Origin of the sequence: Bacillus pfraonensis (genome assembly GCF_050768835.1) — a bacterium.
Taxonomy (GTDB): Bacteria; Bacillota; Bacilli; order Bacillales; family Bacillaceae_G; genus Bacillus_A; species Bacillus_A pfraonensis.
The window spans coordinates 1-57,671 of the sequence record NZ_JAHCDO010000007.1; the positions used below are offsets into that span (position 1 = coordinate 1).

General features: G+C 36.0%; 58 protein-coding genes, 2 pseudogenes and 1 riboswitch (1 of these 61 running past the window's edge). Of the genes and pseudogenes, 44 read left to right on the forward strand and 16 right to left on the reverse strand.

The window, feature by feature from the left end:
• From KFD70_RS08085 to KFD70_RS08110, 6 genes are all read left to right on the forward strand, one after another.
• On the forward strand, nucleotides 1-575 hold a 575-nt coding region (locus KFD70_RS08085), incomplete at its 5' end, for an alpha amylase C-terminal domain-containing protein (protein ID WP_431613107.1).
• Nucleotides 523-1,653, forward strand: a complete 1,131-nt coding sequence (locus KFD70_RS08090; RefSeq protein WP_336450610.1) for a glucose-1-phosphate adenylyltransferase — start codon at nucleotides 523-525, stop codon at nucleotides 1,651-1,653. The genes KFD70_RS08085 and KFD70_RS08090, both read left to right, overlap by 53 nt.
• Nucleotides 1,654-1,672: 19 nt before the next feature.
• Nucleotides 1,673-2,707 carry a GlgC family sugar phosphate nucleotidyltransferase gene (locus tag KFD70_RS08095; RefSeq protein WP_336450609.1) on the forward strand — a complete coding sequence of 345 codons (1,035 nt, stop codon included), beginning with the start codon at nucleotides 1,673-1,675 and terminating at the stop codon, nucleotides 2,705-2,707.
• 369 nt (nucleotides 2,708-3,076) lie between these two features.
• Complete coding sequence (glgA, locus tag KFD70_RS08100) at nucleotides 3,077-4,513, forward strand: glycogen synthase GlgA (RefSeq protein ID WP_336450608.1); 1,437 nt, start codon at nucleotides 3,077-3,079, stop codon at nucleotides 4,511-4,513.
• Nucleotides 4,514-4,524: 11 nt separating this feature from the next.
• Nucleotides 4,525-6,933 (forward strand): glycogen/starch/alpha-glucan phosphorylase, encoded by a 2,409-nt coding sequence (locus KFD70_RS08105; RefSeq protein WP_431613108.1) that lies wholly within the window; start codon nucleotides 4,525-4,527, stop codon nucleotides 6,931-6,933.
• Between the two features lie 327 nt (nucleotides 6,934-7,260).
• Complete coding sequence (locus KFD70_RS08110; protein ID WP_336450606.1) at nucleotides 7,261-7,815, forward strand: GNAT family N-acetyltransferase; 555 nt, start codon at nucleotides 7,261-7,263, stop codon at nucleotides 7,813-7,815.
• A 34-nt stretch (nucleotides 7,816-7,849) separates the two neighbouring features.
• Here KFD70_RS08110 and KFD70_RS08115 read toward each other — a convergent pair whose 3' ends face one another.
• Together KFD70_RS08115 and KFD70_RS08120 are read right to left on the reverse strand one after the other, a co-directional pair.
• On the reverse strand, nucleotides 7,850-7,993 hold the full coding sequence (locus KFD70_RS08115; RefSeq protein WP_336450605.1) for a hypothetical protein: 144 nt from the start codon (nucleotides 7,991-7,993) through the stop codon (nucleotides 7,850-7,852).
• 267 nt (nucleotides 7,994-8,260) lie between these two features.
• Nucleotides 8,261-8,983, reverse strand: coding sequence for a lipase family protein (locus KFD70_RS08120; RefSeq protein ID WP_336450604.1), 723 nt, complete (start codon nucleotides 8,981-8,983; stop codon nucleotides 8,261-8,263).
• Between the two features lie 195 nt (nucleotides 8,984-9,178).
• On the opposite strand from KFD70_RS08120, the gene KFD70_RS08125 reads away from it, so the two are divergent.
• A complete protein-coding gene (locus KFD70_RS08125) occupies nucleotides 9,179-9,964 on the forward strand; it encodes a MerR family transcriptional regulator (RefSeq protein ID WP_336450603.1) in 786 nt (261 codons plus the stop codon).
• A 38-nt stretch (nucleotides 9,965-10,002) separates the two neighbouring features.
• On the opposite strand, the gene KFD70_RS08130 is transcribed toward KFD70_RS08125, so the two are convergent.
• Entirely contained in the window at nucleotides 10,003-10,785 is a 783-nt protein-coding gene (locus KFD70_RS08130; RefSeq protein ID WP_336450602.1) for a TIGR00266 family protein, read from the reverse strand.
• Nucleotides 10,786-11,287: 502 nt separating this feature from the next.
• On the opposite strand from KFD70_RS08130, the gene cspD reads away from it, so the two are divergent.
• Entirely contained in the window at nucleotides 11,288-11,488 is a 201-nt protein-coding gene (gene cspD / locus KFD70_RS08135; RefSeq protein WP_242144281.1) for a cold-shock protein CspD, read from the forward strand.
• A gap of 44 nt (nucleotides 11,489-11,532) precedes the next feature.
• Here cspD and KFD70_RS08140 read toward each other — a convergent pair whose 3' ends face one another.
• Nucleotides 11,533-12,264, reverse strand: a complete 732-nt coding sequence (locus tag KFD70_RS08140; RefSeq protein ID WP_431613109.1) for a TraR/DksA C4-type zinc finger protein — start codon at nucleotides 12,262-12,264, stop codon at nucleotides 11,533-11,535.
• A 238-nt stretch (nucleotides 12,265-12,502) separates the two neighbouring features.
• A complete protein-coding gene (locus tag KFD70_RS08145) occupies nucleotides 12,503-13,456 on the reverse strand; it encodes a 1,4-dihydroxy-2-naphthoate polyprenyltransferase (protein ID WP_336450600.1) in 954 nt (317 codons plus the stop codon).
• A 193-nt stretch (nucleotides 13,457-13,649) separates the two neighbouring features.
• Here KFD70_RS08145 and KFD70_RS08150 point away from each other — a divergent pair, with 193 nt between their 5' ends.
• The 14 genes and pseudogenes from KFD70_RS08150 (at nucleotide 13,650) to KFD70_RS08215 (ending at nucleotide 27,312) form a co-directional block, all read left to right on the forward strand.
• Entirely contained in the window at nucleotides 13,650-15,044 is a 1,395-nt protein-coding gene (locus tag KFD70_RS08150) for an isochorismate synthase (RefSeq protein ID WP_336450599.1), read from the forward strand.
• The gene (menD, locus tag KFD70_RS08155; protein ID WP_336450598.1) at nucleotides 15,041-16,795 is read left to right on the forward strand and encodes a 2-succinyl-5-enolpyruvyl-6-hydroxy-3-cyclohexene-1-carboxylic-acid synthase; all 1,755 of its coding nucleotides are present in this window, start codon (nucleotides 15,041-15,043) and stop codon (nucleotides 16,793-16,795) included. Before KFD70_RS08150 ends, menD begins: the two co-directional genes overlap by 4 nt.
• On the forward strand, nucleotides 16,792-17,604 hold the full coding sequence (gene menH, locus KFD70_RS08160) for a 2-succinyl-6-hydroxy-2,4-cyclohexadiene-1-carboxylate synthase (protein ID WP_336450597.1): 813 nt from the start codon (nucleotides 16,792-16,794) through the stop codon (nucleotides 17,602-17,604). The genes menD and menH overlap by 4 nt, the downstream gene beginning before the upstream one ends.
• 82 nt (nucleotides 17,605-17,686) lie before the next feature.
• A complete protein-coding gene (gene menB, locus KFD70_RS08165) occupies nucleotides 17,687-18,505 on the forward strand; it encodes a 1,4-dihydroxy-2-naphthoyl-CoA synthase (RefSeq protein ID WP_336450596.1) in 819 nt (272 codons plus the stop codon).
• Between the two features lie 241 nt (nucleotides 18,506-18,746).
• On the forward strand, nucleotides 18,747-20,192 hold the full coding sequence (locus KFD70_RS08170; protein WP_336450595.1) for an o-succinylbenzoate--CoA ligase: 1,446 nt from the start codon (nucleotides 18,747-18,749) through the stop codon (nucleotides 20,190-20,192).
• The gene (gene menC, locus KFD70_RS08175) at nucleotides 20,193-21,299 is read left to right on the forward strand and encodes an o-succinylbenzoate synthase (RefSeq protein ID WP_336450594.1); all 1,107 of its coding nucleotides are present in this window, start codon (nucleotides 20,193-20,195) and stop codon (nucleotides 21,297-21,299) included.
• Nucleotides 21,300-21,403: 104 nt separating this feature from the next.
• Nucleotides 21,404-22,102: a response regulator transcription factor gene (locus KFD70_RS08180; protein WP_431613110.1), complete on the forward strand. Its 699-nt coding sequence runs from the start codon at nucleotides 21,404-21,406 to the stop codon at nucleotides 22,100-22,102.
• A complete protein-coding gene (locus KFD70_RS08185) occupies nucleotides 22,095-23,213 on the forward strand; it encodes a HAMP domain-containing sensor histidine kinase (RefSeq protein ID WP_336450592.1) in 1,119 nt (372 codons plus the stop codon). The genes KFD70_RS08180 and KFD70_RS08185 overlap by 8 nt, the downstream gene beginning before the upstream one ends.
• Nucleotides 23,214-23,295: 82 nt before the next feature.
• A complete protein-coding gene (gene vanY / locus KFD70_RS08190; protein ID WP_336450591.1) occupies nucleotides 23,296-24,156 on the forward strand; it encodes a VanY-A/VanY-F/VanY-M family D-Ala-D-Ala carboxypeptidase in 861 nt (286 codons plus the stop codon).
• Nucleotides 24,157-24,196: 40 nt separating this feature from the next.
• A pseudogene (locus KFD70_RS08195) lies at nucleotides 24,197-24,575 on the forward strand (enolase C-terminal domain-like protein); the annotation flags it as partial.
• A gap of 448 nt (nucleotides 24,576-25,023) precedes the next feature.
• Nucleotides 25,024-25,641: a DUF47 domain-containing protein gene (locus KFD70_RS08200; RefSeq protein ID WP_336450590.1), complete on the forward strand. Its 618-nt coding sequence runs from the start codon at nucleotides 25,024-25,026 to the stop codon at nucleotides 25,639-25,641.
• A gap of 71 nt (nucleotides 25,642-25,712) precedes the next feature.
• Nucleotides 25,713-26,699: an inorganic phosphate transporter gene (locus KFD70_RS08205; RefSeq protein ID WP_336450589.1), complete on the forward strand. Its 987-nt coding sequence runs from the start codon at nucleotides 25,713-25,715 to the stop codon at nucleotides 26,697-26,699.
• 58 nt (nucleotides 26,700-26,757) lie between these two features.
• Nucleotides 26,758-26,926, forward strand: a pseudogene (locus tag KFD70_RS08210) (GntT/GntP/DsdX family permease); the annotation flags it as partial.
• A 209-nt stretch (nucleotides 26,927-27,135) separates the two neighbouring features.
• Nucleotides 27,136-27,312 (forward strand): YjcZ family sporulation protein, encoded by a 177-nt coding sequence (locus tag KFD70_RS08215; RefSeq protein ID WP_336450588.1) that lies wholly within the window; start codon nucleotides 27,136-27,138, stop codon nucleotides 27,310-27,312.
• 51 nt (nucleotides 27,313-27,363) lie between these two features.
• Here the strand turns inward: KFD70_RS08215 and KFD70_RS08220 are convergent, their stop codons facing one another.
• The 5 genes from KFD70_RS08220 to KFD70_RS08240 form a co-directional block, all read right to left on the reverse strand.
• Nucleotides 27,364-29,334, reverse strand: coding sequence for an FtsX-like permease family protein (locus KFD70_RS08220; protein ID WP_336450587.1), 1,971 nt, complete (start codon nucleotides 29,332-29,334; stop codon nucleotides 27,364-27,366).
• The gene (locus KFD70_RS08225) at nucleotides 29,331-30,083 is read right to left on the reverse strand and encodes an ABC transporter ATP-binding protein (RefSeq protein WP_336450586.1); all 753 of its coding nucleotides are present in this window, start codon (nucleotides 30,081-30,083) and stop codon (nucleotides 29,331-29,333) included. The genes KFD70_RS08220 and KFD70_RS08225 overlap by 4 nt, the downstream gene beginning before the upstream one ends.
• Before the next feature lie 20 nt (nucleotides 30,084-30,103).
• Complete coding sequence (locus KFD70_RS08230) at nucleotides 30,104-32,074, reverse strand: FtsX-like permease family protein (RefSeq protein ID WP_336450585.1); 1,971 nt, start codon at nucleotides 32,072-32,074, stop codon at nucleotides 30,104-30,106.
• Nucleotides 32,075-32,168: 94 nt separating this feature from the next.
• Complete coding sequence (locus KFD70_RS08235; RefSeq protein ID WP_336450584.1) at nucleotides 32,169-33,191, reverse strand: sensor histidine kinase; 1,023 nt, start codon at nucleotides 33,189-33,191, stop codon at nucleotides 32,169-32,171.
• 2 nt (nucleotides 33,192-33,193) lie between these two features.
• Nucleotides 33,194-33,889, reverse strand: a complete 696-nt coding sequence (locus KFD70_RS08240; RefSeq protein ID WP_336450583.1) for a response regulator transcription factor — start codon at nucleotides 33,887-33,889, stop codon at nucleotides 33,194-33,196.
• Between the two features lie 206 nt (nucleotides 33,890-34,095).
• Here KFD70_RS08240 and KFD70_RS08245 point away from each other — a divergent pair, with 206 nt between their 5' ends.
• The 4 genes from KFD70_RS08245 to KFD70_RS08260 all read left to right on the forward strand — a co-directional run bounded on the left by KFD70_RS08245 (nucleotide 34,096) and on the right by KFD70_RS08260 (nucleotide 37,482).
• Complete coding sequence (locus tag KFD70_RS08245; protein WP_018764634.1) at nucleotides 34,096-34,368, forward strand: autorepressor SdpR family transcription factor; 273 nt, start codon at nucleotides 34,096-34,098, stop codon at nucleotides 34,366-34,368.
• Nucleotides 34,365-35,000 carry an SdpI family protein gene (locus KFD70_RS08250; RefSeq protein ID WP_336450582.1) on the forward strand — a complete coding sequence of 212 codons (636 nt, stop codon included), beginning with the start codon at nucleotides 34,365-34,367 and terminating at the stop codon, nucleotides 34,998-35,000. The genes KFD70_RS08245 and KFD70_RS08250 overlap by 4 nt, the downstream gene beginning before the upstream one ends.
• A gap of 201 nt (nucleotides 35,001-35,201) precedes the next feature.
• Nucleotides 35,202-35,918 (forward strand): ABC transporter ATP-binding protein, encoded by a 717-nt coding sequence (locus KFD70_RS08255; protein ID WP_336450581.1) that lies wholly within the window; start codon nucleotides 35,202-35,204, stop codon nucleotides 35,916-35,918.
• Nucleotides 35,908-37,482, forward strand: coding sequence for a putative ABC transporter permease subunit (locus KFD70_RS08260; RefSeq protein WP_431613111.1), 1,575 nt, complete (start codon nucleotides 35,908-35,910; stop codon nucleotides 37,480-37,482). Before KFD70_RS08255 ends, KFD70_RS08260 begins: the two co-directional genes overlap by 11 nt.
• Before the next feature lie 84 nt (nucleotides 37,483-37,566).
• Here the strand turns inward: KFD70_RS08260 and KFD70_RS08265 are convergent, their stop codons facing one another.
• Nucleotides 37,567-38,439, reverse strand: coding sequence for an AraC family transcriptional regulator (locus KFD70_RS08265; protein ID WP_336450579.1), 873 nt, complete (start codon nucleotides 38,437-38,439; stop codon nucleotides 37,567-37,569).
• A 305-nt stretch (nucleotides 38,440-38,744) separates the two neighbouring features.
• On the opposite strand from KFD70_RS08265, the gene KFD70_RS08270 reads away from it, so the two are divergent.
• The 5 genes from KFD70_RS08270 to KFD70_RS08290 all read left to right on the forward strand — a co-directional run bounded on the left by KFD70_RS08270 (nucleotide 38,745) and on the right by KFD70_RS08290 (nucleotide 43,617).
• Nucleotides 38,745-39,515, forward strand: a complete 771-nt coding sequence (locus KFD70_RS08270; RefSeq protein WP_431613112.1) for an ABC transporter ATP-binding protein — start codon at nucleotides 38,745-38,747, stop codon at nucleotides 39,513-39,515.
• The gene (locus tag KFD70_RS08275; RefSeq protein ID WP_431613113.1) at nucleotides 39,502-41,451 is read left to right on the forward strand and encodes an ABC transporter permease; all 1,950 of its coding nucleotides are present in this window, start codon (nucleotides 39,502-39,504) and stop codon (nucleotides 41,449-41,451) included. Before KFD70_RS08270 ends, KFD70_RS08275 begins: the two co-directional genes overlap by 14 nt.
• Nucleotides 41,452-41,601: 150 nt before the next feature.
• Nucleotides 41,602-42,312, forward strand: coding sequence for a TraX family protein (locus KFD70_RS08280; RefSeq protein ID WP_336450577.1), 711 nt, complete (start codon nucleotides 41,602-41,604; stop codon nucleotides 42,310-42,312).
• 142 nt (nucleotides 42,313-42,454) lie between these two features.
• Nucleotides 42,455-43,021: a class I SAM-dependent methyltransferase gene (locus KFD70_RS08285; protein WP_174100045.1), complete on the forward strand. Its 567-nt coding sequence runs from the start codon at nucleotides 42,455-42,457 to the stop codon at nucleotides 43,019-43,021.
• Nucleotides 43,021-43,617, forward strand: coding sequence for a DedA family protein (locus tag KFD70_RS08290; RefSeq protein WP_431613114.1), 597 nt, complete (start codon nucleotides 43,021-43,023; stop codon nucleotides 43,615-43,617). Before KFD70_RS08285 ends, KFD70_RS08290 begins: the two co-directional genes overlap by 1 nt.
• Before the next feature lie 187 nt (nucleotides 43,618-43,804).
• Here the strand turns inward: KFD70_RS08290 and KFD70_RS08295 are convergent, their stop codons facing one another.
• The 3 genes from KFD70_RS08295 to hpt all read right to left on the reverse strand — a co-directional run bounded on the left by KFD70_RS08295 (nucleotide 43,805) and on the right by hpt (nucleotide 45,647).
• Entirely contained in the window at nucleotides 43,805-43,984 is a 180-nt protein-coding gene (locus KFD70_RS08295; protein ID WP_174100049.1) for a cold-shock protein, read from the reverse strand.
• A 149-nt stretch (nucleotides 43,985-44,133) separates the two neighbouring features.
• A complete protein-coding gene (locus KFD70_RS08300) occupies nucleotides 44,134-45,036 on the reverse strand; it encodes a diacylglycerol/lipid kinase family protein (RefSeq protein ID WP_336450575.1) in 903 nt (300 codons plus the stop codon).
• 80 nt (nucleotides 45,037-45,116) lie between these two features.
• Complete coding sequence (hpt, locus tag KFD70_RS08305) at nucleotides 45,117-45,647, reverse strand: hypoxanthine phosphoribosyltransferase (RefSeq protein WP_174100052.1); 531 nt, start codon at nucleotides 45,645-45,647, stop codon at nucleotides 45,117-45,119.
• A gap of 182 nt (nucleotides 45,648-45,829) precedes the next feature.
• On the opposite strand from hpt, the gene KFD70_RS08310 reads away from it, so the two are divergent.
• The 6 genes from KFD70_RS08310 (at nucleotide 45,830) to KFD70_RS08335 (ending at nucleotide 50,429) form a co-directional block, all read left to right on the forward strand.
• On the forward strand, nucleotides 45,830-46,735 hold the full coding sequence (locus tag KFD70_RS08310; protein WP_431613115.1) for an ABC transporter permease subunit: 906 nt from the start codon (nucleotides 45,830-45,832) through the stop codon (nucleotides 46,733-46,735).
• Nucleotides 46,728-47,627: a peptide ABC transporter permease gene (locus KFD70_RS08315; RefSeq protein WP_336450573.1), complete on the forward strand. Its 900-nt coding sequence runs from the start codon at nucleotides 46,728-46,730 to the stop codon at nucleotides 47,625-47,627. The genes KFD70_RS08310 and KFD70_RS08315 overlap by 8 nt, the downstream gene beginning before the upstream one ends.
• A 243-nt stretch (nucleotides 47,628-47,870) precedes the next feature.
• The gene (locus KFD70_RS08320) at nucleotides 47,871-48,083 is read left to right on the forward strand and encodes a hypothetical protein (protein ID WP_241814974.1); all 213 of its coding nucleotides are present in this window, start codon (nucleotides 47,871-47,873) and stop codon (nucleotides 48,081-48,083) included.
• Between the two features lie 186 nt (nucleotides 48,084-48,269).
• Nucleotides 48,270-48,602, forward strand: coding sequence for a hypothetical protein (locus KFD70_RS08325; protein WP_336450572.1), 333 nt, complete (start codon nucleotides 48,270-48,272; stop codon nucleotides 48,600-48,602).
• A gap of 435 nt (nucleotides 48,603-49,037) precedes the next feature.
• Nucleotides 49,038-49,640 carry a PspC-like choline-binding domain-containing protein gene (locus tag KFD70_RS08330; RefSeq protein WP_431613116.1) on the forward strand — a complete coding sequence of 201 codons (603 nt, stop codon included), beginning with the start codon at nucleotides 49,038-49,040 and terminating at the stop codon, nucleotides 49,638-49,640.
• A 168-nt stretch (nucleotides 49,641-49,808) separates the two neighbouring features.
• A complete protein-coding gene (locus tag KFD70_RS08335; protein ID WP_336450570.1) occupies nucleotides 49,809-50,429 on the forward strand; it encodes a class D sortase in 621 nt (206 codons plus the stop codon).
• Between the two features lie 92 nt (nucleotides 50,430-50,521).
• On the opposite strand, the gene thiT is transcribed toward KFD70_RS08335, so the two are convergent.
• Nucleotides 50,522-51,187, reverse strand: a complete 666-nt coding sequence (gene thiT, locus KFD70_RS08340; protein ID WP_336450569.1) for an energy-coupled thiamine transporter ThiT — start codon at nucleotides 51,185-51,187, stop codon at nucleotides 50,522-50,524.
• A 95-nt stretch (nucleotides 51,188-51,282) separates the two neighbouring features.
• Nucleotides 51,283-51,384: riboswitch (TPP riboswitch) on the reverse strand.
• Between the two features lie 199 nt (nucleotides 51,385-51,583).
• Between thiT and KFD70_RS08345 the strand changes: the two genes are divergently transcribed.
• The 3 genes from KFD70_RS08345 to KFD70_RS08355 are packed head-to-tail and all read left to right on the forward strand — an operon-like array spanning nucleotide 51,584 to nucleotide 53,980.
• Nucleotides 51,584-51,811, forward strand: a complete 228-nt coding sequence (locus tag KFD70_RS08345) for a FeoA family protein (protein WP_241814981.1) — start codon at nucleotides 51,584-51,586, stop codon at nucleotides 51,809-51,811.
• Nucleotides 51,808-53,796: a ferrous iron transport protein B gene (gene feoB, locus KFD70_RS08350; protein ID WP_431613117.1), complete on the forward strand. Its 1,989-nt coding sequence runs from the start codon at nucleotides 51,808-51,810 to the stop codon at nucleotides 53,794-53,796. The genes KFD70_RS08345 and feoB overlap by 4 nt, the downstream gene beginning before the upstream one ends.
• 16 nt (nucleotides 53,797-53,812) lie before the next feature.
• A complete protein-coding gene (locus KFD70_RS08355) occupies nucleotides 53,813-53,980 on the forward strand; it encodes a FeoB-associated Cys-rich membrane protein (protein WP_336450567.1) in 168 nt (55 codons plus the stop codon).
• A 38-nt stretch (nucleotides 53,981-54,018) separates the two neighbouring features.
• Here the strand turns inward: KFD70_RS08355 and KFD70_RS08360 are convergent, their stop codons facing one another.
• Entirely contained in the window at nucleotides 54,019-54,594 is a 576-nt protein-coding gene (locus KFD70_RS08360; protein ID WP_336450566.1) for a lipoprotein BA_5634 family protein, read from the reverse strand.
• A 411-nt stretch (nucleotides 54,595-55,005) separates the two neighbouring features.
• Here KFD70_RS08360 and KFD70_RS08365 point away from each other — a divergent pair, with 411 nt between their 5' ends.
• From KFD70_RS08365 to KFD70_RS08380, 4 genes are all read left to right on the forward strand, one after another.
• Complete coding sequence (locus KFD70_RS08365) at nucleotides 55,006-55,671, forward strand: PspA/IM30 family protein (protein WP_336450565.1); 666 nt, start codon at nucleotides 55,006-55,008, stop codon at nucleotides 55,669-55,671.
• Nucleotides 55,672-55,934: 263 nt separating this feature from the next.
• Entirely contained in the window at nucleotides 55,935-56,339 is a 405-nt protein-coding gene (locus KFD70_RS08370; protein WP_336450564.1) for a DUF350 domain-containing protein, read from the forward strand.
• Between the two features lie 21 nt (nucleotides 56,340-56,360).
• Nucleotides 56,361-56,867, forward strand: a complete 507-nt coding sequence (locus tag KFD70_RS08375) for a DUF4178 domain-containing protein (RefSeq protein ID WP_336450563.1) — start codon at nucleotides 56,361-56,363, stop codon at nucleotides 56,865-56,867.
• A 12-nt stretch (nucleotides 56,868-56,879) separates the two neighbouring features.
• Nucleotides 56,880-57,671, forward strand: partial view of a DUF4247 domain-containing protein gene (locus tag KFD70_RS08380; RefSeq protein ID WP_336450562.1) — the 5' portion only. 18 nt of this gene lie beyond the right edge of the window; the window shows 792 of its 810 coding nt (coding positions 1-792); it begins with the start codon at nucleotides 56,880-56,882; the stop codon falls past the right edge of the window.

The following is a 57,671-nucleotide window of genomic DNA, read 5'->3' on the forward strand; positions in this document are numbered from 1 at the left end:
CGGGTAAGAAATTGCTCTTTATGGGTGGGGAATTCGGTCAATTTGATGAGTGGAAAGATCTTGAGGATTTAGATTGGAATTTGCATGATTTTGAAATGCATCGTTCTATGCATGATTACTTTAAAGTGCTCATAGCATTGTATAAGCGCTCTAAGCCACTTTGGCAGCTGGATCATTCACAGGAAGGATTTCAGTGGATCGATGCTGATAATAGAGAACAAAGTATTTTTTCGTTTATTCGTAAAGGGGATAAGGATGAAGATATCCTTGTCGTTGTATGTAATTTTACTAACATTGTGTACGAAAACTATAAAGTGGGCGTACCAGAATTCCAGTATTATAACGAGATTTTAAATAGCGATGATGTAATATATGGCGGCTCAGGACAGGTGAATAAAAAACGGCTGAAGGCAATAGATGAGCCGTATCATAACCAGTCTGCTCATGTAGAAATAACAATTCCACCACTTGGGGTATCTATTTTACGACCAGTGAAAACGAGAAAGGGGAGCAAAAAACAAGATGGTTCAAAAGCAGACGTGCGTAGCAATGTTACTAGCAGGAGGAAAGGGTAGTCGTTTAAGTGCCTTAACAAAAAATTTAGCAAAGCCAGCTGTTCCGTTTGGCGGCAAGTATCGAATTATTGATTTCACTTTAAGTAATTGTGCAAACTCTGGTATTGAAACGGTTGGAATTTTAACGCAGTATCAGCCACTTGAGCTTCATAGTTATATTGGAATCGGTAATGCTTGGGATTTAGACCGTGTGAATGGCGGCGTGACTGTATTACCCCCGTACTCGGAATCTTCAGGAGTGAAATGGTATACAGGAACAGCTAGTGCGATTTATCAAAACTTAAACTACTTGCATCAGTACGATCCTGAATATGTTCTGATTTTATCAGGGGATCATATTTATAAAATGGATTACAGTAAAATGTTAGATTACCATATTGAAAAAGAAGCGGATGTTTCGATTTCTGTTATTGAGGTACCTTGGGACGAAGCAAGTAGATTTGGAATTATGAATACGAATGAAGAGATGGAGATTGTTGAGTTTGAGGAAAAACCACAGTTCCCAAAAAGTAATCTTGCCTCGATGGGCATTTACATTTTTAATTGGGCGATCTTAAAAGAATATTTAGAGATGGATGCAAGAAATCCAGATTCTACGAATGACTTCGGAAAAGATGTTCTTCCTCTTTTACTAGATGAAGGAAAGAAATTAATTGCTTATCCGTTCCAAGGGTATTGGAAAGATGTTGGAACTGTTAAAAGTTTATGGGAAGCCAATATGGACTTGCTTCGTGATGAATCTTTATTGCACCTAAATGATCGTGATTGGCGCGTTTACTCAGTTAATCCCAACGAACCACCACAATTTATAGCTGAGAATGCCAAAGTAGAAGAGTCATTGATAAATGAAGGATGCGTTATTGAGGGAGATGTAAAGCATTCTGTTTTATTCCAAGGTGTAACGGTAGGAGAAGGTAGCCTAGTTATTGATTCCGTTGTTATGCCAGGGGCTCGAATTGGAAAAAATGTTGTGATTGAAAAGGCGATTGTTGGCTCAGGTATGGTAATTGAGGATAATACCGTGATTCGATCAGAAAAAAATGTAGATGAGATTGTATTAATCGCAGAAGGAAAATAGACAAAAGGGGATGAGATACATGGGAGAATCAATGTTAGGAATTATTAATGCAACAGGGAGCTTTCCTTCTTTAAAGAAAGTAACAGAACACCGTTCACTAGCTGCGCTACCATTTGGAGGGCGTTATCGTCTCATTGATTTTATGCTTTCAAATATGGTTAATTCCCATATTCATAGCGTAGCGATTTTTACGAGTCATAAAAATCGTTCCTTGATGGATCATCTCGGATCAGGAAAACAGTGGGATTTAGATAGAAAACGCGACGGCTTATTTTTATTTCCTCCAAATTGCCAATGTGATCAAGATGAGTTTGGTTCCTTCGCTCATTTTAGAAGACATATTGATTATTTTCTACGTAGTAGACAAGAGTACGTTGTCATTACAAATAGTCATCTTGTCACAGCAATCAATTTTCAAGCAGTGTTAGAGAGACATATACATACGGAAGCGGATATTACGGAAGTGTGTCATGAAGGAGTTCCCCTACAAACCTATGTGCTTAAGAAACAGCTATTATTAGATTTATTTGAAACGTATAAAGATATGGAGCATTATAGTTTATTTGATGTTGTTAGAGAAAAGCGAGGAGAATCATTGTACATCGGCACATATGAACATATGGGGTATGTAGCAGTGATCGATTCGATTGAAAGTTATTATAAACATAGTTTAGAAATTTTGCAGCCTTCGATTTGGAAACAGTTATTTACGAAAGAAGCACCGATTTTTACAAAGGTAAAAGATGAACCACCAACACGTTATATGAAAGATGCTAAGGTGAAAAATACAATGATTGCAAATGGAAGTATTATTGCAGGGAAAGTTGAGAATAGTGTTGTATTTCGTTCGGTTAAGGTTGGAAAAGGTTCAGTAATTCGAAATAGTATTATTATGCAAAAGAGTCAAATTGGAGATAATTGTATATTAGACGGTGTTATTATTGATAAAGATGTTAAGATTGAGGATGGTGTAGTTTTAACAGGAACACCTGATAATCCGCATGTTGTGGAAAAGGGGAGTATCCAAAGTCAAAATGTTACTAGTTATTCTTGAAAACTCAATATAAAGTGAAACTTTAATCTGTGGTGGGGGGCTTCATCCCCCACTGCCCGTTAATGCGGGATAAATGAAAATATGGATTAAAACATACTTTTTTTGTTGGGAGAGAGGATCCGGCGATGGGGAGAAGCAATCAAAGCCTTTTTTGGCCCCATGCCATGTGAAACCAAAAGGAGAAAATGAGTGGAGCACTTCTTTTGATTTCAGAGCTGTAATTGTTGAGTAGGAAAATCGAAATAGAGTTATAGAGCCAGTGGAATTGGATTCACTGGCTCATCATGATATGAATTTAAAATCCGAAGGGAGGAAGCTGTAAGAAGGGCGGATCAAGGTGTACACGCTTTTCAGGCAGTGGAACAACACGTGAATATTTTATTTGCAGTATCAGAATGCGTACCGTTTATTAAATCAGGAGGTTTAGCAGATGTTGCGGGTGCACTTCCAAAAGAATTGAAAAAATTAGGGGTAAACGTCCGGATTATACTTCCAAACTACAGTCTTATCCCTAAGCATTTACGAGAAGCATGTACGCTTCATAAGGTAATTAATGTTCAGCTTGGCTGGCGAAACCAATATTGTGGGATTTTAAAAGGCGAGCAAGATGGGATTACGTATTACTTAATCGATAATGAGTATTATTTTAAAAGAGATTCTCTGTATGGACATTATGATGATGGAGAACGCTTTTCTTTCTTTTCTAAAGCAGTGTTAGAGTGTATGCCACATTTAGATTTTGAAGTGGATGTTCTTCATAGTCACGATTGGCATACAGCGATGGTAAATTTCTTACTCCGTGAAAAATATGGGGACAACCCGTTATATGAACATATTAAAACCGTATATACAATTCATAATTTGCAGTTCCAAGGTGTATTTCCACGTGAAGTTATGCATGATTTACTGGATCTTGGTGATGAATATTTTCATAGTGAACAGCTTGAATTTTATGGGAACGTTAACTTTATGAAAGGTGGCATTATCGCTTCAGATCGTATTACAGCAGTAAGCCCGACATATAAGGAAGAGATTCAATACGAATTTTTTGGTGAAAAACTAGATGGTTTGCTGCGTAAATATAATGATAAGCTGAGCGGGATTGTAAATGGCATTGATACGAGCGTATATAATCCGAAAACAGACGCATTTATTACTGCGCAGTATGATGCTGAGTCGCTATATGATAAGCAAGAAAATAAACGTGCATTGCAGCGTTACTTTGGTTTGCCAGAAAAAGAAGATACACCACTCATTTCAATGGTAACGAGATTAACAAAGCAAAAAGGTCTCGACTTAGTGCGTACTGTCTTTCATGAAATGATGGAAGAGGATGTACAATGTATCATTTTAGGATCAGGAGATTCTGAGTATGAGCAATTTTTTGAGTGGATGGCATATGAGTATCCAGAAAAAGTGAAAGTGTATATTGGTTTTAATGAAGAGTTAGCACATCAAGTATATGCAGGTAGTGATTTGTTTTTAATGCCATCACTATTTGAACCGTGTGGACTTGGACAACTCATTGCACTGGCGTATGGTGTTATTCCAATTGTAAGAGAGACTGGAGGCTTGAATGATACAGTTCAGTCTTATAATGAGAAAATGGAGACTGGAAATGGCTTCAGTTTTAGAAATTTTAATGCTCATGACATGTTACATACGATTCGTCGTGCGCTGAAGTATTATCATAATAAACCGGTATGGGAACAGCTTGTAAAACAGGCGATGACAGAAGATTATAGCTGGAAAAAGTCAGCTCTTGAATACAGGGAATTATATAAAAGTTTGCTGAAACACTCTTAGGTGGTGAAAAGATGTTTACTCATGTTGAAAGCTTTAAAGCAGCTTTTTTAGAAAAACTAGAAACGATGTATGGAAAAAGTTTCAAAGATTCTACTAGTCGTGACCAGTATAATACACTTGGGCATATGGTACGTGAGTATATGAATCAACACTGGATTGCAACAAATGAAAGGTACCGGACAGGGAATCAAAAGCAAATGTATTACTTATCTATTGAGTTTTTACTTGGCCGTTTGCTTGGTAGTAATTTACTAAATTTAGGAATACGTGATGTATGTGAACAAGGCCTTTCAGAACTTGGAATTTCCTTGAAAGAATTAGAAGAAAGTGAAGCGGATGCAGGGCTTGGTAATGGAGGACTCGGCCGCCTTGCAGCCTGTTTTCTTGATTCATTGGCATCTTTAAATCTTCCTGGGCACGGATGTGGTATTCGTTATAAGCATGGTTTATTTGATCAGAAAATTGTCGATGGATATCAGGTGGAGTTGCCTGAACAGTGGCTTCGTCATGAAAATGTATGGGAAGTCAGGAGACATGATCAAGCTGTGGAAGTAAGTTATTTCGGACAAGTGGAAGCTGTGCAAATCAATGACCGTTTAGAATTTCGTCATACTGATGCGGAAGTCATTATGGCGGTGCCTTATGATGTTCCTGTTGTTGGGTATGAAACAGATACTGTGAACACACTTCGTCTTTGGAATGCAGAACCAGTTCCTTTCCCGCAAAACTGTAAAGATATTTTGAAATATAAACGCGAAACAGAAGTGGTATCAGAATTTTTATACCCAGATGATACGCATGATGAAGGGAAAATACTACGGTTAAAACAACAGTATTTTCTTGTATCAGCAAGTTTACAAAACATTGTTCGCATGCATAGAGAGCGAAATGGAACGCTTCGTAATTTACATGATAAAATTGCAATTCATATTAATGATACACACCCGGTCCTTGCGATTCCAGAACTTATGCGTATTTTATTAGATGAGGAAAAGCTCTCTTGGGAAGAAGCGTGGGATATTACAATTCAGACGATTTCTTATACGAACCATACAACATTATCAGAAGCTCTTGAGAAGTGGCCGATTCATATCTTTAAATCATTATTACCACGGATTTATATGATTATTGAAGAAATTAATGAACGCTTTTGTCATGAACTATGGGAGCGATATCCGTATGATTGGAAGCGGATTGAAGACATGGCGATTATTGCACATGGTCTTGTGAAAATGGCGCATTTAGCAATTGTCGGAAGTTATAGTGTAAATGGAGTCGCAAAAATTCATACGGAAATTTTAAAACAGCGTGAAATGCGGTTATTTTATGAATTTTACCCAGAAAAATTTAATAATAAGACAAATGGCATCGCGCATAGACGCTGGCTTATGAAAGCAAATCCGCAGCTTACCAATCTTATTTCAGAAGCGATTGGAGAGGGGTGGAAGAAGCAGCCGCAGGGATTACAACTGCTACAAGATTACCGGTACGACACTGCTTTTCAAGATAAGTTACAAGATGTAAAGCAAGAGCGTAAACATATTTTAGCAGAGCGTATCCGCAATAACATGGGGGTTATTGTTGATCCAAGTTCCATTTTTGATGTACAAGTGAAACGATTGCATGCTTACAAAAGGCAATTATTAAATGTGTTACATATTTTATATTTGTACAATCGTTTGAAGGAAGATTCTAGCTTTTCGTTTTATCCGCGTACATTTATTTTTGGAGCGAAAGCATCGCCAGGCTATTATTATGCGAAAAAAATTATTAAATTAATAAACGAACTTGCTAGAAAGGTAAATGAAGATCCGTATGTGAGTCAATATATGAAAGTTATCTTTCTAGAAAACTACCGTGTTTCACTGGCTGAAGATATTTTTCCAGCAGCAGATGTAAGTGAGCAAATCTCAACGGCGAGTAAAGAAGCATCCGGAACAGGGAATATGAAGTTTATGATGAATGGAGCAATTACGCTTGGAACACTGGATGGAGCCAATATTGAAATTAGGGAAAAGGTAGGAGATGAGGCCTGTTTTATCTTTGGCTTAACAGCGGAAGAAGTGCTTCATTATTATCAAAATGGTGGCTATCGTGCAAATGATTATTACCACCACAATATGCACATTAAAAAAGTAGTGGATCAGCTAATAAATGGCTTTTTCCAAAATGTCGGAGCTGAATTTGAAGCAATTTATGATTCTCTTGTCATCCAAAACGACGAATACTTTGTTCTTCGTGATTTTAGTCCATATGCAGAGCGTCAAGAAGATGTAGGAAGAGCATATGAAAACAGAAGAAAGTGGCTAGAAATGTCAATCATTAACATTGCACAATCTGGGCACTTTGCGAGTGATCGAACGATCTTGCAATATAGTAGTGAGATTTGGGGTATTGGTGATGGGGTTAAGCTTTCGTGAGTTGAAGATATAAATTAAAAACCTTTCTTTTTAGTTGGGAGAGAGGATCCGGCCTTGTGTAGAAGCGGTCAGATCCCTTTTTAGTCCTATGCCACGTGAAAACAGAAGGAGAAAAAAGAGTGGAGGTCATTTTTTTTCTTCATAGCAGCGACTTATATGCCTAAAAATCAAAATGAATATATAGAAATAATATAGAGCCCCTTGTGAAGATTTGGAGGGGCTTTTATCTGTGGATTGGAGAATATAAAAATAAGTACGGGATATTTTAGTATGGAATTCTTTTTATATGAAAAAGTGGGTAAAATAATTATGAACTGAGGTGGAAGTATGCAAAATAGCTATGAACTTCCGAAATTAGAAACAAAGCGTCTGCTACTAACAAAAATAGATATGTCTCATTTAGACGATTTATTTGAAGTCTATTCGAACCCTCAAACGATTACATATGTACCTCGAAATGTACACAAAAATAAAGAAGAGACTCATAGTTTATTGGAAAAGATGATGGAAACAACAAAGGAAGGTAAGTCTTTTGTTTGGTCCGTTATTTTTCAGGAGAACCAAAAAGCGATAGGAACTTGTGGTATTTGGACATTACCACACAATAGTGCTTCTTTAGGAGCGGTTATCAGTCCGCTGTATTGGGGAAAGGGCTTCATTGTTGAAGCTTTAGAAAAGCTCATAAAGTTTGGTTTTCAGGAGTTAAGTTTGAATCGTATTGAAGGAAGGTGTGATGTGAAAAATATAGCGTCTGAACGAGTGATGCAAAAGTTAAAGATGACCTATGAAGGAACATTGAGACAAAGTATGCAAATTAATGAGAGATATTGTGATTCTAAGGTGTACTCTCTTTTGAAACAAGAATATGATAGCTCCCGGTAAAATCAAAAAGCTTGGAAGTTTCCAAGCTTTTTGATTATTTCACTATAGAGATATAAGGCGTCACCGAATACAGCATACCAGTTCCCCCATATTCCTCCGTAGCAAAGTATGAGAATGTAAAGAAACCTGTAACTGCAAATAATAGAACAAGAAAAAGTGCAAAGAAATATTTTAGCATGTATGGTCCCCTCATCCGAAGTTAGTTACATATATAAATCCAAATTGAAAAACGAACATCAAACCATTCTTTTCATATGGGTGAGAGCGTCCGGCCATGCGTAGAAGCGGTCAGTGCCTTTTAGCCCCATGCCATGTGAAAACAGAAGGAGAAAATGAGTGAAAGTCTCTGTCTGTTCTTCATAGCCATCATTCACCTGTTAGAAAATCAAATTGGATTTATATATTATTATAATATACTACCACTTTATTTCCAAATGTTTCCGGTTTAAAAATGAGAAGTCAGACATGTTTTGTATGTTGTCATGGCATGATTGTTGGTGATAGATTTTGTATTTTTCGTAAATGTCATGTTGTGATGAACATGTGCATACTCCCAGTCATGGTCATTAAAATGCACTTTGCGCGGGGGAAGAAGCGGGACGACATCGAATAAATTAACAAAGCGAAAGCTACTTGCTACTTGCATTTTATAGTAGTTTCGAAAAGTAATATCGCCAACTTTTGGAGAAGCAAAGTTATAGAGACCATATTGTGCAAACGCAGTATTCACTCGTGCGTCTAATATGTGCAGTGTGGCAAGTGCCCCGCCTAGGCTATGTCCTGTGGCGAGCAGCTTTTTATGTGATGGCAAAGATACGAGCATATCCATAATCGTATCACGGCATGATTCATAAATAGAGAGAAAGCCGTTATGGACGTTCCCGCTGTTTAATGCGTATGGATAAGGTTTTTGGTTTACAAGTGAATCAATCAGCCACTCAGGATCCGTCTGTGTTCCCCGAAAGGCAACAATGATGCTATCTTCAGATTCTAATATGAAGCCAAACCATTCTGTCGTTTGCATTACCTTTGCTTGAAAACCTTGTACATATTGAAAATCATCAGGTATTTGAAAAACACCATTTTGTTTATATTGATCATATGTTAACTCGCAGCAAGAAGCTAACAATATGGCAGTATCTTTATCAAAGGATAAAGGAGCACGCATCAAGGAAGCCCTCCTTAAGAAGAAGTAATAGTTCAATATATGAGTGGAGATGGGGAATCATTCTTTGAGCGGCTTGAAAACAAAGTGTAATGAAAAGTGAATATGTTTTACTAATTAACACTTGAACCTACAGTTACGTGAGGGAGTATGATGGGAGTAACCATATCGATAAAAAGAATGTAGGGGGAATAACAGATGAGTAACAATGAAAATTATTCAATTGGAGAGTTTTCGAAACAAACAGGCACATCAGTACGAACACTACATTATTACGACGAAATTGGGTTGCTTACACCTGAAAAACATCCTAGTTCCGGGCATCGTATCTATAAAAAAACAGATATATTAACATTGCAAAAAATTGTGAGCCTAAAATTATTAGGATATAGCTTAGATGAAATCTGTGTAATGGTAAATAGGAAAAGCTTTAACGGAAGCTTGAAAGAAACATTACAAAGTCAGAAAAAGGCTTTTGAAGAAAAAAAGAGACATATCGAAACTTCTTTAAAAGCGATTCATCGAACGATTACTTTATTAGAGGACGAAGGACAAATAGACAGTGACATTCTGATGACGTTAATTCGGAATATACAAAAAGAAAATGAACAACGCTTATGGCTTGAAGAATATATGGATAAGGAAGTTGTTGATCGGTTATACGATAAGTCCGAAGAAGAGATGGTGGCATTGGATAAAGAATTTATCGAGTTGTCTAAAGAGGTAAAGAGACTATTTGGAAAGCCAGCCCATGATCTGGAGGTACAAAAGCTTGTTGATCAACATATGAAGGCAACTCTTGCATATGTTGGGGAAGAAGCGTTGTATTCTTTTGGAACATTAGAAAATATGGAGGAACAATATGAGCAGATGATTCCTTCTCCATATACAGCGGAAGAAGAGGACTGGTTAAACCGAGCGATGGAGTATTATATGATGCAAAAGGGTATGTATAGTCCAAATGAAGTAAAAACAGATAAATAAAAACAATCGCTACGTCTTATGACGTAGCGATTTGAATTTTACTCTTTTCCATCAAGAAGGCGACCAAGTCCTCCTAAAACGCTACCTTCCCCGCTGCTTTGAGCTGCAGGGTTTGTAAGGCGTGCAGCTAAACGGCTTAATGTCAAGGATTGAAGCCAAACCGTTCCAGGCCCTTCTAACGTTGCGAAGAATAAACCTTCTCCGCCAAATAGAGCAGTTTTTACATTGCCTACAAATTGAATATCATAGTCAACATCTTTCGTCATTGCAACGAGGCAACCTGTATCGATACGTAATCTCTCGCCAGGTTTTAAGTCTCGTTTATAAACTGTTCCACCTGCATGCATGAAAGCAAGTCCGTCACCTTCAAGTTTTTGCATAATGAATCCTTCTCCGCCGAAAAAGCCGCTACCGATTTTTTTCGTAAATTCAATTCCGATCGAAACCCCTTTGGCTGCGCAAAGGAAAGCATCTTTTTGACAAACTACTTTGCCTTGATATTCTCTTAAATCAACTGGAACGATTTTTCCAGGATATGGCGCAGCAAATGATACGTGACGTTTGCCATGACCTGTGTTTGTAAATATTGTCATAAACATACTTTCACCTGTAACGAGACGCTTTCCAGCACCCATTAGTTTTCCGAATAGGCCGCTAGACTTTCCACCCCCGTCACCGAATATTGTTTCCATTTCAATATAGTCTTCCATCATCATCATCGCGCCAGCTTCTGCGATAACACTTTCCTCTGGATCTAATTCAATTTCAACGAACTGCATATCATCGCCATATAATTTATACTCAATTTCATGTGCCTTCATTTTTTTCACCTCTTATGTAGTGGATACTAATATTGTACAGAAATTAAAGAGATTAAAAAACTATCGTTTTGTTAATTTTCAAACAAAAACCCATTTTGATTTTTCGACATATAAGTTGCTGTTATGAAAAGAGAAAGTTAATCAGCGCTTGTTTTTCCTTTCGCTTGGTAATAATGGATCTAAAAAAGGGTCTGATCTTTCTATACATGGCCGGACGCTCTCTCTTATCTAAAAAGAAAGGTTTTATATCAATTCGTATTTGTGTATTTTCCAGATTTTGTGAAGAATTTAAAAAATATGAAAAAAATGCTGAAATGAAAGTGTTCTCATTTGACGTTTTTGATAGAGCGTGATATAGTGAAATCACTATTGAGCTACATAATGTGGTACGGAAATAAAGCGTGTTTAATTCAAGGCATTAGGTCTGAGATACATTCATGTCCTTTATATCCACCTTTTCATGTGGATTCATAGTTTCATTTTTATTTAGGAGGTACATGACATGCAAACTGGTAAAGTTAAATGGTTTAACAGCGAAAAAGGTTTCGGCTTCATCGAAGTTGAAGGCGGAGACGATGTATTCGTTCACTTCTCAGCGATCCAAGGCGAAGGCTTCAAAACTTTAGAAGAAGGTCAAGAAGTTTCTTTCGAAATCGTTGAAGGTAACCGTGGACCACAAGCTGCTAACGTTACAAAAAACTAATTAGCTAGCGAGAAAAAAGCATTCCGAATTTCGGAATGCTTTTTTTATGCCTTCGAACCAGACTCATCAGAAGATAATTCTCCTTTATAAGTACGTTCTTCAAAATCATCTAGCATTTGTTCATATTCCTCATGCTCTTCTGTCGCGTATACTTGCGGGTTCTTTCCATACATATCTGTTCCGATGAAGTTCTCGAAGTCTTCTACATAACCACGTGGCTCTTCAGCATCTACATACATTTCATTAAAGTTTTTTGAGTCACGGCGTTCTAAATCGGATGGCGTTTCTGATGTTCCGTATAAAGCAACATCTTGCCAAGCATCCTCTGCATCGTATCCTACAGCACTGTCCATATCATATTTGCCAAACGGTGGCTCTACTAATTCTTCTTCAATAGGGCGTGCACTCATGTTTAATTTATTTGTTGTATGTTCAATACAAGTTGTAGCAGTCGGCATTGCTTTTAATCGTTCTAGTGGAATGTCTTTGCCAGAAACTTCGCAAACACCGTATGTGCCAGCTTCAATTTTTTGCAGGGCATGCTTTGTATCTTGCAACTGCTTATTCCATAATTCAATCAGTCCGAAATCTTTTTCTCGTTCATATAATTCTGTAGCCATGTCGCCAGGGTGGTTATCGTAAGCTGATAATTCTCCAACAGATTCCCGTTCAGAGGCGCGATCTTCATTTTCATGATTTTGAAGCGTTTGTTCTAATTCTTGTTGTTGCTTTTCTAATATGGATTTAAAGTGATTGACTTGTTGTGGAGTTAACATTGTATCCACCTTCCTACAATTCGGTTTCTTTATGTAGTATGAGCCGGATTACGGGAATTATGAGGGGGAATTTAGGGAGTGTATGGCGTCGTAAAATGTCGAGCGGTCGATATGTTGTGTCGAATCGTCGATATATTTCAATTTGCGCTGATATATTTGAAGTTACGGTTGATATATTTGAAAAAACGCCGATATATTTTGAAAAAGAAAAAGGAGAGCTGCCTAACAGCTCCCTTCCTTATAGGAAATACCCAAGTAATAGGCCGATTCCCATTAAAAATCCGAAGATTGTATTTGTTTTTGCAGTTGCAACCATTGCAGGTGCCATTTCCATTGGAATGCTTTTGCCGATAAATCCTTTTGTCGCTTTAAATGCTTTCGGTGCACTTAGGAATACAATCAACATCCATGGAGATACGATTCCAACAATGATGAGGGCAATCGTCCAAATGTAGGAAACGATAAACATAGAAGCAAGGACACCAATTGCATTTTCACGTCCAACGATAATTGCTAATGTGTTACGACCGTTTTCTTTGTCTCCATCTAAATCACGAATGTTATTGGAAAGTAAAATTGCACCAATTAAAATCGAATTTGGAATGGATACTAAAATAACTTCTGATGTTACAGTTCCAGTCTGAATGAAGAAAGAAATACCAATAATAATAACACCCATAAATAATCCTGCTGTTAATTCTCCAAAAGGTGTATAAGCAATGGGAATTGGGCCACCTGTATAAAGGTAAGCAACAGCCATACACACAAGACCGATTGCAGCAAGCCACCAGCTAGAGTTCATACAAATATAAACGCCTAATAGCATCGCGATACCGAAAAATCCAAATGCTAAGTTCAGTACTGTTTTTGGCTGAATACCGTCGCGGACAATTGCACCGCCGATACCAACAGAACCCTCATGATCTAATCCTCTTTTATAATCAAAGTATTCGTTAAACATGTTTGTTGCCGCTTGAATGAGAAGACAAGCAAGAAGCATGATAAAGAAAAGAGGGAGATGTATTTGATTAATACCTCCTACTTGCATGGCATACGCTGTTCCGATAAAAACAGGAACAAAAGCAGCTGTTAATGTATGAGGACGTAATAAACTCCACCAAATGCGCCAGCCTGTTTGTTTATTTGGCTTTGGCGGCATAGGAGGGGAATTTGTTTCAATTTTCATTTCCATTTTGAATCCTCCTAGTTCACATAAAGTACACAATTAAGTGTAGGAAAAGCATCATTTAGTGTCAACGTTTATTTTTCTAGGAAGAGAAGGTGAATTTCTCAGAAATGCTAAACGTTGACAGGCCTTTCGTTTGAGGTGTATCTTAAAATCAAGCGTATTTATGACTATTTTTCGCCCATAGGGGGGAGACATTGTGATTCAGACGAAACAAAAAGATTTACAAGAAATACTTACTGCAGCGATTGAATCTGCGACTGATGAAAAAACATTGGTCAGTTTTGTAAAACAAATAGATTGGATGGATCCGCTTCTTTTTTATGCAGCAGGAAAAAAGGTTGCATCCGAAAATAGATGTTATTTTGCAGACCCAGCTCAGCATGTTATTTTTGCTGGCATTGGCTCTGTTTTCACTATAGCAAAATCTTCTGACGAGCGCTTTGAAAATGCCTGTGAAGAGTGGAATAAAGTGCAGGAGAAAGCAATTGTTCACAGGGAAGAGTATGAATTTGGAACGGGTCCACTTTTATTTGGTGGTTTTTCATTTGATCCAGAAAAAAAGCAAACGGATCTGTGGAAAGAATTTAAAGATGCAACATTATCGTTACCTGCTTTTCTTTTAACAGTTAAAAATGAAAAAGCATGGTTAACGATAAATACATTTATTTCAGCTGAAGACTCTGTACAGATGGTTTATGAAGAAATTGTTTCTTCAGAAGAAAGAATTTTACAAGAATGTAAAGGGCCGCTTACAGAAGCGAAATTAACAGTAACTTCTAAAGTAGAAGTTGATCCAAAGGGCTGGATGAATGCAATTGTAAAAGTACAAGAAGAAATGAAAAAAGGAAGCGTACAGAAGGTTGTATTAGCAAGAGAGCTAAAACTAGTGATGGATCGAAATATTGATTCTGCTCGTGTTTTAGAAGCGCTCCGCATCGGGCAGCCGGATTGTTACGTATTTTCCTTTGATTATAAAGGGGCATGTTTCTTAGGAGCAACACCTGAAAGGTTAATTCGTAAAGAAGGTGAGAAATTTACATCGATGTGTCTTGCCGGCTCGATTGGTCATGGTAACTCTATAGAAGAAAGTAAGCAAAATGGCGAGATGCTTCTTCATGATGAAAAGAATTTAGCAGAGCATGGCTATGTAGTAAATATGATTCGCAGCGTATTAAATGAACATTGTGAGTTTGTTACTATTCCAGAGCGTCCAGGATTATTAACAACAAAAAATTTACTACATTTATATACACCAGTGGAAGCGAAAGGTGATGCATCCCTTCTGACAATGGTAGAAGAACTGCACCCGACGCCAGCTCTTGGCGGCACACCTCGCCACGCGGCGATGAAATTAATTCGTGATGTAGAATTATTAGACCGTGGATTGTACGGAGCACCAATCGGTTGGATAGATGAAAAAGGGAACGGTGAATTTGCAGTCGCGCTGCGCTGCGGATTATTAAATGGTGATAAGGCATCCTTATTTGCCGGTTGCGGTATTGTGATTGATTCAGTTCCGCAACTTGAATATGAAGAAACAAGTTTGAAGTTTAGACCGATGCTTGGTGCTTTGGAGGAATTAATGAAATGAATAATCATATAGAAGCATTATCATATTATTTAGGCGCATTTGTGGACGAACTAGCGCGTTTAAATGTATATGATGTCGTCATTAGTCCAGGCTCACGGTCAACACCGCTAGCCTTATTAATGGAGCAACATGAACAGATCCAAACGTATTTACATGTAGATGAAAGATCAGCTGCCTTTTTCGCGCTCGGTATTGCGAAAGCCAAGCATCGTCCTGTAGCAATTTTATGTACATCAGGAACAGCGGCAGCGAATTACTATCCAGCAATTTGTGAAGCTTTTCATTCACGTGTACCACTTCTTGTTTTAACAGCAGACAGACCTCATGAACTAAGAGATGTTGGTGCACCGCAGGCAATGAATCAATTGAATTTATATGGCTCTTTTGTAAAACAGTTTATGGAGATGGCACTGCCAGAAGCTAGAGATCCTATGTATCATTATGCACGTATGACAGCTGGGCGTGCTATCGCAAGTGCATCGCTTGCACCGAAGGGACCTGTCCATATTAACTTCCCGCTTCGGGAGCCACTCATTCCTAATTTCTCTTTAGAGAATTTATGGGAAAAAGGTCGTAGTGAATATACAGGGGCCGTTCATCAAGGAAATATGACGATGACGAGTGAATATGTAAGTTCTCTTACAGAGCGCCTTTCAAGTATGGAAAAGGGGCTTATTGTTTGTGGAGACGATAGTCATCCAGAGATTGCTGAAGTGATTACGCAGTTTGCTGAAAAAACTGGTTATCCGATTTTAGCAGATCCACTTTCCGGCCTCAGAAGCGGCGAGCATGATAAATCAATGGTAATGGATTGCTATGATACATTTTTACGAAACGAATTGTTAAAGGATACATGGAAGCCAGAAGTAATCATTCGTTTTGGTGGTATGCCTGTATCAAAAGCATTAACACAATATATAAAGAAACAAGAGGTTGCTATCCATATCGTTGTAGATGAGTCAGGAAAATGGAGAGATCCAGCTCTTGTAGCGACGGAAGTTGTATGTGCAAGTGATGTCTCGTTCTGTAAAGCAATGATAGATCATATGCAAAAGCAAGAAAAGAATGATTGGTACGGGATGTGGAAATATATAAACGATAAGGCGAAGGAACAGCTTCGGGAAATCGAAACATATGAAACAGCATTTGAAGGAAAAGTGATTACAGATATCGTGCATGTACTGCCAGAGGGAGCGACTTTATTTGCCAGCAATAGTATGCCAATTCGTGATACAGATACGTTCTTCTTTACAACAGATAAAAGAATCAATGTAATGGCAAACCGTGGTGTGAATGGTATTGATGGGATTATTTCAACAGCTCTAGGCGCTAGTATGGTTTGTGAACCGCTTGTATTAGTCATCGGTGATTTGTCATTTTATCATGATCTAAATGGACTATTGGCAGCAAAATTACATGATTTAAATGTAACAATTGTTGTTGTCAATAATGATGGTGGCGGTATTTTCTCATTCCTACCGCAATACGAGTCAAAAGAACATTTTGAATCATTATTCGGGACGCCGCTTGGACTTGATTATGAACATGTTGTAAACATGTACGGTGGTTCATTCGCACGTGTAAATGGCTGGGACGCATTTCGTGAAGAAGTACAAAAAGGAACAATTGAAAAAGGATTACACGTTGTAGAAATTTGTACGAATCGTGACGAGAACTTACAGCTGCACCGTGATTTATGGGCAAGTACATCGAAGATTGTTACAGAGATTTTGCAAGGTGAAGCGGAATGAAAGTAATGCTAGAAGGTGTAACGTATGAATATGAAGTGGTAGGTAGTGGAGAACCGCTACTACTTCTTCATGGTTTTACGGGTAGCATGGAAACGTGGCGTCCATTTATTTCTTCATGGAGTCAGCAATTTCAAGTGATCTTAGTTGATCTTGTTGGACATGGAAAAACAGAAAGTCCTGAGGAAATGACGCATTATGATATTCAAAACGTGGCACTGCAAATGACGACACTACTCGATCATTTGCATATTGAAAAAGCACATATACTTGGATACTCAATGGGCGGAAGACTTGCGATTACGATGGCGTGTTTGTATTCAGAGCGCGTGAAGTCTCTTTTATTAGAAAACTGTACAGCTGGGCTTGAAATGGAAGCGGATAGGGAAGCACGTCGCATAAAAGATGAACAGCTTGCAGATCGAATCGAATTCGAAGGTATAGAATTGTTTGTTAATTTCTGGGAAAACATTCCGCTGTTTGCAACACAAAAGAAATTACCAAATGATATGAAAGAAGCAGTTCGAAAAGAGAGACTAGCCAATATCCCAAGAGGACTTGCCAATAGTCTTAGGGGCATGGGAACAGGGGTGCAACCTTCATGGTGGAATCAGCTTGAAAGACTCAAAATGCCCGTTCTTTTAATGAATGGAGAGTATGATCAAAAGTTTTTTCAAATCCTCGCAAGCATGAAAAAATGCATCCCGCACGCGAAATTTGTCAAAATTGATGGAGCTGGTCATGCAATTCATGTGGAACAACCGCAAAAGTTTGGTACAATAGTAGAGGGATTTCTAAAAACCATAAAGTGATGCTTACTTCCTTCAAGGGAAGTAGCGCTCATAGAGCGGCTAGTGGAAAAACATTAGCACAAATAAAAAGGAGGTAAGAGTAATGGCTATTGAATGGGTAAAAGAAGGCAATTACGAAGATATTATTTATTCCACATACAATGGTATCGCAAAGATTTCGATTAACCGTCCTGAAGTACATAACGCATTCCGTCCTGAAACGGTAATGGAGTTAATCGATGCATTCGCACATGCGCGCGATGATGAAAATGTTGGCGTTATCATTTTAACTGGTGAAGGTGGACGTGCATTCTGCTCTGGCGGCGACCAAAAAGTTCGCGGTCATGGTGGATATGTAGGGGGAGATAAAATTCCTCGCCTAAACGTATTAGACTTACAACGTTTAATCCGTGCAATCCCGAAACCAGTTATCGCGATGGTAGCAGGTTATGCAATTGGTGGTGGACACGTACTTCATATCGTATGTGACTTAACAATTGCAGCAGACAACGCTGTATTTGGACAAACTGGTCCGAAAGTAGGTAGCTTTGATGGTGGATATGGTGCTGGCTATTTAGCTCGCATGGTAGGACATAAGAAAGCTCGTGAAATTTGGTACCTATGCCGTCAATACAGTGCACAAGAAGCACTTGATATGGGCTTAATTAATACAGTTGTACCACTAGATCAATTAGAAGCAGAAACAGTACAATGGGCAGAAGAAATGCTAGAAAAGAGCCCAATGGCACTACGTTTCTTAAAAGCTGCATTCAATGCAGATACAGACGGTTTAGCTGGTATCCAACAACTAGCGGGAGACGCAACGTTATTGTACTACACAACTGACGAAGCAAAAGAAGGTCGCGACGCGTTCAAAGAAAAACGCCGTCCGGACTTCGGACAATTCCCTCGTTTTCCGTGATTAAAGCGAAGCCGGCTGTTTAGACCCGTCGGCTAAGGTTCTTTCGCACAGAAAGTGATTTTTACTTTCTCGTGCGGAAGGTTCTTAGAAGCAAGGGTCTAGGAGGCGTAGTCTGCCTCGCAGGAAGGCGTGAAACGACCGACTGTTCTAGCCGCTGTAGCTAGATAAGATCAAAAGCGGAAGCAAAAAAGAGACTTGATTCTACATCAAGTCTCTTTCTTTGATGAAAGGAGACTACGTAATGAAGACGATGCCCAATTGGTTAATGCAACGTGCTTTTTTAACGCCAGATCGCATTGCAATCGAGACAAAAGAAGAAACAATTACATTTTTAGAACTGCATAAAAAAGTATTATTCGTTTGTGAACACCTTTCCTACTTACAGATAGAAAAGGGGCAAAAAGTGGCTGTTCTGATGAAAAATGGTACGGAGATGATTACGGTAATTCATGCCTTGTCTTATATAGGGGCAGTAGCTGTACTTCTGAATACGCGTCTTTCAAGAGAAGAGCTACTTTGGCAAATGAAAGATGCTGAAGTTGTTTGCTTAGTAACGGACCAAGAACTTGAAACAGAGCAGGTACCAGTATATGCATTTGAAAAAGTAATGAACGGAACGAAGCAAATGGCAATGATTCAAGAGGAGTTCTCTTTAGAAGAAGCGATGACAATTATTTATACGTCAGGAACCACTGGGAAGCCAAAAGGGGTTATTTTAACATACGGTAATCACTGGGCAAGTGCTGTTGGATCATCGCTTAATTTAGGGCTTCGTGATGACGATTGTTGGTTAGCGTGTATGCCAATGTTTCATGTGGGCGGATTATCTCTTTTAATGAAAAATGTAATGTACGGTATGAGAGTTTTGCTTGTTCCGAAATATGATCCTGATTTTATTCATAAAGCCATCAAAACAAGAGGAGTAACAATCATATCGGTCGTCTCTAAAATGCTAACGGACTTGTTAGAAAGACTTGGAGAGGAGACATATCCGAATTCGTTACGCTGCATGTTATTAGGCGGAGGGCCAGCACCGAAGCCTCTATTAGAAGTATGTGTTGCAAAAGGAATTCCTGTATATCAAACGTATGGAATGACAGAAACATCTTCGCAAATTTGTACGTTATCAGCTGATTACATGTTAACGAAAGTTGGTTCAGCAGGAAAACCTCTTTTCCCATGTCAGCTTCGAATCGAGAAGGATGGTAAGGTTATGCCGCCGAATGTTGAAGGTGAGATTGTTGTAAAAGGGCCGAATGTGACACGTGGCTATTTTAAACGGGAAGACGCAACGCGTGAAACGATAACAGATGGCTGGCTTCATACAGGAGACCTTGGCTATTTAGATGAAGAAGGGTTCTTATATGTATTAGATCGTCGCAGTGATTTAATTATTTCAGGCGGGGAAAATATTTATCCAGCGCAAATTGAAGAAGTATTGCTTGCGCATCCTGCGGTAGGGGAGGCTGGTGTTGTTGGGAAAGCGGATGAAAAGTGGGGCCAAGTACCTGCTGCTTTTATCGTTAGAGCGAGCAATGTAACAGAAGAGGAAATGATTCAGTTTTGTAAAGAGAAATTAGCAAAGTATAAAGTACCAAAAGAAGTGCATTTCTTATCAGAATTACCACGTAATGCTTCGAAAAAATTGTTAAGACGGGAACTAAGGCAGCTTTTGGAGGAAATGTAGATGAAATTTAAAAAGGTGACGCTATATATAACGGAAATGCCGCTTGTTACTCCTTTTGCTGCAAGTTACGGAACGTATAAGACACGTGAAAGTATCGTCATTGAGTTAGAGGATACGGACGGATATATTGGTTTTGGGGAAGTTGTTGCTTTCAGAGAGCCATGGTACACAGAAGAAACCGTAACAACGGCACTTCATATGCTTCAAGATTTTTTATTGCCAGATTTACTGAAAGCTGAAATTATGCATCCAAATGAAATTCCCGGTCTCTTTCAGCATATCAAGCGGAACCGGATGGCGAAAGCGGGAATAGAAGGCGCGGTATGGGACTTGTATGCGAAACGTCAAAACAAATCATTAGCGACTTTACTTGGAGGAGCGCAGCGAGAAATTGAAGTCGGTGTTGTAATTGGACTAGATACCATTCCCAACATGTTAAAGCGAATTGAAATGTATGCAGAAGAAGGATATCAGCGTTTTAAAGTGAAAATCAAACCAGAGCTTGATTATAAGTTGTTAAAGGAAATTCGAAAGGCTTTCCCAGAGATTCCATTAATGGCTGATGCGAATTCAGCGTATACGTTAACGGATACGGAGCAGTTAAAAAGATTAGATGAGTTTCAGTTAATGATGATTGAGCAGCCATTAGCGGATAACGATTTTCTTGATCATGCCAAGCTTCAAAAACAAATTGAGACACCTATTTGTTTAGATGAAAGTATTCATAGTCTAGAAGACGCAAGAGTCGCAATTACACTAGGCAGCTGCCGCATCGTAAATATTAAACCAGGGCGAGTTGGCGGACTAACCGAATCAATTCAAATTCATGATTATTGCAAGGAACATGCTATTCCTGTTTGGTGCGGTGGTATGGTTGAAATGGGAATTTCACGTGCGCAAAATATTGCGTTAGCATCACTCCCGAACTTTACAATTCCAGGCGATATTTCAGCTTCTAGTAGACATTGGGAACGTGATATTATTTCACCTGAAGTGATGCTCAAAGACGGGAAGGTAATGGTTCCGCAACATACTGAATGCAGTTATGAAGTAAATCGTGGAAGATTAGAAGAAATAATGAAAAAGCGGATTGTGTATGGAAGATGAAATAGAAAAGGTTACTCTTGAGAGTAGCCTTTTCTTATTGTACAAATAGGGTAGACTAGTTTAAAATCGAGCGTGTGAAAATGGAATGATGTAGGGGGGATAAAATGAAGCGTATTTCAATTTTGATAGCTGATGATGAGGCTGAAATTGCGGATTTAATTACAATACATTTAGAAAAAGAGGGCTATCATGTTATTAAAGTAGCTGATGGAGAAGAAGCTATTCGTGTTATTCACTCTCAACCAATTGATTTAGTAATTTTGGATATTATGATGCCTAAAATGGACGGGTATGAAGTAACGCGGCAAATTCGCGCGCAATATTATATGCCTATCATTTTCTTAAGTGCGAAAACATCTGATTTTGATAAGGTGACTGGGCTCGTAATAGGTGCAGATGATTATATGACGAAGCCGTTCACGCCGATTGAATTAGTTGCTCGTGTAAATGCACAATTACGCCGATTTTTCATGTTAAATCAACCGAGGGAAGAGGAAAGTAAATCAATTTTAGAAATTGGTGGGGTCGTTATTTATCCAGAGCAACGGACTGTGAGTGTGTACGGAGAACGAATTGAATTAACTCCAAAAGAGTTTGATATTTTATATTTATTAGCGAGTCATCCGAAGAAAGTTTACAGTGTGGAAAATATCTTTCAACAAGTGTGGGCAGAAGATTATTATGAAGGTGGGAACACAGTTATGGTACATATTCGCACCTTACGAAAAAATCTTGGAGAAGATAAAAGGAAGAATAAATTAATAAAAACTGTTTGGGGGGTCGGCTATACATTCAATGGCTAAAATCATAAGAAGCTTTCGTTCAAAAATGATAGCACTATTTGCTTTAAGCATTATACTAGCTGGTAGTGTGACGTATATAATTTATAAAGGGTTGCAGCTGTATTATAAAACTATGGTTCGTTATGAAGATCCTTTAGCACAATTTCGGTCAGCAATAAGAGATATTGGAGATATTAATTTCTTTTTAATTATATTTACTCCTTTATCTATTTTGTTTTTTTTCTTTCTCACCAGACCGTATTCAAAGTATTTCAGTGAAATTTCTAATGGAATTCATCATCTTGCTAATGGTGATTTTACAAATCGAGTGCATGTTTCATCCAATGATGAGTTTAGAGATATCGCACACGAAATCAATCTAGCGAGTGAAAAGTTAAAAGAAGCTGTTGAAAGAGGCGATTTTGCAGAAAGCAGTAAAGATCAGCTAGTCGTAAATTTGGCCCATGATTTAAGAACGCCATTAACATCTGTTTTAGGTTATTTAGATTTAATTCTTAAAGACGAGAATTTGACAAAGGAACAAATTAAACACTTTTCCACTATTGCTTTTACGAAGTCTCAAAAATTAGAGAATTTAATTGATGAACTATTTGAAATAACGAGAATGAATTATGGCAGGTTAAAGGTTGAGAAAAGGCTGATTGATTTAAGTGAATTACTTATACAGCTAGATGAGGAGTTATATCCTTTATTAGAGAAATATGATTTAGTAGCTAGAATGAATATTGCTCCCTATTTAAATATTTATGGTGACGGAAAATTGTTGGCAAGAGTATTTGAAAATCTTTTAATGAATGCGATTCGTTATGGATATGATGGACAATTTGTTGATATGAATGGACATATTGATAATGGAGAAGTTGTCGTACAAATTATTAATTATGGAGATAGCATTCCGAAAGAAGAGTTACCGTATCTTTTTGATATGTTTTATACAGGCAATAAAGCAAGAACGCAGCAGCAAAATAGTACAGGGCTTGGTTTATTTATTGCGAAAAACATTGTGGAGCAACATAATGGAACGATTTCTGTGGAAAGTAGTGTAATACGGACAATATTTGAAGTGAGATTACCGAAAAGTGATGGTAACGAATCTCATTTAATAATTTAATAAAAATTTTAAGTTTACCCCACTTTTTATTTAAATAGTTTTTTCTATTCTATACGTAAGTAAGATTAAGGAGGAACTAGAAATGAAAAAGTGGGTATTTATTTTGTTTTTTATATTGTGCACAGTATGTGTTGGTATTTATATAGCGCCATTATTCCTAAATGAGGTAGATGTTAAGATTGTAGAAAAAGAGGATAAGGTAAATTGGACGAATACTGAAAAGAAAGAGATAACAAAAGAGCAAATTTATAAAGGTGATTTATTATTAGTCAATAAAAATTATCCCGTTCAGAAAGGTAGTATAAGGCCTGATATTGTAAATATACTTCAAAATCAAGAATTGGTAAAAGGTTATGGAGTGCTTGATAGAAACCTTCGTTTATCAAAGGATATTGTGAAAAAATTTTTAAAGATCGTAGATGCAGCAGAAAAAGAAGGTATCCGTCATTTTTTAATCAGCAGTGGGTATCGAGATTTTGAAGAGCAAAGGAAGCTATATCAAAAAATGGGTTCTGATTATGCGTTACCAGCAGGGTATAGTGAGCATAATTTAGGACTATCACTCGATGTCGGGTCTACTCAAATGAAAATGGAGAAAGCTCCTGAAGGAAAATGGATTGAAGAAGAGGTGTGGAAATACGGTTTTGTTTTACGCTATCCGAAAAATAAAAGCAATATTACAGGAATTCAATATGAGCCGTGGCATATACGTTATGTCGGTTTGCCTCATAGTGCGATTATGCAGAAAAAGAACTTTACTTTAGAAGAATATTTAGATTTTCTGAAAGAAAAAAAAGTGATTTCAACTAATATTGAAGGAAAAAAATATACGGTTTCTTATTATAAAATTTCAAAGAGTATCAGTGTTAATGTTCCGGTAAATAAGCATTATGAAATTTCAGGGAACAATATGGATGGAGTAATTTTGACCGTACATGAATAATAAATCTACACGGTGTTTTATGAACTCCTTATGTGAATAAGAAAGAGCAAGAATAGCTATTAGGCTCGGCTGCTACCGCATCATAAATATTAAAGTAGGACGAGTGCGGACTAACAGAATCAATCCAAATTCATGATTATTGCAAGGAACATGCTATTCCAGTTTGGTGCGGTGGTATGGTGGGAATGGGAATTTCACGCGCACAAAATATTGTGTTAGCATCACTCCCGAACTTTACAATTCCAGGCGATATTTCAGCTTTGGGTAGACATTGGGAGCAAGATATTATTTCACCAGAAGTAACATTGCAAGGTGGAAAAGTGATTGTTCCGAAAGAGCCTGGGTTTGGATATAACGTGAACCGGGAAAGATTAAAAGAAATTACAAGAACACGTAAAGAGTATAATCAAAATAACTAATAATGTTAAGGTGATACGATGGATAGTATAACGAAACCTTATTTTAGAAAATCTAGAAGCAAATATCGAAAGAAATATTTGTCCGCCTGAAAATAAGAAAAATCACGACTTTTATTCAACGGTTGACATAAAAAAGAGCACTATTTACTCGCAATAGTGCTCTTTTTTATGCCAAACATTTCTTATTTTAGTAAACCTCCCTGTTAGTGAAATAAGGGAATCTGAAATCCTTTCAATTATTAAGATTCGGTTCATCATTTTTATAAACGGTATGACTTTTTATAGGTTTTCTTCAACTAACGCAACCCGTTAGCTTAATGTAAGGTTAATTGTTTTGACACCTTAATTTAATATACATTCATGGATTGAATTGCGCTATAAGGAAATATTAAGGTTGTATGATTCACCCTTGATATTTAAACTCATTAGATAAAGTGGAGGTAATAGCATGGCTGTAAGAAAAAAAGACAAGTTTACAAATCATTTAAGTAATATTTCCTTAAATTTAAAAGAAAGTGCTAATTATTTCGCTGACTATAAATTAAAAAATATTAATGACCTTAAAATTTTTTCTGAAAAAATGAAGGAATATGAATCGGAGGGGGATTCTCTAGTTCATGAAGTTATCAAAGATTTACACAATGCTTTCATCACTTCCATTGAACGAGAAGATATTTTATCTCTTAGCTTGAGCATGGATGATGTTTTAGATGGGTTAGAACATACTGCTGCTCTATTTGAAATGTATTCTATAGTAAATGCTGATAATTATATGCTTAAGTTTGTTGATGCTATCCGTAATTGTACTGCTGAAATTGTGGCAGCGGTTGAAATGTTGGCAACAAAGAAATTACTAAACATGAGGGATCATGCTATCAAAATTAAAGAGTTGGAATCAAAATGTGATGAGATTTTGCGTGAATCCATTAAAAATCTGTTTGCTAATGAAAAAGATCCTATTCGTATTATTCAATATAAAGAAATCTATGAAGAGCTCGAAAATATTGCGGATTTTTGTCAGAATGTAGCCAACACATTAGAAAGCATTATCATGAAGAATGCTTAACCGTATTCAAGCAGTATTAATATAGTTCTGGAGTGAAAATTAACATAGTCAAAAAATATGTGGAGGCTCTAATGACAACAATAATTATTATCGTTATTCTTGGTTTAATTTTTGAATTCATTAATGGATTTCATGATACAGCTAATGCAATTGCAATGTCAGTTTCTACAAAGGCTTTATCACCACGATTCGCGGTTATTTATGCAGGTGTATTAAATTTTATAGGTGCTTTAATATCAGAAGCTGTAGCAAAATCGATTGGTGGTAAAATTGCTGATCCTTTTCAGATTGAAAATGGCTTGTTAATCGTCATTGCCGCTCTTATTGCAGCTATATTTTGGAATCTGTTTACATGGTACTATGGGATTCCTTCTTCATCGTCACACACTTTAATCGGATCTGTTGCCGGAGCTGTTATTTTTGGATCAGGAATACATTCTATAAATTGGGAAGGTTTCACAGATATTATAAAAGCCCTAATCATTTCTCCTTTTTTAGCTTTTATAGTAGGATTTATTCTAATGAAAATATTAGCAATTGCTTTTAAAAACGTAAATCCTCGCCGTGCGACTCGTGGTTTTCGAGGGTTTCAAGTTGTAGCTTCTGGTTTAGCTGCATTTTCTCATGGAGGAAATGATGGACAAAAAACAATGGGAATTATTGTTTTTGCTTTAGTAGCAGGTGGTTATCAAACCACATTAGATGTACCACTTTGGGTACAAGTTACTTGTGCAGCGACAATTGGTATAGGAACAATGATGGGTGGAATGCGGATTATTAAAACGGTGGCTAAAAAAATATTTAAAGTTCAACCTATCAATGGATTTGCTGCAGATTTAACATCATTTGTAGTATTACAAGGTGCTACTATTTTAGGGCTACCAGTATCAACCACACATGTATCTTCATCTGCCATTCTAGGCGTTGGTTCCGCTAAACGTGTTCGGGGTGTAAATTGGGGAGTCGCTATAAGAATTGTGACGACTTGGGTTATTACACTGCCAATATCGGCATTATTAGCTGGTTTAGTAATGATGGTAATGAAAATTTTTATATAAGGATGTTAAATGAAAAAACAATGGTTAAGTGTCTAATAATAGTTGGAAAAACATTGTAGGGGCAGGATCATTAATGTTCTCATACGTAAATGATGCTGGTTTTTCGCTTGTAAAAGAATATTTAGGATTAACGGTAAAAGAAACGTTTAAGACGTGGACAGTACTGGAAACTCTATTGTCATTTATCTCATTTGGGCTTGCGTTATTAACTCGATATGTTCGTTTAAAGTAGAGAGGATGCTCTTTTTTAGAGCATCCTTTTTGTGTAATGATGCAAATTTTTCTTTCGTTATATAGGGTGACCATTCCCACGAAACAAGCCTGTTTTTAGGCAAAACAAGCTCCCGATTTTCCATATAAACATAATATAAATGGAATCCCCTCATTTAGAACAAGATGATCTTGTTGCGAATGATACTAAAGGAGGAATAGAGTAATGAGTGAAAATTGCGATCACAAACCTGTAAGACACGGCTGCGGCGGCGGTTTTGCGCTTTTAATTGTATTGTTTATTTTATTGATCATCATCGGTGCTAGCTGCTTCAGTGGTAGAGGCGGCGATTACTGTGGTTATGGAGGCGGTTTTGACGGCTACGGTGGGTTCTGCTGCTAACATTTAAAAACTATTGAAATAGCCTTGTGCACACGCACGAGGCTATTTCATTCACAATTTAAGACGTTGTGATAATTTATTCATGTAAAAGGAACGGATTAAAAAGAAGAAAATGATCTCGATAATCCCAAATAAAGTGAGTACAAATAATAGTTCTTTAAGTAAAGAAAGGGAAAGCACTGCTTGTAAAAATTGAATTGCAAATATCGTATGAATAGCTGCAACTATATAAGGTACGAAAAATAAGATAGCTAATTGAATTGTTGCGGAACGGAACATTTCAGATTCTGTTAATCCAATTTTTGTAATGGTAATATACTTTTGTTCTTCCCGCGTTAAATCATTATACATACGGAAATATAAGACACTTGCTGCACCGATAAAGAAGATAATACCGAGAAATGTTCCGATAAAGAAACTAGAGACATTATCTTTTTTACTATATGCTAATGCATCACTAGATGTATAAAGACTGAATGGGATAGTAATGTGTTGTTCTTCAGGCTTTGTTTTCTCCAATAAATCGTTTCGATCTTTATCTATGCTATTTACCATATTTGTAGTAGGGGCTAGAGTGTCTTCCCAATTTTCAACAAGATAGTTATAAATGGTAATGGTTTCAATATGCGGAATCATATTGTCAATTACGTGATCTTGCAACACAATTGTATGCGGAAGAGCGTATTGTGGCTCTACACTATGTTTTAAAAATCCTTTAATGTGAAACTCTTTTTTGTTAGACTCCAAAGTTATTGTTTCTTGTTTTGCAAATGGATTTGCAATTAAATTTAATAGCGTTGGTGAATATTTAGAAATTATATATGCTTCGTCTGGACCTAACTGAATTTCTGGTTTTTTTAACAGTTTAGCTAGTGTATTATAATCACTCATTTTCATAAGCACAATAGCTTCTTCGTGAGCTGTATCTTTTAAAAGTGTAAATGCATATTTTTGATATTGAAATGCGTGATTTGTAAGCTCTTGTTCTATTTTTGAAATATGTTTTTGTTCGAATGAATTTCCAGGCTTAGATGTATACGTAAACGGAACAGGATAGCGTTCTAAAATAGATGCTTTTGTGTAATTATTCATAGCAAAGAGCGGTGTAATAATTGTGAAAGCAAGTGCAGATAACATAGTAACAATAAAGAGCATATTGATATTACCACGCGTGCGAGCGACTAAATCTGAAATCCATAACATATTTATTTGTTTCATATAAAATTTTCTTCTCTTTCTTAAAATAGATATAAAGAGAAGAATCGTTTGAGAAAAGAATAAATATGTTCCAATGGTTACAAGTGGCAAAATCGATAAAATGATAAAGATTACAGAGCCATCCTGTACGTTTTTTTCGGTGACATATCCTTTTGGATATCCAGCGATATAATAACATAGACCTAAACAAGCTAAAGCAAATAAAGAAATAAGAATAGAAGGCCGTTTTTCTTTTCCTTGCTTTTGATCGCTTTTAATGAGACGAACTGTTTTACGTGTACGAACGAACATAGGTGTGAACGTAGAAACGATAAAAAATAGAACAATAAAAGTTACGGTTGTTGCGATAATTGCTTTTGTTGGCCAATATAAATAGATTCCTGTTGCACCTGTTAATTTGGAAGTAACGAGTAGGAAAAAGTTAGAAAAAACAAGACCGACTTGAATACCAGCAAAAATTGCTAAGATCCCAATTATCATATTTTCCAGAAAAATAAGCCGTTTTAACTGTTTTTTAGAAATACCGAGAACGGTTAAAATCCCAAATTGTTTTTTGCGTACATTTAAAAATGTTCCAATCGAGTATAGTAAAAAAAAGAACGAGAACATAACGATGACGAATTGTGCCATTCCAATTAAATTCATTAGCGGCCCTTGTTCTTTTATATCTTGTAAGCGTGGATGATACGAATATACAGTAAAGGAAAAGAAAACTGTAATCGAAAATACACTGCTTATAAAATAGGCGAAATATGCCTGTGAATTCCGAGAGACATTTTTAAAAGCAAATTGCCAAAATGTCATCCACGTCTTCCTCCTAATAACGCCAACACATCTAATATTTCTTGATAGAATTTTTCACGATATAGACCGCGGTGTAATTCATTGTAAAGTTCACCATCTTTAATAAAAATCACACGGTTACAATAGCTCGCTGCGAACGGATCGTGTGTTACCATTAAAATGGTTGCGTCTTCTTCTTTATTTAATTTTGTAAATAGCTCCATTACATCAATGGCAGCTTTTGAGTCTAAATTTCCAGTAGGTTCATCAGCAAGCAAGAGTGATGGATGATGAATAACAGCACGAGCCACTGCGGTGCGCTGCGCCTGACCACCAGAAACTTCAAAAATCCGCTTGTCTAAAATATGATCAATTCCGAGTTTCCTTGAAATTGTATCTAATCTCGCATCCATTTCTTTCAACGGAATATTGTCTAATGTTAATGGCAATACAATATTTTCACCGATTGTTAACGTATCTAGTAAGTTAAAGTTTTGGAAAACAAACCCTAATTCTTGACGGCGGAAAACGGCTAGCTTTTCACGGCGGAATGTGTGAGGCTCTTTTCCATTAATAAATACCTCCCCAGCAGTAGGAGAATCAATTGTAGATATAACGTTTAAGAAAGTGGACTTCCCGCTTCCTGAAGGGCCCATAATTGCGACAAACTCACCTTTATCTACATGTAAATTAATATTTTTTAAAGCAGTATGAGGGACTTTGCCCTCGTACACTTTTGAGACATTTTTTATGTGTAATACTTCTTCCATAAAACTCACCTTTCTATCTTTTAAAGCTTAATATGCTGTGATAATTTTTGCATATATAGGGAACGAATTAATAAGAAAAAGATGATTTCAACCGTTCCAAAAATCATAAGAACAACAGTTACTTCAGCAAATAATGATAGGCCCATAATTTCTTGTAACATTTTTGCGGCAAACATCGTATGAATAGATGCCATAATATAGGGAACAAAGAATAAAATCGCAAGCTGAATCGTAGCGGAGCGTTTCATCTCAGATTCTGTTAAACCAATTTTTGTAATGGTAATATATTTTTCCTGTTCATTTGTTAAATCTGTATACATGCGGAAGTAAAGGACACTTCCTGCTCCAATGAAGAAAATGACGCCTAGGAACGTACCGATTAAGAAGAATGAAGCGGCACCTAATTTAATCTCGTATAGCGTGTTACTCGCTTCGTTCATGATAAATAATGGTTCTTCAGATGGGATGTTTCTTCGATCTTTTGCGAATTTATCAAGATACTCCGCAGCAATTTCATTTGTCTTTTCCCAGTCTGTTACTTGAAAATTATAAAGCGTTATATGTTTCATGTTATTTGATAAAGCGTCTACTGTATCATCAGATAAAATCAATATTTGTGATGTCCAGCCAGTTGGTATCACGTTAATATTTTCATAATCTTGTACATGCAGTGTCAGCGCATTTGGAGAAATTGTGACGCTTTTTCGTTTAAATTCTTCTTGCATTGGACTTAATATGTTTTGATAGCCATATCCAGGTAATATATAAGTTTCATTCTTTTGTACAAAAAGTTGCTTACGATGTAAAGCAGTCGCAAGTTTATTATAGTCACTTTCTTTTAACACATATGCTTCTTGTTCATAGGGAGTGACTTCATCTTTTTGTAATGAAACTGCATATAAGTCTGTTTTGAATTTTTTATATGAAAATTGTTCTTCACTAAGCCGTTTTTCTAACCAGTCCATATGCTGCGTGACAAGTGGATTGGCGTCGTACGAAAGATAGGTGAACGGAAATGGACTATTGTTAGTAACATCGAATTTCATAAACTTCCCAAATCCATATATGAATGTGATCATCGTAAAAGCGAGAGTAGAAAGCATTGCTACAATAAATAGCATATTAATATTTGTACGAATGCGGCTTGCTAAATCAGAAATCCAAAGCATATTAATTCGTTTCATATAAAATTTTCTTCGTTTTTTCAGTATGCGAATGAGGAGGAAACTAATTTGAGAAAAGAAAAGATAGGTTCCAATTGCAACGAATGATGGAATAACGAAAATACTAGAAACAATGTATAGAGCTCCTATATCTGAACCGAGTGATATAAAGTATTTTGGGTTCCCAGCTAATACATAACCTGATAATAAACAAATAGCACCGAATAGTGAAATCAGGATAGATGGTTTTCTTTCTTTTTGTTTCACTTTCCCTTCCTTTAGAAGTCGAACCGCTTTTCTTGTTCGAATGAGCATAGGAGTGAAAGCTGATACAACGATAAAGAGTCCTAGAAAGATTGTCGCTGTTAAAATAATCGCTTTTGTTGGCCAATATAAATAGAGTCCAGGAGCATATGTAATTTTTGCTGTTACCAATAAGAAAAATTGTGAAAATACAAGTCCAAATTGAATACCAAAGAAAATTGATAAGATTCCAATTAACATATTTTCCATGAAAACAAGGCGTTTTAATTGTTTTCTTGATATCCCTAAAACGGTTAAAATACCAAATTGTTTTTTGCGAACTTTTAAGAAGGTACCGATAGAATATAGAAGAAAGAAAAAGGAAAAACCAACAATGACTATTTCTGAAAATATCATTAATCCTGAAATTCCATCAACTAGGCTAGAATTCTGTAACCGAGGGTGAAATAAATACACCGCAAATGAAAAGAATACAGCAATGGAAAACGCGCTGCTTACAAAGTAGGCGAAATAAGCTCTTGAGTTTCGCGTTACGTTTTTAAATGCAAACTGCCAAAATGTCATGATGTATACCTCCAAATAGAAGATATCGTTTGAGTCATGCTGCAAAAAATGTATGAGAGTGAGTTCTCATACATTTTGCTGAAATGTGTTATGTTCATTGCTCTGTCACCGTCCCAGATTCATCTGCTCGGTTATTCGCAGCGTTATGGAAGATGATTTTGATGCTTGTCCCTTTACCAACCTCGGAATCTAATTTCACAGAATGACCTAAATAAGAGCAAATCTTACTTACAATATAAAGTCCCATACCAGTTGATTCTCCAAAAGTACGTCCATTTTTCCCCGTGTAAAATGGTTCAAAGACTCTTCGAATATCTTCTTGCGGGATACCGACACCTTCATCACGAACTTCTAAAATAATATCTTTGCCGTTTCGATAGCCAGACAAGAAGACTTTCTTTCCGCGCTCACCAGAATAGCGAACCGCATTTGTCATTAATTGATAAATAATGAACTTAAGCCACTTTGCATCAGAAGCAACCTTAAGATCAGAATGAACTTCTAGAACTGGGAATACACCGTTACGAATAAAGAGTTCCTTTAAGCCATTAATATTTTTTGTTACAGCATCTTTTAGTGAAAGAGTTTCTACATGGAAATCTTCATGGAAGTTATTAAGCCTTGCCATATATAATGCCATATCTAGCCCTTGATTTAATCTTTCTAGTTCCTTTTTAAACTTAGGAATGAGATGTTCATCTTCCATTTCAAGAACCATAAGCTGCATAACAGAAACCGGTGTTTTCATTTGATGCACCCAGTGGTTAATGAATAATTGATGTTCTTGTTGCTTTACTTCATATGTTTGTAGTTCTTTTTGGAATAGGCGATACTGCGCCCTAACAAGTTCGTTGACGCCGTGCGGCATAGGAGCAGTCGCTCTTTCAATAAACGCATCTTCCATTTTTTCTGGGGGCTCACTCAACCTATGATACATTCTGCGGTTACGAACATAACGATAAGCAAGGAAGCAAATAAATAAATATAAGCTTAATACAATAAAGTAGAACTTATTGTTTTGGAATCCGTCTACTGCATCATAGAGAATAAAAATGATACCGAAGTTTAATGCATATAATAGAAAAAATGCAAAATGATCACGCAAAAATAACTTCATGTTTATTCACTCCAAGTTGCGTTAAAACGATACCCTAATCCGCGTACTGTTTCAATTGCATTTTCAATACCAAGCTCATTAAATTTCTTACGAAGACGTGTAATGTTTACGTTTAATGTATTTTCTTCAACGAAGCTTTCATCATCCCAAAGCGCAGCTAATAAATCTTCACGACTTGCTGTACGGGGGAATTTTGATAACAACATTTCTGCCAAGATTGCTTCTTTTTTTGTAAGAAGAACTTGCTGTGTTCCAAAGTGGATTTCTGGTCGCTCTGGGTATAGTTTTAAACCTTCCACTTCAACAATTCGCTCTGAAATACTTGGTGCATAGTCACCATAAATACGGCGTAATTGACCTTTAATTTTCGCCATAACAACATCGTAGTGGAATGGTTTTGTAATATAATCATCCGCACCGCTCTCAATTGCCATAATTTGTTCCATTTCACCAGCACGAGCAGAAATGAAAATAATCGGACAAGTAGATTCGTGACGAATTTGACGGCACCAGTAGAAACCATCGAACTTCGGTAAGTTTACATCTAGAAGCACTAGGTGTGGTTTCACTCTATTAAAAGAATCCATAATATCATCAAAGTTATCCGCAACAACAGCTTCGTAACCGTATTTTTGAATATGAGATTGCAGTAAAGATGAGATATTTGGATCGTCTTCAACGATTAAAATTTTATACATATGTATATTCCTCCTAAAAAACAATTGTAGCTATAGTGTACCATGTGTTTCGTGTCTTTTCATTAGCTTGAAACGAGTGCTAGTAAACAGTATAGGTCAAAAGTGGAAAAAGTAAAAAGGTTATGGGTAGAATTGACAATTAATATTTTTTATTTTAACATTTAGATAAATATCTAAATGTCTAATTATTGAAAGGAAGAAAGGTATTGAATCAAGCATTTAAAGCATTAGCAGATCCAACAAGACGAAAAATTTTAGACTTATTAAAAGAAGGTGATTTAACCGCTGGTGAAATTGCAGAACATTTCAATATGACAAAGCCAAGCATATCGCATCATTTAAATGCGCTAAAAAACGCTGAACTTATTCAAGATGAAAAAAGAGGCCAATTTGTTGTGTACTCTTTAAACACAACGGTTTTTCAAGATTTATTAACATGGGTGTTTACGTTTACGAATAAAGGGGGAGAGGGGAAATGAAAAAACATCTTTTTGCAATTATATTAATTTTGACAACTTGCCTAGCATGGGCGATTTCTTGGCCGCATTTGCCGGATACAATTGCAACCCACTTTAGCGGCGGGACTGCTGATGGATTTTCATCGAAATTAACTGGAATGATGTCTATGGTTGGTATCATGATTGGTTGTTATGTGCTTCTTAATGTTTTACAAAAGATTGATCCAAAGAAAGAAAACTATGAAAAGTTTTCTAAAGCTTTGATGATGATAAACAATGGATTGCTAGTTGTTTTATTTGTAGGGAATATCGATATTATTACAAGTGGCTTAGGATATAATTTGTTCATCAATCGGGTACCAGAATTACTTGTCGGTATTTTATTTTTAGTCATCGGTAACTATTTGCCGCAGTGTAAACCAAATTTCTTTGTGGGTATGCGTAACCCATGGACATTAAGCAGTGAAGAAGTATGGCGGAAGACACACCGCTTTAGCGGAAAAGTGTTTGTAGCTTTAGGACTTCTTATGATTGTAAGTATTGCCCTGCCAGCTAACTTGCGTTCGTATATGATGCTTGCAATGATATTAATTGCTGTAGTGCTGACGAATTTATATTCTTATATTTTATATAAAAAAGAAATGCAAGTATAACTTAGAAGCTATCGTTCTTTAGGAAATACTAGAATCAATCATACGCAGTAGGAGGGAAGTCTTACTGCGTATGATTCCGATCTTTTAGTCTGAATATTTAAAAAGTAATTATAAATAGGGATGTTACATGATGAAATACAAGAAAAGGTTACACATATTGAACTGAGTATAGATCAGTCTAGATTATTTGGGGGAGAGAATATGTTAGAAATCATAAATTTCAGCAAAACCTACAAAGGTGGCAAAAAAGCAGTAGATGATTTGAGTTTAACTGTTCAAGCAGGAGATATTTTCGGGTTTATCGGACATAACGGTGCTGGGAAAAGTACGACGATTAAGTCACTAGTAGGTGTTATAGATTTCGAAGAGGGAGAAATTTTTGTTGATGGGCATTCAGTAAAAAAGGACCCGATTGCATGTAAGAAAATCATGGCGTACATTCCTGATAATCCAGATTTATATGAACAATTAACAGGAATTCAATATTTGAACTTTGTTGCTGATGTTTTTGGGGTATCGGCAAAAGACAGAGAAGAACGGATACAAAAATATGGGGATGCTTTTGAGATTACACCATATTTAGGAGATTTAATATCCTCCTACTCACACGGTATGAAACAAAAAGTAGCGATTATATCGGCAGTTGTGCATCATCCAAAATTATTAGTTTTAGATGAGCCTTTTGTTGGTCTTGATCCCAAGGCGGCTGTTGTACTTAAGGGGATTATGAAGAAGCTTTGCGAATCAGGTAGTGCCATTTTCTTTTCTACTCATGTACTAGATGTGGCAGAAAAGTTATGCAATAAGATAGCGATAATCAATAAAGGAAAACTAGCAATCTCAGGGGAAGTAAAGTCTCTCATAAAGGAACATTCATTGGAAGAGCTCTTTATGAAGGTGCTTGCTGATGAAAAATAATACGATAGCCCTTTTAAAAATCCGTTTCATAACACAGCTTGGTCTTAATACTTTTAAGTATGAAAAAGATAAGAAAAAGAAGCAGAATAAAATTTTAATTTCAGTATCAATTGCTTTAGTTGTTGTTATGTTGATGTTGTATTGTGGAAGCGCGGCATATGGATTGATAAAACTTGGAATAGGAGAAGTCATTCCGGTTTATGCATTTGTTATTAGCAGTATGTTAGTTTTATTTTTCACTATGTTTAAGGCAAATGGCGAGATTTTTGCTTTTAAGGATTATGATTTTGTGATGTCTTTACCGATTCGTGTAGATACAATTATAGCTAGTAGATTTTTGTATTTATACGTGCTAAATACGCTCTTTTCAATGATCATTATGCTGCCGATGGGCGTTGTTTATTGCATATATGAGAAGCCATCAGTTTCTTTCTACTTGATGTGGTTCATTACGTTATTTACAGTATCTTTAATCCCAACAACAATTGCAGCAATTTTTGGTGCATGTATTACGGCAATTGCCTCTAAATTTAGACATGCAAATAAAGTCACTACCATTTTAAGTTTTATAGCAATGATTAGCTTTGGTTACTTTATGTTCAAGCAGGGAAATACGAAATATAGTTTTACGGATTTAGAAGGGATTGGAGCAATTGTTTCAGAGGGATTAGCTAAAGTGTATCCGCTAGCTAACATTTTTCAAAAAGCAATTGTTGATGCAAATATTGTAGCTTTTATCCTTTTTGTTAGCATATCAGTTATTTGGTATTGTCTTTTTATAAAAATACTCGCTCTGAAATATAAGCAAATCAATACAGGTATCTCTACGTATCATATGCGTTCCAATTACAAGATTGATCGGATGAAGAAAGAAAAAGTATTAATTGCGTTATATAAAAAAGAACGGAAGCGTTTCTTTTCTTCTACCGTATATGTGATTAATATTGGTATGGGCGTTGTCATGGCAGTTATCTTCTCACTTGCAGTGGTTATAGTAGGACCAAGCAAATTAATCGGGTATCCTGGAATCGAAATAATTTTACAAAAGGTTGCGCCATTTGCTATTTCAGCAATGATTTCAATGACATGTACAACATGTGTTTCATTATCGTTAGAGGGGAAAAATGTATGGATTATCAAGTCATTACCTCTGACACCTAAGATGATTTATGATAGTAAGATTCTCATGAACCTTTCGCTCAGCATACCTACATCAATTATTAGCGCTATCCTTATGATGATAGGTTTAAAGACGGATATTTGGACTTCTATTTTTATCATCATTACCCCGATCACATATTCATTGTTTTCAGCAGTGTGGGGGATTTTTATTAATAATCGATTTGGTTATTATGATTGGGTATCAGAAACACAGGTGGTGAAGCAGAGTATGGGGTCTGTTCTTGGTATGTTTGGAGGCATGATTGTGGCTGTCATACCTGCCTTATTAGTAGGTACTGGTGCGATATCGAACTATAGGTTATTTACTCTTGTAGTTGTTGTAATGATTTTGATTATGACTGCAGTATTGTATAACAATGAGTCTAAAAGAAGGATAAAGTGAAACGTTAGTCTAAAAAAGCTGTCTCCAAAAGGTAGTTCAAAACGACCTTTTGGGATAGCTTCTTTTATTAATCTTATGCATGATTTACTTTTTCAAAACGGGAATCCAGATTTCACTTTTAAAAGTTGGCGAGGTTACATCTTTATTTTCATTCCATAGAATTTCTGGTCCTTGTATTTGTTCAAAATTTGAAGATGGGAACCATTCCGAATAAATACGTCCCCATACATTTTGCAATGCACTAGGAAATGGTCCGATTGCTTCAAATACGGCCCATGTTGAGGCTGGGACTTCAAGTTGTGTGAACTGGTCTGGGCAATCTTTCGTTGTTGCTACACCAATATAGTGATCGAGTTCTCCTTTTTCCTCCATCCTACCTTCAGAAAAATTGGTAGAAGCACTAATGAGTCCAGTAGGCTCAACATTTGAAAGTGTCTTTAATGTGTGGATCGATTGACTGTCTAAACTTTGCCACATAGAAGCGATTTCTGGATTTACACCGCTAAAAATAATTGGTACTCGTTTTTGTATGCCAACGATGCGAAATGCCTCTTTTTCTTCAATACGATAGTTCATTTCATGTCCTCCTTTAATAGATAACTGGAAGGTCATTCGTGAGTAAGCTTTAAGAGAATGACTACTATTTCTAGCTTCTGATGGTGTTATACCATGCAAGTTTTGAAATGCACGTGAAAAAGAATCTGGTGAGTTGTATCCATATTTCATAGCGATATCAATGACTTTTACATTACTATCTTTTAGTTCGAATGCCGCAAGAGTAAGACGTCTACAGCGAATATATTCTGAAAGTGAAATGCCTGCAAGGAAGGAAAACATCCTTTTAAAATGATATTCAGAGCAGAGGGCTAGCTTTGCCACTTCTTTAAAGTCAATGTCATTCGCAAGATTATCTTCAATATACTGTATTGCTGCATTCATGTTTTTAAGCGAATTCATGATATGACCTCCTTATGTAAATAGAATAGCAAGAATGAAATAACCTCATCCGACATTCCGTGCACAAGTATGTAGGACAGTTTTGTACCTTACAGAATTGTAATGTTTCTGTAAGGAGAATGAATGGCTGGTATGTTACCCCGGTGCTATAGTAGCAAAGTAGTTATTTCATAAAGTTAAGTTTCGTTTTCTTCTGCTAAGCCCCCTTACATAACTGTCATGTTTGTGTAAGAAACATCGATAGTGGCAAGAGTAGAAGTTAGATATAGTGAAAATAGAGAATAGAAGAAGAGAGGGATATAGAGATGAAAACGGTATTAGAAGCGAAAAATATTAAAAAGGTATATGATACAGGTGGAAATAAATTTGAAGCGTTAAAAGGCATTAACTTACAAGTACAAGAGGGTGAGTTTGTTGGCATTATGGGACCTTCTGGGTCTGGTAAAACGACTCTTTTAAATGTTCTTTCTACAATTGACAACGCGACGAACGGTGAAATTTTAATTGATGGAAAAGACATTGTCAAAATGAATGATGATAAATTGGCATTGTTCCGCCGTGATCATTTAGGTTTCATTTTCCAAGATTATAATTTATTAGATACGCTAACGGTGAAAGAGAATATTGCTTTGCCACTTGCTTTATCAAAAGTGAAAGCAAATGAAATTGATCGCCGCGTTCTTGAGATTGCGAAGAAGTTTGGCATTGATCATATTTTAAGTCAATTCCCATACCAAGTATCTGGCGGACAGAAGCAGCGCTGCGCAGCATCACGAGCAATCGTTACAAATCCAAGTATGATTTTCGGGGACGAGCCAACAGGAGCGCTTGATTCTAAATCAGCAACAGATTTACTAGAAAGTATGAAGTCATTAAATGAATATGATAATTCAACCATTTTAATGGTAACGCATGATGCGTTTGCAGCAAGTTATTGTAAACGTGTTATCTTCATTAAAGATGGTGAGTTATATAAAGAATTGCACCGCGGGGAGTTAACGCGTAAACAGTTCTTCCAACAAGTAGTTGACGTAATGTCTGCAATTTCCGGAGGTGCAATGAATGACGTTATCTAGTATTGCTCTCCGCAACATACAGCGGAACTTTAAAGATTACTTTTTATATTTTGCATCGATGATCTTTAGTATCGTCATTTATTTTACATTTAAGGCACTTCAGTACAATTCACAAATGGAAAAAGCAGCGGAAGGCTCTAAGAAAATTAGCGGGGCATTCCAAGTTTCCAGTGTGATGCTGATTATTTTCGTAGCAGTATTTATTATATACTCTAACGGATTCTTTACACGAAAACGCAAAAAAGAAGTTGGATTATATTCACTGCTAGGAATTCGAAAAAAACAAATTGGTAAAATGTTATTTTATGAAAACATGCTAATGGGATTAATGTCATTGGTTATCGGGATTGCGATTGGTAGTGTACTTTCAAAGCTATTCCTTGAATTATTGGTAAGCATGATGGGACTGAACTTAAATGTTCACTTTGAAGTACCAATGGCTGCAATTATTGATACAGCTATTATCTTTTTTGTCATTATTCTTTATACATCATTGCAGGGATATCGTTTAATTTATCGCTTTAAGTTAATTGAATTGTTCCGTGCTGAGCGTGAAGGAGAGACAATGCCTAAAGGATCGGTTATTATGGCATTGATATCAGTCTTCTTAATTGGTTCAGGTTATTTCCTATCGCTAACATTTATGAAGGCAGCGAAATATGCTGACTTTATGATGGTTGCATTTTATATTTTACTTGCCACTGTACTTGGTACGTACTTATTATTTATGTTCTTTACAGTGTTCGTATTAAAACGAGCAAGACATAAGAAATCGTCATTCTATAATGGAATGAATATGGTAACAACGTCGCAGCTATTGTATCGCATTAAAGGAAATGCCAAATCGCTCGCAACCATTGCAGTATTAAGTGCGGTAACATTAACAGCGGTTGGTACATCTGTAACGATGTATTACAATACGTTTAAACAATCAAAAGATTATGCACCGCATAGTTATTCTTACGAGAAAAAAGATGCGGCACTTGATAGAAAAGTAAATGCGATTTTGACTGAAGAGAAGGAAAATCATCCTGTAACAGACCAATTTGAAATTGAGATGGTTCCTGTTAAAGGGAAGTTCGAAGGTGAAAAAGCAGATCTGGGCATGAATACGAATTATTTCGTTACCGAGAAATATCAGCTTGTATCGCAATCAGCATTTAATAATATCGCAAAGAAAATGGATGTTGAAGCAGTAAATTTAGCTGCTAATGAAGCTTTTGTATATGATGGTATGTATATTGAAGGCCATGAATTTAGTGCAATATATAAAGGGAATAAAGCAGTGTTCCCAATTGGAAATGAGACGAAGACATTAACGATTCAAGGTGCTGAAGGACGTAATATAACGAACTTAGGAGAACTATTCGTTATTGTACCAGATGAAATATATAACAGTGTGAAGGCAGTCTCTAGTACTCGTATCGTTAAAAATATAGATGTAAAAGACGAAAACAATAGTAAAGTACTGACAGAGAAATTAAAGAAAGTAATGCCAGCTGGAGAGTCAGAAGTTGCATTACCTTTCAATGATTTCTATACTGGCTTCCACGGTATGTTAGAAGCAACAGGATTAATGATGTTTATCGGTCTATTCTTAGGTCTAGTGTTCTTACTCGCAACAGGTTCTATCATTTACTTCAAGCAGTTAACAGAAGCAAATGCAGACCGCGATCGCTACGTCGTACTTCGTAAAGTCGGAGTGACAAAGCAAGAAATGAAAAAGGCGATTGCGAAACAAATAAGCTTTATCTTTGCGATTCCATTAGTAGTCGGGATTTGTCATAGTTTATTCGCGTTAAAAGGCTTATCAACATTAATGCCATATGAAATTTTGATTCCACTATTAATGAGCATCGGTATATACAGCATCATTTATATTGGATATTACTTCTTAACAGTTCGCTCTTATTATAAGATTGTGAGCGTGAAGTAATGAAGGAGGCAGCTATCGCTAGGCGCGATAGCTGTTTTTTTTATGAAAATCTTACAAAAGTGTAATGTTAATGTAAGAGAAGTCGATAGTCCTCCTAACAGAAAATCGTTATAGTAAGAAAGTATTTAAAAAAGGAGGACTACTATTTTTATGAGGTTAAATGCTTTTCAATTAAAGATTTTTGCAATGATCTTAATGGTCATTGACCACGTGTATACGTATATTCCAGGTATGCCAATGTGGATGCATCATCCAGGACGCATCGTTGCGCCAATTTTCTTCTATTTTGTCGTAGAAGGATTCTTCTATACACGTAATCGTACGAAATACGCGACTCGTGTATTTATGTGGGCAGCGATTATGTTTGCAGGTTCAGCACTTATTCAATATTTGTTCCCAAGTGACAGTGGACTATCTAATAATATTTTCTTGTCACTTGGTTTAGGAATTGTTTTATTAATTGCGATTGATTATACGAAGCGTACAAAAAATTATTTAGTGGGGATTCCAGCCGCTATTATTGCGGCGGCATTAGGAATGTTTACGGAAGCAAGCTTTATGGGTGTAATCATGACATTAATCTTCTATTTCTTTAGAGAGAAGAAAATGTGGTTAATTATCACATATATGGTGCTATCTTTATTAGAAGTTCCATCATTACTTATTGATGGAGAAATCTTCACTCAAATGGGTATGTTCGGTTTTAATAATCAATGGATGATGGTATTTGCTTTACCATTTATTCTCTTATATAACGGAGAGCGTGGTTTAAATAATGCGTTCACGAAATATATGTTTTATATTTTCTATCCAGTTCATTTATGGATCATTTATACAATTGGATATTTTGTTAGTAAGTAAAGAGAAAGCTTTGTGCATGTGCACAAAGCTTTTTTTTTATTTCTTCATAAAATCTTAAGAAATTTCCATGCTATTTTTTAAAAAATGATCGTTATACTTGAAGCTATATTAAACAATACCGAATGAATGGGAGAGGTTAGAAATGCAACTTATTACATTCTTAACCGAATTTGTGAAGCATCCAAAGAATACTGGGGCAATTGCACCTAGTTCGAATAGATTAGCCAAAAAGATGGTAGGCGCGATTAATTTTGAAGAAGCGAAGTACATTTTAGAATTAGGACCTGGAACAGGTTCATTCACGAAAGAGATTATAAAGAGAAAAAAAGAACATACAATATTTATCTTGATTGAAATTAATGAAGTTTTTTTCAAAAAATTACAGAAGCAGTTTAAGGACGATCCTAATATTTTAGTTATACATGGATCAGCTGAAAATATAAAGAAATACATCGAGGATTTACAAATAGAGAAGGTTGATTACGTATTATCAGGATTACCCTTTACGTCTTTACCAAGAGAAGTATCATCTCGTATTTTATCTAGCGTCATGGAATCATTAAGTGAGGATGGTGAATTCATTACATTTCAATACTCGCTTGCAAAGAAAGCATTTATCCAAACCTTTTTTCAGGAAATTTCATTAAAAAAGGTTTGGTTGAATCTTCCACCAGCGCATGTTCTTAGTTGTAGAAAGGCATGTATGTAATGGAATTACATGAATTGTTATCATATATTGAGCAGTATGGTTATTGGGCTTTATTCTTTTGTCTATGGCTCGGGATTGTAGGCATGCCAGTTCCAGATGAAATGATTGTAATGAGTGGTGGGTTTGTATCATCGGTGGGCATACTAAGTGTAATTCCTGCCTTTTTGTTAACCTATTTAGGTGTAGTGTCAGGTCTTTCATTAGGATATATACTTGGAAAATTATTTGGTTCTAAAGTACTTGATAAATTAATGAAAAAGAAGAAAGTAAAGTACCTTTTAAAATCACAAAAACTGATTCATAAATACGGACATTATGCATTGGCAACAAGTTATTTTATACCTGTCGTTAGACATATCGTTCCTTATTTAGTTGGTATGAATCGTATGTCATTTCAAACATATGCTTTGTATTCATACACGACAGGATTCATATGGACATTGCTTTATTTTATGCTTGGTTCTATGTTTGGTAAACATATCGAGATGATTGTAGAACTTGCGACGAAGTATGGCCTCTATTTTGGTGGCACAATTGTCGTCATAGCAAGTATTTCATATTTATATATGCAAAAGAAAAATCAGGTAATGGGATAGATTACTTGTCCAAATATTCGCAGGCAGTAAGGAAGAAGGCAGCTATTTTAAGTAATAGCTGCCTTCTTCCTTATTTATTTTCGATTCACATTTAGGCAAGGTAGTTATAGTGGAGATAAGGAGAGGGAGGATCTTCTCTTTATTTGATTTCGTAATTGAGGAATGTAGGGGAAATAGAACTTAATCTTTACAATTTTTGTAGTAGTCGTGTTCCGCTCTCCATATCACCTTTACATAAAGGACATTTTGGTTCTTCTTCTAAAGAAAAGTTTTTGCGCATCCATCCACGGCAGCTTTCTGACTGGCATTCCCATACAGCTATTTCTTCTGGATCTTCGACAGGCTTATTATTTCTTTTCCAATACATATCATCACTCCTCTAAAGTGGGGAATTTTTCTAAAAAAATAAAAAGGTTGTTAACGTTTTTTGTTAACAACCTTTTATACTTTTAATTATAATCTTTATTTTATAAAAATGCGAACTTTATAAATTACCAAATTACAACAAGGAATCTATTATACTAGTTCTGGATTATAAATCATTGTAAAATGTCCTGGCAATAATTCAATTTGGCACGGTGTATGAAGAGAGCTTTCTCCGTCTGTATCTACTTCTTTTTGTTCTTTTGTTTCAATAAGGATTGATTTTGCTTTCACATGGAATATATCATTGTTATTTGTATCCTCAAATAGTTTCTTTCCGATATAGTCTCTAAATGCTTGAAAACCTGTTGATTTTACAACAAAGATATCAAGTGCACCATCATCACATTTTACATTAGGAATAAAGGAAGGGATTCCTCCTAGATATTCACCGTTTCCAATCATAACAAGGACAGCTTCATCTTCATATACTTCTTCATCATACGTAATTTTCACAGGGAAGGTTTCTGCATTTTTAATTGTGCGGATTGTACTTAAATAGTAACCAATCTTCCCAAGCTTTGCTTTTTCGTCAGCATCAATGTTATTAGACACTTCGGAAACGAGACCGATCCCCCAAAAGTTTAAGAAATATTGGTTGTTTGCTTGAGCGATATCAATCGGCTTCGTATGACCTTTTACAATTAATTTGGCAGCCTCGGCAATATTTTGCGGAACGCCAAGCGTACGAGAAAAGTCATTGCACGTCCCGCCTGGAATGATTGCAAGTGTTGGGCGGATTTTAAGAGGTGCTAGTCCATTCGTGCATTCAAAGACAGTTCCATCGCCGCCAAAGACGATAATTAAATCAACTTTGTTTGCAAACTCCCTACAATACTTTGTGGCATCGCCTTGCTGTTTTGTATGAAGAATTCGTAAATCAGGAAAAGCTGCAGCAAGCGGTGGAACGATTTTGGATAAGTTTGTCTGTAAATCTCCTTGCCCTGCTTTTGGGTTTACGATGAGAAGAACTTTTTCAAATTTTGTCTGTGTCATTCTAATCCCTCCCTGTGTTTTAGAAGTAGTGAACGATATAAATAAACTTCCATCAGAAAGCGATGGAAGTTTATTTGGTTTTATTTATCTGTTACAACCGAAGCGATGTATGGTAAATTACGATATTTTTCTGCACAGTCGATGCCGTAACCAACGATAAATTCATCTGGAATTTGGAAGCCTACATACTCTGCTGTTAAATCGACTTTACGACGTTCTGGTTTATCAAGTAATGTACAGAACTTTAATGCTTTCGGTTTATGCATGAAGAAGTGGTCTTTTAAGAAGTGAAGTGTTAAGCCTGAATCGATAATGTCTTCTACAACAATGACATTTTTACCTGTAATGTTGACATCGATATCTTTTAATAATTTAACTTTCCCTGTTGTTTCAGTTTGGTTACCGTAACTAGATGCTGAGATAAAATCGATTGTTACTTCATTTTTTATGTGACGAATTAAATCCGCAGCAAAGACGAAAGAACCTTTTAATACAGCAATCACTACGATTTCTTCTCCTTCAAAATCGCGCTCAATTTGTAGTGCAAGTTCTTTTACCTTCGTTTGTAATGCTTCTTCAGAAATTAAAGTGTCTTTTATTTCAATATTCATTGAGATCCTCCTACGTTGTAAAACTTGTGAACATTTCGACTGTAAAGGATTGAGGAGGAAAAGTCAAAAGGATATATATTTGATAAAGGTTTATGTTAGCAAAGTCAGAATAAAATAAAGTGACAATTTGATTTTAGTGTTTCGTGGTAGATTCATGTTCGAGAAATTGAGAGGAGAATGGAATGTTAAAAAAAATATCTTCAATCATTTTTCAATTATTTATTATGATCATGCTATTTGTAGTGATAGTAAGTCTTCCTATGTTATTTATAAAGGGGAAGCAAGTTGGGATACATATAGAGCATTTTTTTACACAATGTATACATGTTATCTCTGCACTCATACATCCAGAAGAGTTAAAGATGAAAATGGCTACACAAGTAGCGACTGTTTCAAACAATGTGCAAATATTTAAGATGCAAGAAAGGGAATTTCCCTTATTTCCACTTATCTTTAAGCCATATGCATATTCGCTCGTGCTTATATTTGGAGCACTCGTAGTTTCGCTCTGTTTGTCTTTTGTATGTAGTATGATTACAGCGATTATACCAAGGCGTGTACAGAGAATGATAGAAGAAGCTGTATGTTTTCTTAAAACAATCCCAGATATCTTTCTGATTTTTTTTCTTCAACTTATAATGGTAACAATATATAGGTATACCGGAGTTTTATTATTACATCCATTCTCTACAATGCAAAATTCATCGATTGTATTACCAATTCTCATTTTAGCTATTATTCCTACCATTTCTTTATTTCAATTCCAAATGCTACTTATAAAGGAAGAGCAGAAAAAAGATTATGTTCTGTTTGTGAAGGCGAAAGGTTTTAGTAGTCTGTATATTTTATGTAAGCATATTGTTAGCAATATCGTGATTTCAGTTGTGAATCATATGGAATCAATATTATTAGCTTTGATAACGAGTTTATTTGTTTTTGAGTACATGTTTCATATTAGAGGTTTGTTTTCAATTTTGATTAGCGGTCAAGATCCAGCAGTTATCGTTTATTTGCTGATATTGTGTATCGTACCTATGTACGGAGTGATATTGTTATTGAATTGGTTAAGGAGGAAGCTGTATGCGTAAACAGCGTTATATATACTTCTTATTTCCTATTATTCTATTATTAATTATTAGTTTTGCACTTCCATATTTTCAGAAGGAACCTAAGGTAGTGGAATATCGATACAATGAAAAAGGAGAAATTGTTGAAGCGGCCCCTTTTTCCATGTCCTCTGAACATTGGTTTGGAACGGATCGAGAAGGAGAAGATTTGTTTTATAAAGTAATAGAAGGAGCTAAGTATACAATTTTAATATCATTTTTTGTGGCGGTTGCTAGAGTAACCATTTCTTTATTGATGAGCTTGTTGGTTCGTAATGATAAGTGGGGATTTTCTTTTTTACAACGTGTTACTGTTAGCTTGCAATTTTTCCCCCAAACATTATTTTGTATTTTATTTCTAACCCCATTTATCATGTATGAACTACGAACGAAACCTATTGTCACAAATATAGAATTATTATGTATACAATTGATTGTATTTGTGTTTGTGGCAGTTCCAGGAATGACACGATTTTTTCAAAAAGAGGTTCAGCACATTTGGAGACAAGAGTATGTGATAAGTTCCCTTGTATTAGGAGGTAGTAGATGGCATATATTTCGGACTCATATTATGAAAGTATTGCAACCACAAATTATATTTCAAATTGGAGAACAGATGGTGCAAGTATTACTAATCATGTTACATCTTGCCATTTTTAAATTATTTTTAGGGGGAACAAAAATTGTTTCTGGGCAAGCTCATGATCAATTTCATATATATTTTCCATACTTAAATGACTGGGCAAATTTAATTAGCTATTACTATGGCGAATTAATGCTAGAGCCAAGAGTGATTATAATTCCAGTTCTGTTCTATATGCTTCTTTTATTTTGTATGACGAAAGTAGTAAACGGATATAGACATAATATATAAATGCAAATTTGAAAAACGAAATGAAATCATTCTTTTTAGGAGGGAGAGAGCATCCGACCATACATAGAGGTGGTCAAACTTTCTTCCTGCTTTATGCCAAGTGAAAACAAAAGGAGAGAACGAGTGCAGGTCATTTTTTTATTTTTAAAAACGGAAGTCTTTTTACAAAAATATCCACAAAAAGGTCTGATGATATGATATAATAACTATATTAAGAAAACGCTTCCATAAAGGGTGATAATCATGAAAAAGAAACAGTACTCAAGTATTACATTTATAAAAGCATTGCTTCTAACAATCGTTCTTGGTATGTTGGCTTATATAATTGATGTTCCTGCTATTCGAGTTTCACTGATTGGAATGACTTTAGTTCTTGGTGCGATTTCTCATGGAATGCTGCTCCAACTGTATGAAGCTGGATTAGATGATATGAAAGAATATATAGATAAAAAATGATTTCAAAACCTTCATTCATTTAAATGGAGGTTTTTTTATTCCTTACAAAAATGTAAGGTAATTTGTAAGACAAATCGATAGTGGAGTAGTGATATTTTGGATAAACTTATAGGTGTAAGGTAAAAGGCAAGCACATTTTAGGTAAAATACGCTTTAGGCATTATATGTGAAAAGGAGTAGGAGGGAATGGAGAAACGTTGGATGACCATTGCTTTATTATCGGCTAGTAACACTATGATACTAGATGAAGAGATGAGCCTTTCGCACTTATTTGATCGAAAAGAAGATCATTCTTCTTCACAATTTACAATGAAATGGTGTAAATGGAGCGAAAGTTGTAATTTTGAAGAAGAGACCCCTAATAAAGAGCAAAGAATCATCTTTACAAATCCTATTAAAGCATGGTCCTTTCAACATAGTAAGTGTAACGTCACTAATCACTTAAAGAAAACTGAGCCGAGACAATTAGTTATTACTCCAGATCCTTTTACTCTACATTCACGTGAAAGTAACAATTAAATACTGAGACACAGAAAAAGCATTGTAGAGGGAATCTACAATGCTTTTTTAGTGAAGATAAACATCTATATAAATACGGATTGAAAAACCGAAATAAAACCATTCCTTTTAGGGGGGAGAGAGAATCCGCTCATAGGTAGAAGCGATCGGTTCCTTTTTTTAGCCCCATGCCATGTGAAAACAGAAGGAGAAAAGGAGTGAAGACCTTCTTTTATTTTCATAACCGTAACTTATATGTCGAAAAATCAAAACGGATATATATATTATTTTAAGAATATAATAGGAAAATAGTAACGATAAAATATCTAAAGTAACAAAAAAGATAAAATTATTACATTTATATTACAAAAATGTTGTTTGTTTTTATAATTCGTAATATAATTTGGTTATAGAGGTAGAAACCAAAATAAATTATTATTTGGGAGACTGGGAAAAATGAAAAAAATTATTTTGCTAGTTTTAATGTCTGTAATGTTTTTAGTACCTGCCGTTTCTTATGGAGAAACAAGTGAAAATGTGAATCAGGCTATCCCGAAAGAAGAACAAGCTATACAAAAAATGGGATGGGTAAAAACTGGAGATGCATGGTATTACTTTGATAAAGATGGAAAAGCTCATGAAGGCTGGTTAAGTTATAACGGAAAATGGTATTACTGTATAGATGGAATGATGGTGCAAAACGATTATGTTAGAGTAAATGGAAGAGATTATTACTTAGGTCAAGATGGTATTATGCAAACTGGTTGGATACAGGATGAAGATCGCTGGTTATATGCAAACCAAGATGGAGCATTTAAAACTGGTTGGTTAAAAGAAGGAAATAAGTGGTATTACATCCATCGTGGATTAATGAGAACTGGATGGGTAAGAACTGATACAGGTTGGTATTATATGAATTCGAATGGCACGATGAAAACAGGGTGGCTACAAGAGAGTGGAAAATGGTATTATTTAAAATCTGATGGTGCAATGGCAACAGGCAAACACTTGATTAATGGTACTTGGTATGTATTTAAAGATAATGGCGTTATGCTTTAAATATTTTGAATAAGAGGCTGCCGAAAGTAGTTGAATAGCTACTTTTGGCAGCTTTTTTGCTTTGTAAATTATCTTTGCATCTCGGATATATCTTATAAATACATGAGAAGTGGTGTTAAAAAGGGTATATAAGGAGAGAAATAATAATGAGGAATGGAGGGATTAAAGGTGACATTTCTAAATCGTATTGGAGTTGCCTTCATGATAATTGGTATTCTTGTTGGTGCTTATTACTCTTTTGAATGGTACAAAGGAAAAAGTTCGGCGCAAGATTTAACGATAGAAGAGGTCAAGCAGTTTGAAAGGATAACATCAAAAGACACTGCTACTGAAACAAATGCAAATTCTCAAGTACCCTCTTCTCAAATCCAACACAAAGAAGGAGAGAAAGTAGCTATATTAAGTATACCGAAAATCAAAAAGAAATTTTCGGTATACTGGGGGACGAATAATACTACATTGAAAAAAGGTGTAGGTATGTTTGTTAGTGATATGACAACAGTACCACCCCAAGGAGGACATACTGTATTAAGTGGACATCGTGATACTGTATTTACAGAATTAGGAGAGCTGAAAGAAAAAAATCATCTTATCGTGGAATATGATAATAAAATTTACTCGTATGAAATTCAAAAAATATGGATTACAGATGCTGATGATCGCACAGTTATTGTAAAGAAAGAAGCACCAACATTAACATTGACGACTTGTTATCCATTTGATTACATAGGCGATGCCCCGGATCGATATATTATTGAGGCAAAATTAATTGCTACTGATTCAAAATGAGATTACAGTATTTTTGTCTTTAGCTATTTAGAATGAGAGAATGTGAAATAGAGCATTGATATAACTCACTAAATTAAAAAGAAGAGCGCCATTTAAGCACTCTTCTTTTTTGTGTTTATATTATATACACCTGCACTTTTGAATAAGCGTGGCGCTGTTGTAAATAGAAGGAGTAATAATACTGTACATAAAGCGAAAGAAGCAAGCATCGTACTACCGTTAACAATCAATGAATAAAGAACAGCTGACTGTCCTGGCGGTGCGTATTTTCCAAAGAAGATAACACCGGCAATAAAGTGACAGAAATAACGTGCAAAGCTACCAACAAATGTAGCAAGGATAATATAAGCGACCACTTTTTTCCCCTGATTGTTTTTTGGTGAAGATTTATCTTTGCGACTACCTAGACTAGATGGTTCATTACTAGGACTGGATGTTCCAAGTGCTTTTTGAATGGGACGATAGAATAAACCGGCAAAGCCGACAAAAGCAAAGGCAACGAAGTACTCAATGAATGCTTGCACTGGCGTTAAAATATAAGCATCTCCGACTACAATTTGCAGCAGTCCCCAAATCAAGCCTCCTAAGAAAGCCGTTTTGAATCCCCAGCGGTAAGCGATAATAAAAATAGGAATCATAGCAAATGAAACAGAACCGCCTGTTGGAAGTTTAATTGATAGTGGTAAAATGTCGATGATCAAGGCAAAGGCTGCCAGGATTGCAGATTCAATCATCGCTTGTAAATTGGTGTTACGCATATTGTCATTCCCCCTAAATCCAAGTTGCACAAAAAAAGAATAATGTATCATAGGGAGATATGAAATACGTAAATAAAAAATGATGGGGTAGATGTATTTCGACGTTTGCACAATTCCTACGTTAGCATTAACTAACAGGTTCTAAGGGTCGGAATATTATATTCCCTCTCAGCAACGAGGCTCCCCCTGTGATAACGAGATTCTTTGATTGTTAGATTCATTGTAATTGAAATGGATGAGAATGGCAAATGGGTATTTATATAACGGAAAAAGTATGAAAATAGAATTGTTCAAAAATGTTAACAAATAGGTAGGGGAATGCTATAGTGAGTGATTCATGCAATATGATATAATTTATCTGAAAATAATTATCATTCTCTTTTGAGGAGGGGGATTATGAGTCTAGTTGACATCAAAATAGGTGAAAAGGCACTAGTGAAAAATATACAGGCGTTAGATAAGTTGTTAAAGCGGAGATTAGCTGCTTTTGGTCTTTCTGAAGGAAGTGAACTTCGTGTAAAACAAAAAGCGATGTTCAAGGGACCATGTACACTAGAATGCCGTGGGCAATTAATTAGTATTCGTCATTGTGACGCGAAAATGATAAAGGTGGAATTAGCGTGAATAAGGTTGCATTGCTAGGGAATCCGAACACAGGAAAAACATCATTATTTAATGCGTTAACTGGTTCCTATGAATACGTGGGAAACTGGAGCGGGGTAACGGTAGAAAAAAAGATTGGTAAGTTAAAGAATAAGCAAGGGACATTAATTGATTTACCAGGTGTATATGATTTAAATCCTGTCTCGCGTGATGAAGGTGTCGTTACAAACTTTCTATTAAAAGAAGAATTTCAACATATGCTGAATATTGTTGACTCTTCTCAATTTGAGCGCAATATGCATTTAACATTGCAACTGCTGGAATTTGGTAAGCCAGTTTCAATTGGGTTAAATATGATCGATGTTGCAAAGCAGCGCGGGATTGTTATTGATGTAAAAAGATTATCAGAAATATTAGGAGTAACGGTCGTTCCTGTTGTTGCGAGAAGCGGGAAAGGCTGTGAAGAGTTACTTGCTACTTTGCATGAGAGTGATAAAAAAGAGAAAAAGCCGTTCGTTCTTTCATATGGTGAAAAAATAGATGTAGGAATTGCAGAGATTATGGGATTTTTAACTAAGGAAAATTATGAATACCCAAGATGGCTTGCAATTCAATTTTTAAGCAATAATGAAGTAGTGGAACAAGAAGTGAGTAGATTACCGATTTATAAGGAACTTGTGGCAATTCGCTCTAATCTGGAAGAAGAACTTGATGGTACATTAGAGCAGCATATTTATAATACACGTGCAGCGTATATTGAAAAGTTCAAAACAAATGTCATTCAGCATGAAAAAGAAGGAAAGGTTCCTTTTTCGGAAAGAGTTGACCAGTTAATTACACATAAAGTTTTGGGACTTCCAATCTTTTTAGCAGTTATGTTTTTTATTTTTCAGGTTACGTTTACGTGGATTGGGACGCCTTTGTCGGATATGCTTGATGAATTTTTCGGTGGGCAACTCACCGATTGGGTAACAGCGGGCTTAACAACTATTGGTGCCTCTGATTTTATTCAAGCGCTTGTTACAGAGGGGATTATTGCTGGTGTTGGTGCTGTATTAGTATTCGTCCCACAAATTTTTGCACTCTTTTTCTTTATTTCATTACTAGAAGACTCAGGATATATGGCACGAATTGCAGTTGTTATGGACCGGATTATGGAATTCTTCGGTTTAAATGGGAAGGCGTTTATTCCAATGATTATCGGTTTTGGTTGTAACGTACCAGGCATTATGGCAGCAAGAACAATTGAACAAGAGAAAGAGAGGCTGCTTACTGTTTTAGTAACACCATTTATGTCTTGTTCAGCACGGTTACCTGTGTATGCATTATTTGCGGGAGTCTTTTTTCCGAATAGCCAAGCGACTGTCGTGTTCTCTTTATACATTGCAGGGATTGTACTTGCGCTATTAGTTACAAAGGTAATGTCTATGACTGTTTTAAAAGAAGAAAAGTCTATTTTTGTGATTGAGCTTCCGCCTTATCGTATGCCACAAGCAAAAACATTGTGGCTGAGCACATGGGAAAAAGGAAAAGGTTTCGTACGTAAAGCTGGTACATTTATTTTTGGTGGGTCTGTTGTCATTTGGTTACTCAACTATGCTGGTCCATCTGGATTTGGTGTAGATATGGGAGATAGTTTCTTAGCGATGATTGGTGGGTTCGTGGCACCAATTTTAGCACCGCTCGGTTTTGGAACATGGCAAGCGGCAGCATCGCTTTTAACAGGATTTTTAGCAAAAGAAGTTGTTGTTTCAACAATGGCGATTATTTATGCAGTGAAAGAAGATGTGCTTGGAAATGTAATGGGGGCGCACTATACTGCATTATCAGCCTATGCGTTCATGTTTTTCATTTTGTTATACGTTCCATGTTTAGCAACAGTAGCTGTGATTCGTCGTGAAACAGGGTCTATAAAATGGACGATTTTCTCTGTTGTTTATCCACTTATCATTGCTTATGCATTAACGCTCGTTATATACCAAGTCGGATCCATGCTTGGATTCTAGAAGGGGATGTATCATAATGATAGTCAATATTGTAATTGGAGCTGTCATTTTTGGTTATGCAGGATATACATTATTCAATTTTGTAAAGAGAAGTAAAAAAGGGAAATGTGCAGCGTGTTCCTTGAATAAATCATGTCAGTCAAAGAGTTGTAGTCCCGATATGGAGCAGGTCGTGAATAAATAGAAAAAAGCTTTGCGAATTTCGCAAAGCTTTTTTATGACCTACTTTTTAATTTTTACAAGTTGTGAAGCCTCTACTCCGTTTGCTCCAGGTAATTCTTTACTAGGGTCTTTATCAAATTTTAGTACACCTACAGTCTTCTCTTCGCCCTTCACATTACCATATGCAGCATCATCAACAATTGCAAACATATCTGCATAAGAACGACCATCACCGATGATTGTGTTACTCTCATATTTTAATTTCGCTCCATCAATTGTCGCATTCTCTACTTTTTCTTTCGCAAATAATACACCTTGATCCGCTGTTACTGCTGGTAGTTTATCGATTGCTTTTGTGTCATCTTTTTCTACTTTCTTAAGTAGTTCTTTTTTCACTAGTTCTTCACCAGTCTTTTTGTCCATTACAAGTACTTTCTTATCTTCTAATATTGCAAGTTTCATTTTATATACATCTTTTTCTTTTACATCTTTTTTATTCTTATCTGCTATTTGCTCGACTTGTTGATCCGTTCCGTATAATACTAAGCCATTTGCTTTTTCACCTAATAAAGAACAACCTGATAACGCTCCTAATGAAATTGCTGCTGCTAACCCGATTCCTACTAATTTTTTCATTTTCTTGTCTCCTTTTTCTATACGTTATAGTAAATACAAATGTATTGTTTTTTAAATTTAGAGAAGCAAAATTGTTTTTTTGTTTCATCTCGCTTCTGATTTCATTTTATAAGAATAACGTTTTTCTAACTATCGAGTTAGCTTACAGTAACATTACAATTATGTAATGTATTGAAAAGAGCTGAAAATATCATGGAAAGGAGAGAATATATAGATGAAAGTTATGGTGTTGGGTACATATTGCAATAACAATGTCAGATTATAGGGTGTATATTTAGTAAATAACATGTAAGGACATCTTAGTTTTGATATAATGTACACGTAGGCTTTGGAAATGAATATTCTTACTGTAAAGGAAAGTTTTTACGGAAGTAAATTTGAAATATAAGGTAATCCATAGGAGGAATATGAATGTCTGTATTTAAACGATTAAGAGATTTAACGATGTCAAATGTGTATGCACTAATTGAAAAAGCTGAAGATCCAGTGAAGATGACAGATCAATATTTACGCGATATGCAGCAAGATGTACAAGAAGCTGAGAAGAGTGTAGCAGCTCAAATCGCGCTTGAGAAAAAGTTTAAATTATTATTTGAAGAGCAAGAAGCACTTGTAAAGAAACGTGAAGAACAAGCACATATGGCTGTTCAAGCGAATAATATTGATCTTGCGCGCCGTGCTTTAGAGGAAAAGCAAAATGCAGAGCAAAAGATGAATGAATATAAAGCGAGCTATGAGCAAAATAAAGCAGCTGCTGATAACCTTCGTGCGAAGTTAGAAGAAATGCGTAAGCAATTAACCGAGCTGAAAAATAAACGTGAAACACTTGTAGCGCGTGTGAATGCTGCGAAGGCGCAAAAGAGCATTAATCAAGCAATGTCTGGATTCGATGCCAATACTGCAAAAGCAGGCCTAAGCCGTATGGAAGAAAAAGCTCTTCAATTAGAAGCTGAAGCAGAGGCAAGCGGCGAAATTTACAAAAAAGAAAAGTCGTTAGATGAGGAATTTGCAGCTTTAAATAAAAATTCAGCTGTGGATGATGAATTAGCACGTATTATGAAGCAGTATGAGAAATAATAATATATAAATGAAGGACTAAAAACCTTTCTTTTTTGGGTGGAAGAGAGTGTCCGGCCGTGTGTAGGAGCGGTCAGTGCTCTTTTGGATCCCATGCCGTGTGAGAACAGAAATAGGGAATGAGAGGAAACCTGTTTTTATTTTCAAAGCTGTAGTTTAGATGCGGGAAATCAAAATAGATATATAGTAGATAAAGAAACCGGCATGTCATGGAAAGCAATCATGTCGGTTTTCTTATTATTTTTCTAGGAGGAGGTTTTTGTATGACATGGATGAATGTGTTAGCCATGCTCGTATGGACAGGAGCAAGTGCTGTTCTTTTATTTGCACTTATGTGGGTTGATTCTATTTTTACGAAATATAACGATTTGACAGAGATTAAAAAAGGTAATATGGCGGTTACAACACGTTTTATTATGAAGCTTTTTGCACAAGGATATATTTTGTCACAATCAATTACGAAAGCAAATGATTTATGGCAGGCGCTCCTTGCGTCAGCGGTTTCATTCGTTATTTTATTAGTTGTAGAGATGTTTATTGAACTGATTTTGAAAAAAGTAGCAGGTTTAGATTTAGAAGAGGGAACGAAGCAAGGTCATGTCGCACATGCTTTATTAGCTGGTTCGTTACATATTGTTGGAGCCCTCATTTTAGCAGCTTGTCTATAACGAGAAAAGGAGGGATACATCATGAGTTTATTTAAACGTATTAAAAATATAATAAAAAGTCCAGAGCCTGTGAAACCAGAGAAATCGTTACTCACGTTAGCCCCTGGCGATATGATTGAAGTTTCATTAGTGATGTATGAATTGATCGGAAAAACAAGCATGCATTCTCGGAATGAAATTGTCTTAACATTACAGGACGGGAAAACAATTCGCTATTTAAAAATTGAAAATCGTGAAAGTACGTATTATAAGTTGTATACACCAATTGATGGCCGGTTAGATTCGATAGATGAGATTCCAACGACAATTGAAATGGATGATATCGAGTATCATATGGAAGAACAATATAGCGGACGTGTTGTTGTGATGGGAAAAACACCGTTTGCTGTCTCTGATGAACAATATGTGTGGGAGTTTCAATCTGATAACCGGCAGCTACTTCGCATTGAGTGGCAAGACGGACGTACAATGATGTATGAGGGAGAATCGATTCTTCCTGCTGATGTACAAATTATAAGGGCAACGTAAGGGGGCGTAATCATGTCAAACCGATTGTTTACCATGATTAAATCATTCGTAATCCCTATACTTGCCATCGTTACATTACTTGTAATTGCTGGATATGCTTTATCAGGGTGTCAAAGTGAAAAATCGATTCAAGATCGTTATCCACTAGAATCCGTCGCAAAAGATGGTAAGCAAGAATCTTATGTGTATAGGGCTGCTAATCGGTCAGTTCCAGAAGTTGCAAAAGAACTGATTGATGAGAAAAAGCCGAAGCAAGTATCTAAAGAAGATGAAAATCAGATGTTCCTTGTCTATTCTGATAAGTTATATAATCTTCAGAAGGATAAAGAAAAACCGTCTGATACATTAATTGAAATTAGTAATAAAGAATACGTTCGTCAAAATTATCACCCGTCCTTTTTACAAGGATATATTATGGCGAGTATATTAAATGATATATTTGATTCACGTAAATCGTATCATGGTGATTACCGAGGATATACAGATCGGAAAGATCATAAACCGGTTATTCCAGACAGGCCGCCTACAAAAGAAGAGAAACAAACACCACCGCCTATTACAAAACAAGGTAAGGGTTCTATTATTAAAAGAAGTGATAAGATTGAGCCGAAACCATCTGTAGGAGACCAAGGAAGCATTGTCGAAAAAGGAACAAAGACGGTTCCACCATCTACAGAGAAAAAAGGGAAAATCACAAAATCACCTGGTGGTTCTAGCGGATCTGATGTTAAACCAAAATCATCCATTAAAAGCCCGCCAAGGAATACGTCTCCCCCAAAAACAAGGGTTGGTGGTTCAGGGAAA

Bases quoted from the DNA above. Each gene is read 5' to 3' on its own strand.
- KFD70_RS08115 (WP_336450605.1), bottom strand. From the start codon at position 7,993: ATGCTAAAATATTTCTTTGCACTTTTTCTTGTTCTATTATTTGCAGTT.
- KFD70_RS08105 (WP_431613108.1), top strand. From the start codon at position 4,525: ATGTTTACTCATGTTGAAAGCTTTAAAGCAGCTTTTTTAGAAAAACTA.
- menB (WP_336450596.1), top strand. From the start codon at position 17,687: ATGGCTATTGAATGGGTAAAAGAAGGCAATTACGAAGATATTATTTAT.
- KFD70_RS08275 (WP_431613113.1), top strand. From the start codon at position 39,502: ATGACGTTATCTAGTATTGCTCTCCGCAACATACAGCGGAACTTTAAA.
- KFD70_RS08260 (WP_431613111.1), top strand. From the start codon at position 35,908: ATGAAAAATAATACGATAGCCCTTTTAAAAATCCGTTTCATAACACAG.
- hpt (WP_174100052.1), bottom strand. From the start codon at position 45,647: ATGAATATTGAAATAAAAGACACTTTAATTTCTGAAGAAGCATTACAA.
- KFD70_RS08145 (WP_336450600.1), bottom strand. From the start codon at position 13,456: ATGGAAATGAAAATTGAAACAAATTCCCCTCCTATGCCGCCAAAGCCA.
- thiT (WP_336450569.1), bottom strand. From the start codon at position 51,187: ATGCGTAACACCAATTTACAAGCGATGATTGAATCTGCAATCCTGGCA.
- KFD70_RS08370 (WP_336450564.1), top strand. From the start codon at position 55,935: ATGACATGGATGAATGTGTTAGCCATGCTCGTATGGACAGGAGCAAGT.
- KFD70_RS08095 (WP_336450609.1), top strand. From the start codon at position 1,673: ATGGGAGAATCAATGTTAGGAATTATTAATGCAACAGGGAGCTTTCCT.
- menH (WP_336450597.1), top strand. From the start codon at position 16,792: ATGAAAGTAATGCTAGAAGGTGTAACGTATGAATATGAAGTGGTAGGT.
- KFD70_RS08185 (WP_336450592.1), top strand. From the start codon at position 22,095: ATGGCTAAAATCATAAGAAGCTTTCGTTCAAAAATGATAGCACTATTT.
- KFD70_RS08315 (WP_336450573.1), top strand. From the start codon at position 46,728: ATGCGTAAACAGCGTTATATATACTTCTTATTTCCTATTATTCTATTA.
- KFD70_RS08240 (WP_336450583.1), bottom strand. From the start codon at position 33,889: ATGTATAAAATTTTAATCGTTGAAGACGATCCAAATATCTCATCTTTA.
- KFD70_RS08180 (WP_431613110.1), top strand. From the start codon at position 21,404: ATGAAGCGTATTTCAATTTTGATAGCTGATGATGAGGCTGAAATTGCG.
- KFD70_RS08290 (WP_431613114.1), top strand. From the start codon at position 43,021: ATGGAATTACATGAATTGTTATCATATATTGAGCAGTATGGTTATTGG.
- KFD70_RS08280 (WP_336450577.1), top strand. From the start codon at position 41,602: ATGAGGTTAAATGCTTTTCAATTAAAGATTTTTGCAATGATCTTAATG.
- menC (WP_336450594.1), top strand. From the start codon at position 20,193: ATGAAATTTAAAAAGGTGACGCTATATATAACGGAAATGCCGCTTGTT.
- KFD70_RS08205 (WP_336450589.1), top strand. From the start codon at position 25,713: ATGACAACAATAATTATTATCGTTATTCTTGGTTTAATTTTTGAATTC.
- KFD70_RS08300 (WP_336450575.1), bottom strand. From the start codon at position 45,036: ATGACACAGACAAAATTTGAAAAAGTTCTTCTCATCGTAAACCCAAAA.
- KFD70_RS08325 (WP_336450572.1), top strand. From the start codon at position 48,270: ATGGAGAAACGTTGGATGACCATTGCTTTATTATCGGCTAGTAACACT.
- KFD70_RS08110 (WP_336450606.1), top strand. From the start codon at position 7,261: ATGCAAAATAGCTATGAACTTCCGAAATTAGAAACAAAGCGTCTGCTA.
- KFD70_RS08360 (WP_336450566.1), bottom strand. From the start codon at position 54,594: ATGAAAAAATTAGTAGGAATCGGGTTAGCAGCAGCAATTTCATTAGGA.
- KFD70_RS08140 (WP_431613109.1), bottom strand. From the start codon at position 12,264: ATGTTAACTCCACAACAAGTCAATCACTTTAAATCCATATTAGAAAAG.
- KFD70_RS08125 (WP_336450603.1), top strand. From the start codon at position 9,179: ATGAGTAACAATGAAAATTATTCAATTGGAGAGTTTTCGAAACAAACA.
- vanY (WP_336450591.1), top strand. From the start codon at position 23,296: ATGAAAAAGTGGGTATTTATTTTGTTTTTTATATTGTGCACAGTATGT.
- KFD70_RS08170 (WP_336450595.1), top strand. From the start codon at position 18,747: ATGAAGACGATGCCCAATTGGTTAATGCAACGTGCTTTTTTAACGCCA.
- KFD70_RS08230 (WP_336450585.1), bottom strand. From the start codon at position 32,074: ATGACATTTTGGCAGTTTGCATTTAAAAACGTAACGCGAAACTCAAGA.
- KFD70_RS08310 (WP_431613115.1), top strand. From the start codon at position 45,830: ATGTTAAAAAAAATATCTTCAATCATTTTTCAATTATTTATTATGATC.
- KFD70_RS08120 (WP_336450604.1), bottom strand. From the start codon at position 8,983: ATGCGTGCTCCTTTATCCTTTGATAAAGATACTGCCATATTGTTAGCT.
- KFD70_RS08225 (WP_336450586.1), bottom strand. From the start codon at position 30,083: ATGGAAGAAGTATTACACATAAAAAATGTCTCAAAAGTGTACGAGGGC.
- KFD70_RS08365 (WP_336450565.1), top strand. From the start codon at position 55,006: ATGTCTGTATTTAAACGATTAAGAGATTTAACGATGTCAAATGTGTAT.
- KFD70_RS08090 (WP_336450610.1), top strand. From the start codon at position 523: ATGGTTCAAAAGCAGACGTGCGTAGCAATGTTACTAGCAGGAGGAAAG.
- KFD70_RS08215 (WP_336450588.1), top strand. From the start codon at position 27,136: ATGAGTGAAAATTGCGATCACAAACCTGTAAGACACGGCTGCGGCGGC.
- KFD70_RS08220 (WP_336450587.1), bottom strand. From the start codon at position 29,334: ATGACATTTTGGCAATTTGCTTTTAAAAATGTCTCTCGGAATTCACAG.
- KFD70_RS08345 (WP_241814981.1), top strand. From the start codon at position 51,584: ATGAGTCTAGTTGACATCAAAATAGGTGAAAAGGCACTAGTGAAAAAT.
- KFD70_RS08320 (WP_241814974.1), top strand. From the start codon at position 47,871: ATGAAAAAGAAACAGTACTCAAGTATTACATTTATAAAAGCATTGCTT.
- KFD70_RS08250 (WP_336450582.1), top strand. From the start codon at position 34,365: ATGAAAAAACATCTTTTTGCAATTATATTAATTTTGACAACTTGCCTA.
- KFD70_RS08235 (WP_336450584.1), bottom strand. From the start codon at position 33,191: ATGAAGTTATTTTTGCGTGATCATTTTGCATTTTTTCTATTATATGCA.
- KFD70_RS08285 (WP_174100045.1), top strand. From the start codon at position 42,455: ATGCAACTTATTACATTCTTAACCGAATTTGTGAAGCATCCAAAGAAT.
- KFD70_RS08355 (WP_336450567.1), top strand. From the start codon at position 53,813: ATGATAGTCAATATTGTAATTGGAGCTGTCATTTTTGGTTATGCAGGA.
- menD (WP_336450598.1), top strand. From the start codon at position 15,041: ATGAATAATCATATAGAAGCATTATCATATTATTTAGGCGCATTTGTG.
- KFD70_RS08200 (WP_336450590.1), top strand. From the start codon at position 25,024: ATGGCTGTAAGAAAAAAAGACAAGTTTACAAATCATTTAAGTAATATT.
- KFD70_RS08270 (WP_431613112.1), top strand. From the start codon at position 38,745: ATGAAAACGGTATTAGAAGCGAAAAATATTAAAAAGGTATATGATACA.
- KFD70_RS08265 (WP_336450579.1), bottom strand. From the start codon at position 38,439: ATGAATTCGCTTAAAAACATGAATGCAGCAATACAGTATATTGAAGAT.
- cspD (WP_242144281.1), top strand. From the start codon at position 11,288: ATGCAAACTGGTAAAGTTAAATGGTTTAACAGCGAAAAAGGTTTCGGC.
- KFD70_RS08255 (WP_336450581.1), top strand. From the start codon at position 35,202: ATGTTAGAAATCATAAATTTCAGCAAAACCTACAAAGGTGGCAAAAAA.
- KFD70_RS08130 (WP_336450602.1), bottom strand. From the start codon at position 10,785: ATGAAGGCACATGAAATTGAGTATAAATTATATGGCGATGATATGCAG.
- KFD70_RS08295 (WP_174100049.1), bottom strand. From the start codon at position 43,984: ATGTATTGGAAAAGAAATAATAAGCCTGTCGAAGATCCAGAAGAAATA.
- KFD70_RS08375 (WP_336450563.1), top strand. From the start codon at position 56,361: ATGAGTTTATTTAAACGTATTAAAAATATAATAAAAAGTCCAGAGCCT.
- KFD70_RS08330 (WP_431613116.1), top strand. From the start codon at position 49,038: ATGAAAAAAATTATTTTGCTAGTTTTAATGTCTGTAATGTTTTTAGTA.